Consider the following 54,247-nt stretch of genomic DNA (forward strand, 5'->3'; position numbering starts at 1 on the left):
GAAAACACCATCCGTTCCGCAACAGCCTTCCTCTACGCTGCCGCCGCCCTCGTTATCCTCCGACGCCTCGCTCGTTACGCTTGAGATTCAAGACGGGCTCTCAGGCCAACAAGGACAAAACCGCCCAGGATGAGACGAGGGATGAGATGAACGCCCTGCTTTTGTTCAAGAATGACATCGGAAGCTTCGTCCATCTCTACACCTTCCTGTCACAGATCTTCGACTACGCCAGCACCGATATCGAGAAGCGGTTCCTGTTCTTCAAGCGCCTCTCGCCCCTGCTGCAGTTCGGCCGCGAACGCGAAGGAGTGGATCTCTCAGGCGTAAAGCTCACCCATCACAACCTGAAAGACGAGGGAAAACGCGCCTTGTCGATCGGCGGCGCCGACTTACCGAACCTGCCGCCGATCACCGGCGTTGGCTCGGGTAGCGTCCAGGACAAGCAAAAAGCGCTGCTGGCGGCGATCATTGCCAAGGTAAATGACCTGTTCGAAGGCGAGCTCACTGACGACGATCAGCTCATTTACGTGAACAACGTCATCAAGGGGAAGCTGCTCGAATCTGATTCCCTGCGATTGCAGGCGCAGAACAACACCAAGGCTCAGTTCGCTGCCTCCCCCACTTTGGCAGCCGAAATCCTGAACGCGGTGATGGATGCACTGACCGCTCACGAGACGATGAGCAGCCAAGCTCTCAACAGCCAGAAAGTCCGCGATGGGCTGAAGGAAATCCTCCTTGGACCCGGACAGCTCTACGAGGCACTGCGCGACCCCGAGTAGCGAACACGGCTTTCTGCGGGATTGGGATCACGCTGAGCAGAGCACCCTTTCTCTAACCGCACCGATCTATCGCACCCACAGGGTCTTCCAGATCGGTCGGCGACGAACAGAACTGGGGCGAAAGCCGAACGACCTCACGAGTGCCGGCTGAGAAATTCGAACCGTTGAGTTGTGGTTTAGGAAAGTGGGAAAAATTCCCGGGCGCTCAGGCGGGATCATCATCGATCGCAGCCCCGTTTCCCGACAAAAAATGTGCGCGGTACCCTTCGAGGTCAAACGCGATGCTACCTATTTGCTACCTGAGAAATAGAAGGGTGGCCGATGCCGCCCCTAAGTCATTGAAAACGTGGTGGGCCCGTCGGGACTCGAACCCGAGACCTACAGATTAAAAGTCCGTTGCTCTACCAACTGAGCTACGGGCCCACACTGGGCATGCGTTAGGGTCGGGTGTCGGCTTGGTCAACCCGAGGAAGTCCCCGACGCAACCGCGCGCGCAACTGGCGCACCGTCAGCCCGCTCAGCGGATCGCGCCAGTCGGGGGCGACGCCGAGCAACGGCCCCAGCACGAAATCGCGCGCACGAAACGCGATATGCGGGATCGTGAGCCCGGGCGCGCACCACGGCCCGCCCGACCACAGGACGATATCAAGGTCGATCACGCGCGCGCTCCAGCGCTGCCCGCGCCGCCGCCCGAACGCGCGTTCGATCGCTTTGAGCCGGTCGAGGACCACAGGCGGTTGATCGACGCTTTCGATCAGCACTACGGCATTGGCATAGCGCCGGATCGACGGCCCGATCGGGGCACTCGCCACGACCGGCGAGACCGCGACCACGCCGGCTAAGGCCGCGATGGCTGCAGCGACCTCGGCGACGGGCCGACCGTGCCGCCCGCAGCGGTTCGATCCAATCGCGATGGCATAGTGAAAGGCATGGCTTGAGGTCGGCACCACAACACGCCTAACGCAAAGCGATGAACTTCGCACCCAGTCCGCTTGCCGCGACCGAACCACCGCGCGATTGCCCGCTTTGCCCGCGCCTTGTCGCGCTACGCGACGATCTGCGCGCCGAACATCCCGAATGGTGGAACGCGCCCGTCAACGCCTTTGGCGACCCCGATGCCTGGCTCGCCATCGTCGGCCTGGCCCCCGGCAAGCACGGTGCCAATCGTACGGGTCGTCCCTTCACCGGCGACCAGTCCGGGCCGTTATTGTTCGATACGCTGGCCGCGCACGGCTTCGTCTCGGGCGCGTACGAGAGCAGCCCGGAGGATTCGCTGCAACTGCACGGCGCCATCATCATCAACGCGGTCAAATGCCTGCCGCCGCAGAACAAGCCCACACCGGAGGAAATTCACGCTTGCCGCCCATTCCTGGCGGGGCAGGTGGCGGACTTGCCGAACGCGCGCGTGTTCGTGGCGCTGGGACAGATCGCGCATCAATCGGCGGTCAAGGTGCTCGGCGGGAGGCTCCCGAAATGCCGCTTCGGCCATCTTGCGGAACACCGCATGCCCGATGGCCGCATCCTGATCGATAGCTATCACTGCTCACGCTACAATCAGAATACCGGGCGGCTGACGCCCGAAATGTTCGACGCGGTGTTTGCGCGGGCGGTGGCATTGCGGGGCACAACTGACGCGCCAAGATGATCTCTCTGATGACCGATGCGTTGTAAGCGATCCTTGCGCGGACGGGCGAGCTCCGCCGCCAAAAAGATCGCTCCACCGCTGCACTGTAGGCGGCTAGCTTAGATATCCTGCACAAACCGCGCGTACAGGTCGGGTCGCCGATCACGGAGAATTTCCAACGCCGCGCGGTGCCGCTTTATGCGGTCGAGACCGAGCGCTGCGACGACCGCGCCTGCGCGGTGCTACCCCAGCACCGTGCTCAGCACATCGGGATGGAAGCCCCATCCGGCAAAGCCGCACAGCCCCAGAAACAGCCCAAAGCTGCCAAACGCCCAGCCGGCGAACAGCAAGGGGAAGCTTTCCGCCAGCGCCGCCACCGCCGCCATCGAGATCGCGGTCGAGAGCGCCGCCTCGCTCGCGTCGAACTGATCGTCATGCACGTTGAGCGCATCATAGCGATCGGCAAAGCCTTGCGCTTGTTTCGCCAGCGCCGGTGCCTCGCGCGTGTATTTGGCGATTTCGCCGTCAAGCCGGACGATCGCCGCGCCGGCCGCAGCCTTTGCGCCGGGCGTGGCGGCGAGCACGACCATCTCGTCGCGTGCCGTCTCGGCGATATGCAATTTGGTCTTGGTCGCCTGATATTCGCCCCAGCGATCGACCGAATCGGCCTTCGCCTGCGCCATGTTCTGGACGATGTTGCCGTCCTTGATGTTGCCGAGCCCCATGAACACCGACAGCGCGACGACCGTGATCGCGACCCAGCGGTTGAGCCGCTTATCCTTGGCTTCGGCGCTGACTTCGATCTCCATCACGGCAATTGCACCATGCTGCTGGTCAGCACGCCAGTGAATTCGGCGTCATCCGAGCTTCATGCGCACCTGGAAGCGTGGTAATGAGGAGCCGTCATCAGGAGAAAGCCATGCTGATCGCAACCCTCGTCGCGCTGTCGACCGCTGCCGCCGTGACATCGCCCACCAAGCCTGTGACGCTCAAGCCGATGTGCCGCAATCCTGGCATCATCCTCGCCAAATCCGAGGGCAGTGTCACCATCCGTCCCCTGGCCGACGCGCCACCTGCGCGGCAGATCAAGGCGGTGGTGCGCGAGATCGAGGGCTGCAACACGCCGATCGTTGTCAATGCCGAGGTCGGAACGCCACACCGCTAGGCGACTCAGATATCCTGCACCAGCCGCCCGTAGAGATCAGGCCGACGATCGCGGAAGAAGCCGAACGCCGCGCGGTGGCGTTTGACGCGGTCGAGGTCGAGCGTCGCGACAATCACCCCCGTTTCGTCACGGCCCAACTCGCCCAGAATGTCGCCGCGCTCGTCGGTAATGAAGCTGGTGCCGTAGAAGGTCTGGCCATGCTCGACCCCGATGCGATTCGCCGCCACCACCGGCACCACGTTCGACACGGCATGCCCGACCATCGCGCGCCGCCACAGTCGCGCGGTGTCGAGGCTGGTATCGTGCGGCTCGCTGCCGATCGCGGTCGGGAAGAACAACACGTCCGATCCCATCAGCATCAGCGCGCGCGCGGTTTCGGGATACCATTGGTCCCAGCACACGCCCACGCCAAGCGTGGTGGCGTCCGGCCCCGGCCAGACCTTGAAGCCAGTATTGCCGGGCCGGAAATAGAATTTCTCCTCATAGCCCGGCCCATCGGGAATATGGCTCTTGCGATACACGCCCTGCACCGCGCCATCGGGCCCGATCATCGCCAGCGAATTGTAATGATGCGGCCCGTCCGCCTCGAAAAAGCTCGTCGGGATCGTCACGTTCAGTTCGGCTGCGAGCGTCTGCATCGCCAGCACGGCCTTGTGCTGCCCCACCGGTCTGGCTTGCGCGAACAGGCCTTCATCCTCGACGCGGCAGAAATATTCGCCTTCGAACAATTCGGGCGGCAGGATGACTTGCGCGCCCTGGCCCGCGGCCTCGCGCACCAGCGCAGCGACATTGGCGATGTTCGTGTCGATATCCGACGTGAAGGCGAGTTGCAGCGCGGCGACGGTGATTTGGGTCATGCCGCCTCATATCGTCGTTTGCGGGTCAGTTTCAAACCCGGAACCCGATCGATCGCGCAGGACCACAATGACGGTACGGCATGCTTGACCCAATCCGCGAAACGATTTATTGACATTTGTGTCAGTAAGGACCCGAATCGATGGCAAAGCTTCCTCCCTTCCCCGGCACAAACGGTCGTCGCGACTGGCGCACGGCGTTCGATGCAATCCGCATTTTGCTCGCAAACGGCGACGACACGACGCAAGTGTTTCGCATCATGCGCGCTTTGAACGTCGGCAATGCGCCGATGAACTATGCGCGGCTGATCGCGACCGAACAGGGCGGGCGGCTGGCGTGCGAACAGGTCGAATTGGCGCAGCGCTTCTCCGACCCCGCCTACGTCGCGCGTTTCGCGCCCGGTACGGTTGGTGCTGCGTATCGCGATTTTCTCGCGACCACGGGTTATTCGGCCGATGGCCTGGTCGAGGTCAGCAAGGTCATCAGCGAAGATCAAGTGCAGCATCCCTATGCCTGGTTCGGGCGGCGGGTGCGCGACACGCACGACATCTGGCACGTGCTGACTGGCTATAAAGCCGACGAATCACTTGGCGAGGCCTGCCTTGTCGCGTTCAGCTATGCGCAGGTCGGCGGACTCGGCTGGGCGTTCATCGGTGGCGCGGCGGCGCTCAAAAGCCTCGGCGCGACTCGCGGCACGCTCTTCGCCCGCGCGGTGTGGGAGGGCTATCGCAACGGCGGCCGCGCACAATGGATTTCGGGCGAGGATTATGAGGCGCTGCTCGCCGAACCGATTGACGCCGCCCGCGCGCGGCTCGGGATCGCGACACCGGTCGCGTATCTGAAAGCGCAGCGCGAGTTGGGGCCGGAACTGGCATCGTACCTCAGCAAGCGCCGCGACGCCGCCGCCGAACCGGCCCCAACGCCGGAACGCCTCGCCGCCTGAATCCGGTGCGCGCGTAAATTGCGAAAGCTGCGCGACCCGGTAGAGCGGGCGTGATGCTCACGCGCCTGATCCTCACCGATTTCCGCAACCATGCCGACCTGACGATCGCGCCGGGGCCGGGCTTCGTCGTGCTGACCGGCGAGAATGGCGCGGGCAAGACCAATGTGCTGGAAGCCGTGTCGCTGCTCGCGCCCGGCCGCGGTTTGCGGCGTGCGGCGCTTGGCGACATGGCGCGGCAAAACGGCCCCGGCGGCTTTGGCGTCGCTGCGGATTTGACCGGCGACGTCGCGATCGCCACCGGCACGCACGCCGCCGCCCCCGAACGGCGGATCGTCCGCGTTCAGGGATCGGCGGTCGCGGCGACCGCGCTCGCCGAATGGCTGACGGTGGTGTGGCTGACGCCGGCAATGGATCGCTTGTTCGTCGAGCCGGCGGGCGAGCGCCGCCGCTTTCTCGACCGCCTCACGCTGGCCTTGTCCTCGGCGCATGCCATGCACGCCAATCGCTACGAAGCCGCGATGCGTGCGCGCAATCGCTTGCTCGCCGACGACGCCGCGCCCGACCGTGAGTGGCTGTCGGCGCTGGAAGCGCAAATGGCCGAGCATGGCGCGGCGATCGACGCCGCGCGGCGCGAGACCGTCGCCGCGTTGGCGGAGCGACTGGTCGAGCAGCCCGACGGCCCCTTCGCGCGCGCAGGCCTCGCGCTGGAGGGCTGGACCGGCGCGAGCAACAGTCTCGCCGCCGATCTCGCCCGCGGCCGTGCGCGCGATGCAGCCGCCGGGCGCGCGCTGGTCGGCCCGCACCGCAGCGATCTGGTGGTCACCCATCTCGGCAAGGGTCAGGCGGCGGGTCTGTGCTCGACCGGCGAGCAAAAGGCGCTGCTGCTCGGCCTGATCCTTGCGCATGCCGATCTGGTGGCCGAGCGCACCGGCGCGCCGCCCGTACTCTTGCTCGATGAGGTCGCGGCGCATCTCGACCCCCTCCGCCGCGCCGCCTTGTTCGATCGGCTGTCCGGCATGGGGCAAGTGTGGATGACGGGCACCGAGGACGCCCTGTTCGCCGATTTGGGGCGCGATTTTTTCCGCTTGCAGTTGACCTAACGTCAACCGCTACACCGTCGCCATGACGACGATTCTCGACATTGCCGATGTCGCCCGCCTAACCGGCTTGAGCCCGCGCGCCTTGCGTTTTTACGAAGCGCGCGGGTTGGTGACCCCGCTGCGTACCGCCTCCGCACGACGCCTCTACGATGCCGCCGCGCTGGAGCGGTTGCATCAGGTCGTTGCGCTCAAACGCGCCGGGTTGAGCCTTGCGCGGATCAAGCAGCTGTTCGACCGTCGCACGATCGACCTGCGCGCGCTGATCGTCGCGCAACTCGATCAGGTTACCGAACAGGCGCAGGCGCTGGCCGATATCCGCGCGATCCTCGCCACCACTTTGTCCCGCATCGACCGAGGCGAGCCGATCGATGCCGCGACCTTCTGCTCGCTGATCCGATCCGGAGAAGCAACGATGGAACATCCGATGAAAGCGATCGTCGATCGCTATTTCAGCCCAGACGACAAGGCAGAATGGGCCAAGACCGCCGCGCCCGCGTACGAAGGCATGGACTATGCAGCGTATCAGGCACAGTGGCGCACGCTAAGCGACACGATCGCGGCAGCACTCCCGCTCGACCCTGCCGGGGCCGAGGCACAAGCGTTTCTCGATCAATGGTTCGCGCTCTTGAAGCCGTTCACCGCCGTCGCGACGCCGCAAATGTGGAATGGCGTCGCGCAAATGTATTCCGACATGCCCAAATGGCAGAACGAGGCCGACCCGGGCTTTTCGTATACCGTATGGCAATTCATCGCGAGCGCAACCAAGGCCCGCCGCGACGCCGGCGGGACGATCGACGGCCCCGGATGGATGACCGGCGCGCGCTGAACACGAAAGCGGCTCGGAACGCGCGTTCCGGGCCGCGATTCGGTCGGCGCGCATCGCCATCTTCTTATTGAATCCGAAAGCTCTTTCGCCGACAGTGCGGCATGAACGCGACACACACCATACGGGTCGATCCGCAAAAAAAGCTGGTCGACATCACGTTGGCGGGTTTCTTCGACGTGCCCCGAGTGATTCAAGTCGCAATCGACGGAAAGGCCGCGATCGAGAGCTTGGGACTCGCGCCGCATGAGCATCTCACCTTGATCGACGTGTCCGATTTCAGTCTGCAATCGCAGGATGTCGTCTCGGCGTTACAAAGCACATTTGGCAACCCGCGTTACGCCTCACGGCGGCTGGCTGTCGTCACCGACAAATCGCTTTCGCCGATGCAGGTACAGCGCGTCCTGAAACGCGACACCGCCCAGTGGTTCGACGACCGACGCGAGGCCGAAGCGTGGTTGTGCGACGATCGGCCAACGCAAGACGCTTAATCGGTCGCCAGCGCCGCAAGCCGCACCGCCTGCCGCGGGCGACTCGCCCATTTCGCTTCCTTCTCTGGGAAGCTCGCGCGATAATCTAGAGTCGGTCGAGAATACCGTCGCAAAGTGCCGTGACCAGTGCGTCGCCGTCGGGCGATTGCCACAAGGTGCCGCGGTCACCGGCAAGCATCGCGCGCTTGTCCGCGTCGGTCAGGATGTACGACCCGGGCTGCTTGGCGGCTGCACCGGGCGGAAGCGCCGCCGTCAGCGCACCACGGCTCCGCCCGCGGATCCGTCCCCGCGAATCGACGAGCAAAGTGCACGGCAGCGTCCCGCCATCGCCCATCGGCGATGGCGACAGCGTCAGCATCAGGCGCTTCCCGCCGTTTGGCTCGACCAGCAGCGGCAAGCCAGCGACGCGGGCTTGCGTCAACCGCGCGGTCGCGCCGGCAAAACCGAGCTTCTCCGCGATGCAGGTCGGCACCGCGACGATGTCGAAATTCGGTCCCGCGAAACGTCGGCGCAGCGCGGCGAAATCGCGCGCCTCGACCAGGCATGGCGCGCACCATTCTGCCCATAAGGTGACGATCCGTGTCTTGCCACGCAGGCTGTCGAGCGAAAGCTTCGCCGCGCCGTTCGACACTTTGATCGGTGGCAATGGCAGATCGACCTTTTCGAAGGTCAGCGCGAGCCGGTTTTTGTCCAGCGGGGTGCCCGTGAACAGCCGCGGACCGGATTTCAGCGTGAGAATGGGCGCCGCTGATAGACGAGCGGGGCTGGCGAGCCCGGCAAGCATGCCGCCAAGGATCGCACGACGATCAAGTCCGCCACCGATTGCCACGACATTTCTCCCGGTTAGGCCCCAGCGGGCGGCTTGTTCCTGCCCCTTTGCCTGCGCTGCTATCGTACCGCTTCAGCACGTCGCCGGAGAGTGGCGTAGGCACCCGCACACCGCAAGCGGCGATCGCCCATTTCGCTTCCGTTTTTCGCCCGCCGACCCTATATACTCGGCATGGCAACCACACCCGAAAGCAATAACCCCAATATCCCGAATCAAGGCGACTATGGCGCCGATTCGATCAAGGTGCTGAAAGGCCTCGACGCCGTCCGCAAGCGCCCTGGCATGTACATTGGCGATACCGACGATGGCTCGGGCCTCCACCACATGGTGTTCGAAGTCAGCGACAATGCGATCGACGAAGCGCTCGCCGGGCATTGCGACCGGATCGACATCACCTTGAACGCCGATGGCTCGGTCTCGGTCGAGGATAATGGCCGTGGGATTCCGACCGGAATCCATACCGAGGAAGGCGTGTCCGCCGCCGAGGTCATCATGACCCAGCTCCATGCTGGCGGTAAGTTCGAGAACACCTCGGATGACAATGCCTATAAGGTTTCCGGCGGCCTGCACGGCGTCGGCGTCTCGGTGGTCAATGCGCTGTCCGAATGGCTCGATCTGACGATCTGGCGCGACGAGACCGAGCATTACATGCGCTTTGCGTTTGGCGATGCGGTGGCACCGCTCAAGGTGGTCGGCCCCGCGCCCGGCAAGAAGGGGACCAAGGTCACCTTCTTCCCCTCGCCCGCCACCTTCAAAATCACCGAATTCGATTTCGACAAGCTCGAGCATCGCTACCGCGAACTCGCCTTCCTCAATTCGGGCGTGCGGCTGTATCTCAACGATGCGCGCCATGCCGATCTCAAGACGGTCGAACTCTATTATGAGGGCGGGATCGCCGCGTTCGTGAAATATCTCGATCGCAACAAAATTCCGCTGATGCCCGAGCCGGTCGCGATTTCGGGTACGCGCGACGACGTGACGATCGACGTCGCGCTTGAGTGGAACGACTCCTATTACGAGAACGTCCTCGCCTTCACCAACAACATCCCGCAGCGCGACGGCGGCACGCATATGGCGGCATTCCGCGCGGCGATGACGCGCACGCTCAACAATTATGCCGAGAAATCGGGCATGTTGAAAAAGGAAAAGGTCACGCTGACCGGCGATGACATGCGCGAAGGCCTGACCGCGATCGTCTCGGTCAAGCTGCCCGACCCGAAGTTCAGCAGCCAGACCAAGGACAAGCTGGTCTCGTCCGAAGTGCGCCAGCCGCTCGAAAGCTTGATGGCCGACAAGCTCGCCGAATGGCTCGAGGAAAACCCCGCGCACGGCAAATCGATCATCCTCAAGATCATCGACGCCGCGGCCGCGCGCGAAGCCGCCAAGAAGGCGCGCGAACTGACCCGGCGCAAGGGCGTGATGGACATCGCCAGCCTGCCCGGCAAGCTCGCCGATTGCCAGGAGCGTGATCCCGCCAAGTCCGAACTGTTCCTGGTCGAGGGGGATTCGGCCGGTGGTTCGGCCAAGCAAGGCCGCGATCGCCACTTCCAGGCGATCCTGCCGTTGCGCGGCAAGATCCTCAACGTCGAGCGTGCGCGCTTCGACCGGATGCTGTCGTCGAAGGAAATCGGCACGCTCATTCAGGCAATGGGCACGGGCATTGGCCGCGACGACTTCAAGATCGAAAAGCTGCGCTATCACAAGATCGTGATCATGACCGACGCCGATGTCGACGGCGCGCATATCCGCACGCTGTTGCTGACGTTTTTCTATCGCCAGATGCCCGAGATCATCACCAACGGGCACCTCTACATCGCGCAGCCGCCGCTCTACAAAGCGACGCGCGGACGCTCGGAAGTGTATCTCAAGGACGATAGCGCGCTCGACGAATATCTGGTCGAGGCGGGTGTTGCCGGCACGCTACTCGAAGGCGTGCAGGGCGGGACGCGGTCGGGCCAGGACCTGCGGATGCTGGTCGACCATGCGCGGCGGATGCGCACGCTGATGCGCTATATCCCGCGGCGCTACGATCCGACGATCGTCGAAGCGCTGGCAATGGGCGGCGCGCTCGATCCGGCGCTCGATCTCGCGGCGCGCCGCGACGTCGTGGTGCAAGTCGTCCGCGGACTCGATGCCGGTGATCCCGAAGCGCGCTGGTCGGCCCGGCTGGCCGAGGATGGTGGCTTCCATGTCGAGCGCGTGTGGCGCGGCGTGACCGATCATCACATCATCGAAGGCGCGTTCCTCGGCTCGGCCGAAGCGCGCAAACTGCACGGCCTCGCGGTCGAGCAGGGCGAGGCGTACGAACAGACCGCGCGGATCGTCTCGTCCAAGGCAGCGGCTGCGGCGCAGGCCGAAGTCGATGCCGCCGGGGATGCAGCGGCCGCGACCGAGGCACCGGCCCAGGCCCCCGTGGCAACCGCCGCAAAGGGGTCAACGATGGTCGCGCGTCCGTCGCAATTGCTCGACGCGATCCTTGCCGCCGGGCGCAAGGGCCTGTCGATCCAGCGCTATAAGGGTCTCGGCGAAATGAACGCCGAGCAATTGTGGGAGACGACGCTCGATCCGCAAGCGCGCTCGATGCTCCGCGTCGAGATCGAGCAGGCCGATGTGGCGGACGAAATCTTCACGCGGCTGATGGGCGATGTGGTCGAGCCACGCCGCGAATTTATCCAGGAGAATGCGCTAAGCGTCGCCAATCTCGACGTCTGACGCGCCCATGTGAGGGAGAAGGCATGATGCGTGGATTTCTGATGGGAGCGGCAGCCGCCGCGTTGATCGCAACCGCCGCTGTTGCGGCCACCGTTCCAGCCTCCAAACATAGCGCCAAGGAAACCGCGCGTGCAGTGGCGGCGGGCCTCGCCAACCCGGCGCGCGCCGAACAGGCGGGCGACGATGCCCGGCGCAGAGCGGCCGAGGTCCTCGCTTTCTCAGGGGTAGGCCCGGGCGACGAGGTGCTCGATTTCTTCCCCGGCGGCGGATATTGGACGCGGATCTTCGCCGGCGTGGTCGGCAAGACCGGCCATGTCTATGCAATCTGGCCCGCCGCTGCCGCCAAATATGCCACCAAGGCGCTCCCGGCGCTTGAAGCGCTGCATATCCCGAACGCCTCGGCGAGGGTGCTGGGCGTGGGCATCGTCGCGGCGCCGGAGCCGGTCGATATCGTCTGGACCGTGCAGAATTATCACGACGTCAACAATTTTGGTGGCGAGGCGGCGATCGATGCCTTCAACGCCGCCGTCCTTAAGGCGCTGAAACCGGGCGGCAGCTATATCGTGATCGACCATGCCGACCCCGGCACTGGCCTTGCCAGCACAGGCACGTCGCATCGGATCGATCCGGCGACGGTCAAGGCCGAAGTGACCAAGGCCGGCTTCGAATTCGTTGGAGAGAGCAACGTGCTCAGCAACCCGGCCGACGACCATAAGGCCAATGTGTTCGATCCCGCGATCCGCGGCCATACCGACCAGTTCGTCTATAAATTCCGTAAACCCCGCTAAGCCGACGCCTTAACCCAGGGCCGCGCGCAGCGTCGCGCGGACCCCGGAGCGTACGCCGCGGCTCGCGGTGTCATATTCGACGTTGGTCTGCAGACTCTGCGCCATCGCACGGATCAGCTTCGTGCCAACGCCGGTGCCGCGCGCTGGCGCATCCGCTACCATCCCCACACCGTCGTCCTCGACCGCAAGGCGAAAATGCGCATCGCCCTCGTCGATCAACGACACGCGGACCTCTCCGCCCCCACGCTTTTCCCCGTCACTGGGATAGGCGTATTTGCACGCATTGCTGACCAATTCGGTGACGATCACGCCCAGCGAGACGGCGCGGTCGGTCGACAGCCGGATCGGATCGGCGGCGAGCGAAAGCCGGCGCGGGGCGGTCGGGGTAGACCAGGTCTCGCCCAATTCCTCGACCAGCGCACCCAGATACTCGCGCATATCGACCTGTTCGACGTCGTTGCTGGTGTAAAGCCGCCGATGGACTTGCGCGATCGCCGCGATACGGCGCTGCGTATCCTCAAGCGCGAGCCGCGCATCGGCATTATCGAGCGCGGTGGCTTGCATCCGCACCATCGCCGAAACGATTTGCAAGCTGTTGGCGACGCGGTGGTTGACCTCGCTCAGCAGCGCCTCGAGCCGGGCGTTGCTGGCGCGCAACTGATCCTCGGCGGCGGCCTTGTCGCGTTCCAGCGCGGTGCGTTCGAGCACTTGAGCAAACGCGCTGACCAGCAAGTCGAAGAAATCGCTGCCGACCGATTTTACGACATAGTCCGCAGCGCCCGCTTTCAACGCGGCGACCGCGATCCGCCCTTCCTCCGACCCGGTGACATAGACGACCGGCGGCGGCGCAGGCAGCGCGCGCAGCTGCTTCAGCGTTTCCAGCCCGTCCATGCCCGGCATATAATGGTCGACCGCGATCAGATCGAACGCGCGCGCGCTGGCCAGCGCAACGCCCTCCACCCCGCTTTCGGCAACCGTCACGTCGAAACCATGCCGCGCGAGCGTGCGTGCCGCCAGTCGCCGCAGGCCCGCATCATCGTCGATATAAAGAACCGTTGTCACGCTGACGCTTACCCCCCTGGCTCCATGTCCGGGACCTGAATGACCGATAAAAACAGGCCAAGCTGGCGGATCGCCTGGGCGAAACTCTCATAATTGACCGGCTTGGTGATGTAGACGTTGCAGCCAAGATCGTAGCAGCGCTGAATCTCGACCTTGTCGTCGGTGGTTGTCAGCACCACCACCGGCGTGCGGCGCAGCGGGCCATCGGTCGCCTTGATCTTCGCCAGAATGTCGGTGCCGCTCATGTCGGGCAAATTGAGATCGAGCAGCACCAGCGCCGGGCCATTGCGTTGCGGGCCGTCTGCCGCGTTGAACAGATAGTCGAGCGCGCTCGTGCCGTCGGTGAAATGCGTAATCGTATTGCTGATGCCCGCGCGGCGGATGTTCTTCTCGATCAGCCGCGCATGGCCCTCATCGTCCTCGATCATCACGATGCTGACGGTCTTATGGTCGGTCATGGTGCTTTCCCCGAAGTGGCTACGATGGTTGCATCGGTCAGGGCGACCGGCAGCGTCAAACGGAAGGTCGCACCCTGGCCGAGTTCCGACGCCACGTCGATCACCCCGCCCAGCCGGTACGCCAGCGTACGGACATGCGCGAGCCCGATCCCCTCGCCCGGTTGGTCCTGATTGCCCGATCGCCGGAACAGGTCGAACACACGGCTGTGGTCGTTCGGCGCGATGCCGCGGCCATTGTCTTCGATCTCGAACGTAACGCGCGCCCTATCGCGCTTGCCCCGCACCACGATCTGCCCGACGCGCGCAGGATCGAGATATTTGACCGCATTCTCGATCAAATTCGAAAAAATTTGTTCGGTGGCAAGCCGGTCGCTGACGATCGTCGGCAAGGGGCGTTCGACCGTGACCGTCGCACCCCGCTGGGCGAGCTGCTGGGTCAGGCTTGCCGTGATCCCGTCGATCATCGCGGTCAGGTCGAGCGGCTCGGGTGCGATCACACGACGGCCCTCGCGCGACAGTTTGAGGATCGCGTTGATCAGCCGGTCCATCTTCTGCGTCGAGCTGCGGATGAAGCCGATCGCCTCGGGCAAATCCTCGCGCGCCGCGAGCCGGGCGTCTTCGGTGACGATTTCGGGGGCATGCGCCTCGGCACGGTCGATCAGCGCGCAGAGCGTGGCCGCCGCCCCCTCGAGTTCGGCAGTGAAGCCCATCACATTGACCAGCGGGCTGCGCAGATCGTGGCTGACGATGTAGGCGAAGCGCTGGATTTCGTCATTGGCGCGCGTCAAATCGGCGGTGCGTTCGGCAACTTGCGCCTCCAGCGTATCCGCGAAATCGCGCACCCTGTCGCGCGACGTTGCCAAATCGCGGGTATAGCGCAGGACGGTCGCGAGCGTGACCGCCGCGACCAGCACGAGCAACAGCCCGGCAATGGCCAGCGTGGTGTAGAACACCCGGACGCTGGCGCGCTGTTCGGCATTGCGGATCGCGAGCAGGCGCTGTTCCTCACCTGCCATCGCCCCAGCAAGCGTCCGGACCGCGCGCATCCGGGGGGCGCTCGTCTCGGACACGAACAGCGCCAGCGCGGCGGCACGATCACCCCGCTGCGCCGCCGCGATCGTGCGTTCACGCTGCCGCGCCAAATCGTCGGTCAGCGCGCGCAGCTTCGCCAAATTGCCTTGCTGCAGCGGATTGTCGCGCGTCAGCGTGGCGATGCGCGCGATCAGCGTCGGCAAGTCGGCCATAGTGCTACGGTAGGTGTCGAGATAGATTGGGTCGCCGGTCAGCAGGAAACCACGGCGCGTCGTCTCGCTTTGCTCAATCGCGATCCGCGTCCGGTCGATCGCGAGTTCGACCTCATAGGTGTGGTTGACGTCGCGTGTATGCGCTTCATTGCGCGCCGTCGACCAGGCGGCGGCAATCCCCGCGGCGATCAGCGCGGCGAACCCCAGCGCCATCGCGGCAACGAGGAACCGCCCCATCCGCCCTTCGGTGACGCCGAAACCCAAGACCATGCGCTGCGCCATCTTGCGCCCCTTACGCAGCAGCACGGACCTTGACCAGCCGCACCAGCTTGATTTCGATCAACCCTGGCGCGGAGCTCAATCGTGGGACGAAGTGCCGCGCCGCGTGCGCTCGGTCTCGGCGGTGAAGCGCACATCCTCGTCACGGTCGCCGAGCATGATCGCGAGCGAGTCGTCGCTGATCTCGCACCAGTCCTTGCCGCGATCGGGGCCGGGGCGGATCACGCGCGGGAGTAAGCCGGGAAGGCGCGACCAGGCCAGCAACTGCTCCAGCCCGACGGCATTGAGCGCATCGCGCAGATGGAAGGCGGCGACATAGGCGTCGGGAAAGGCGCGATGCGCCGGCAGGCCGCGTTCATGCTCCAGCCCCACGGGCTTGCGCCAGTAGCGCAGCATCTGGTTGGAGAAAGCCGGCGTATCGGGCCACAGCCGCAACGCGCATTTCCAGGTGCAGATCCACGGCGCGTCGCGCGTCAGCGCCGGGCTGCAGAATTTCTCTTCATACAGCGAGCGATGCGCCGCGAGCGCGACGCGCCTGGGATAGGGATCGAGCACACCGCGCGCGACGTCATGCCACAAGGGCGCGTCGGCGACCTGTTCGTCGAGGATATGGTGGATCGTCTGCGTCAGCGGCGGGATCGGCCGCCCCGGATTGACGAGCCGCGCACCACCCTCGCCGTGGATCTCCCAGCGCCCGTCCGCACCGAGCGCTACGTCCTGCCAGCCGATTTCACAGACCCCGTGGAGCGGCGGCGCTTCGCCGGTCGTCTCGAGGTCGATGACGCGGATGATCTGAGGGGCGGGGGGCGGCATCGTGCCTAGGTGGCGTGTTCGGCGCCGAATTGCGAGGAAAGAAGGTTCGTTCGCGCAGAGGCGCGGAGGACGCGGAGGTAGAAGGGAAAGATTATCTCACGCGAAGGCACGAAGGCGCGAAGGCGCGAAGCGCTTTGAAACCCGGTCACTGCGCATGGCGGCGAGGAAGCCGCATCGCGGAACCGTTCTTCGCGTCTCCGCGCCTTCGCTTGAAAAACTTTCTTCTCCGCGTCCTCCGCGCCTCTGCGCGAACCAAATCCTTCTCAGTGCGCAGCCTGCTCCCCGCGCACCAACCCGCTCTGCGCCAACTGGTCATCGATCATCGCCAGCAACCGGTCGAGCCCGGCCTGATCCTTCGCCTCGGCGCGCGCCACCAGCACGTCCTGCGTGTTCGACGCGCGCAGCAGCCACCAGCCGTCGGGCGTATTGACGCGCGCACCGTCGGTGCGGTTGACGTCGGCCCCCGCCGCTTCGAGCCGCTCAAGCACTTCCTCGACCACCGCGAACTTGCGGGCCTCATCGACCTGGAAGCGCATCTCCGGCGTGTTGACCAAAGCCGGCATCGCGCCGCGCAAGTCCGTGATCGACTTCCCGATCATATGCGCCGCACGGATCAACCGGACGGCGGCGTAATGCGCGTCGTCAAAGCCGTAAAATTCATGCGCGAAGAAGATGTGGCCGCTCATTTCGCCGGCGAGCGGGCTGTCGGTCTCGCGCATCTTCATCTTGATCAGCGAATGCCCGGTCTTCCACATCAGCGGTTCGCCGCCGAGTTCACGCACGCGGTCGAACAGCATCTGGCTCGCCTTCACGTCGGCAATGATCGTCGCGCCGTGCAATTCCTTCAACACAGGTTCCGCCAAAATGGACAGAATCTGATCGCCCCAGATAACACGGCCTTGCCCGTCAATCGCGCCAATCCGGTCGCCATCGCCGTCAAAAGCCAGTCCGAAATCGAGCTGCTTGTCCGCGACCAGCGCCTTCAGATCGGCAAGGTTCTTTTCCTCGGTAGGGTCGGGATGATGGTTGGGAAAATTGCCGTCGACATCGGTGAAGAGCAAATGATGCTCACCCGGCAGCAGCTTGACGAGCTTCTCGATGATCGGGCCCGACACCCCATTGCCCGCGTCCCAGCCGATGCGATAGCTGCCGCCAGCATAACCCGCCACCAGCCGATTGACATAATCGTCCTCGATATCTGCGGTCGAAACCGTGCCTTCGCCGGTCTCCCAATCGCCCTCCGCCGCCATGCGACCGAGCTCCTGAATATCGGCCCCGAAAAACGGCTTGTGCTGCAGCACCATCTTGAAGCCGTTATACTCGGCGGGATTATGGCTGCCGGTTATCTCGATGCCGCCATCCACTTCTAGCGTGGCTTCGGCATAATAAAGCATCGGCGTCGGCCCCATGCCGATCCGCACGACATCGACGCCAACCGCCGTCAGCCCACCAATCAGCGCCGTCTCAAGCTGGGGCGAGGACAGCCGTCCGTCATAGCCAACCGCAACGCGCGTGCCGCCCGCGCGCCGCACGCGCGTGCCGAAGCCACGCCCGATCGCATCGGCATCCGCCGCGCCCAGCGTCTTGCCGACGATTCCGCGAATGTCATATTCACGCAACGATGTGGGGTTGAACATGTGCGTCATCTGATCGGCTCCCTCGATAGTCGGTCCATGCCCAATCGGTGAGCAATGCGAAAGTTCAATGACGGGTCAAAATCTCATGCGGCGGCAAAGACTAACGCCGCAGCAGCACGTCGCGTGCGGCGTTGATCCGGCGCGTCAGGTCGGCCGACCCGCCTTTGTCGGGATGGACGGCGGATACCAGCCGCCGGTGCGCCGCGCGGATCGCGGCGGCATCGGCCGCGGCATCGACGCCGAGCACCGCACGCGCCTCGGCTTCATCCAGCCGCAGCGTCGGCTTGGGCCGCGGTCGCAGCACCAGCCAGATGCCGATCAACACGGCCACGATGAGCAGGACTTTTGCCATCAGGCGAACAGCGGCAGAACGGGTTCGGGGAGTGCCAGCGCGCCCATCATCTCGCGCAATTCCTGGCGCGCGGCGACATGCGCCAGGCCCATCGAGCCGAATTCGCCCGAATCGAGCATCGTCAGCCCGGCCGGAAACATCTCGCGGTAAATCACGCGCTCGCCCAGGCCAGGGACGATCCGGAAGCCGACGCGCTTGGCGAGCTGATCGAGCGCCTCCGACACGCGCCGCATGTTGCGCGCTTCGATATGCTGGACGCGGTTGCGCAGCACCACCCAGTCGATCGTCGAGCCATCGGCCTTCGCGCGGACCTTGCGGGCTTCCCAGATCAATTCGGCATAGAAGCTCGGGCGCGTAACCTTGTAGGTTACCGGATCGACCTGTCCGATCAGGTCGAAATCGACAAAGCTGTCGTTCATCGGCGTTACAAGCGTATCGGCACGGCTTGCCGCCATCCGCGCGAAGCGGTCGTCGCGGCCGGGCGTGTCGATCACGAGGAAGTCCGCATCGGTCGCGAGCGACTCCATGCTCTCGGTGAATCGCGCGAGGCTCTCGCCATCGTGCGTGGCATGGCGCGGGGTCGGCAGCGAGCGCCCGGTGCGCTTTACCGTCTCCGCGCGATTGTCGAAATAGCGCCCCATCGTGCGTTGGCGATGGTCGAGATCGAAGGCGGCCACGTTCGCGCCGCGGGTCGCAAGCGCGATGGCGACGTGCACGGCGGTGGTGGATTTGCCGGTACCGCCTTTTTCATTGGCGAAGACGATAATGTGTGGCTTTCGCGCAGCAGTCGCCAACGTGGTCGCTTCCCGTCTTGTTCGGTTTGATCGCGCCTCATAGAAGACGCCCCCCATCCTTATCGAAGGCCCTACGCCTGTGCAAACCATCCGTACCCTCGAAGCGCTCCGTTCCGGGATTGCCGACTTTCGCGAGAGTGGTGCGGAGATCGCGCTGGTGCCGACGATGGGCGCGCTGCACGTCGGCCACATCGCGCTGATCGAGGCGGCGAAGCGGCCTGGGCGCAAAGTTGTCGCGTCGATCTTCGTCAATCCCAAGCAATTCGGCGCGAACGAAGACCTGTCGCGCTATCCGCGCAAGGAAACCGCTGATTTGGCAATGCTGAAGGCGGCGGGGTGCGACCTCGTCTGGTTGCCGCCGGTGGAGGCGATGTATCCCGATGGTTTCGCCACCAATATTTCGGTGTCGGGCGTCAGCGACGGGCTCGACGGCGCGGCGCGGCCGGGGCATTTCGACGGGGTCGCCACCGTGGTGGCAAAGCTGTTCAACCAGGTCCGGCCCGATCTGGCGCTGTTTGGTGAGAAGGATTTTCAGCAGCTCGCGGTGATCCGGCGGATGGTCGCCGATCTCGATTTCGGGATCGAGATTCAGGGCGTGCCGACGCAACGCGACGATGACGGTCTCGCGCTGTCTTCGCGCAATGTCTATCTCGACGATGCGCAGCGCGGCGCAGCAGTGGCCTTGCCGCGCGCGCTCGGGGTGGCGGCAAAGGCGATCGCGCGCGGCGATGACCCGGATGCGGCGCTCGGCACGGCGCGCGAGGCGTTGACGACCGCCGGGTTCACGGTCGATTATGTCGCGCTGGTCGATGCCGAGACGCTGGCCCCTGCACGCGATTCCGCCCGTGAGCGGCGCTTGCTCGCGGCGGCCAAACTCGGCCCGACGCGCCTGATCGACAACCTTGCCGTGCCGCCTGCGGAAGATGCCTAATTCGGCGTTAACCTTTCATTGACCCTTCCTCGGCACAGTGCGGCCAAGCGAAATGGTTAACGAGGGTTGAGAATATGGGCACGAGCCTCAAAAATGCGCGGTTTCTGATCGAAAGCCGGCTTGCCGATGCCGCACGCGGCGATGCCGATGCATGCTACGATCTCGGCATGGTCTATTCGAGCGGGGCCGCCGGAATGGGCATCGACCTGATCGAGGCGCATAAATGGTTCAACCTCGCCGCCGTCGCCGGCAGCGAAGCCGCCAAGGATTGCCGCCGCGACATCGCCGAAGACATGAGCGCGCGCGAGATCGCCACCGCTCAGGCCGCCGCGCGTGCCTTTCTGGTCAGCACCCAGCGCCGCGCCGCCTGACTCGACGCCTTGCCCCATAAGGCTTAGGCCACCTCCGTAACGATCTGGAGGGGCACGATGCCTTTGACGATTACCGCGCTGACCGCATCGGCGCTGGCCATTCTGCTCGTGCTGCTCGCAATCCTCACGATTCAGCAGCGCATGAAGTATCGCGTGCCCTTTGGCGATGGCGAAAAACAGCCCCTGATCGCCGCGATCCGCGCGCATGCCAACCTTGCCGAATATATGCCGATCGGCATCACGCTGATCGCGCTGCTCGAAGGCGGCCCGCACAATCCTTACATTCTTGGCGGCTTGGCGATCGTCTTTGTGGTGACCCGCCTGCTCAACGCAATCGGCCTGTTCGCGCCGCCCGGACCGCCGGGACCGGCACGTTCGATCGGCATCGTCGGGACGTTGCTCGTGTTGCTCGGCCTCGCTGTGTGGCTGGCCGCACGGACCTTGGGGCTGGTGTGAGCCAGCCGCTTCGCGCCTATATCCTGATGACGTCAGGCGTGTCGTCCGCCCTCGAACCCTGACCCCACCCTGTCATCCCCGCGAAGGCGGGGATCCATACTGGTTGACCTCGACGCTCGCTAGCAAGCGGCGGTGACTATGGAACCCCGCCTTCGCGAATCGTGGAAATGGGTCATGCGCACCTGATCATGGTCTAGGCCGACACGATTTTCTTCGCTGGCGCCTTTTTAGGGGCAGCCTTTTTCGCGGCAGGTTTCTTCGCGGGCGCCTTTTTCGCCGCCGCTTTCTTCTTGCCCTTGGCCGGCGGTGCCGCCGCCGCGCGCGCGTCGATCAGTTGCGCGGCTTCCTCAAGCGTCAGCGCATCCTTCTCGATCGATTTGGGCAGCGTCGCATTGGTCGTCCCGTCGGTGACGTACGCGCCGTAGCGCCCCTCCATCAGCTTGATCTCGGCTTCGCTGCGCGGATGCAGCCCCAGCACCTTGAGCGGTGCCTGCGCGCCGCGCTGCGGCCGCCCGCCGCCCGCCGCCGCCTCGGCGAGCTTGACGACCGCCGCGTTCATCCCCGTCTCGAACACGTCGGCGGTCGAGGTGAGCCGTGCATATTTGCCGGCATGCTTCAGATACGGGCCATAACGGCCGATTGCCGCCGTGATCGGCTCGCCCGTTTCGGGATGCGTGCCGATCGTGCGGGGCAGCGACAGCAGCTTCAGCGCCCAAGCGAGATCGAGCTCGCCAATATCCTTTGGGATCGACGCCATCTTGCGCGTCTCGCCTTCGCCGATCTGAATATACGGCCCGAACCGCCCCGATTTACGCTCGACCGGCAGGCCGGTCTCGGGATCGTTGCCGAGCGTCTCCGGCCCCGTATCGGTGCCTTCCTCATCGCCACCCGGCTGGCCGAAGCGGCGCGTATATTTGCACTCGGGATAATTGGAGCACGCGACAAACGCGCCGAACTTGCCGCCGCGCAGCGCCAGCTGCCCCGCGCCACACTTCGGGCACAGCCGCGGATCGCCGCCATCGGTCAGTGGCGGAAAGAGGTACGGCGCGAGGAATTTATCGAGCTCGGCCGTAACTTCGGATGGCTTTTGTTCCATGACCTCGGTGGTGCGCGGCTTGAAATCCTTCCAAAACGCTTCCAGCACCGCCTGCCACTCGGCCCGCCCGCCCGACACTTCGTCGAGCTCGTCCTCGAGGCCCGATGTGAAGTCATAACTCACATATTTCTCGAAAAAGCGTTCGAGGAACGCCGTCACCAGCCGCCCCGATTCCTCGGCGAAGAAGCGGTTCTTCTCGACGCGGACGTATTCGCGGTCCTTCAAGGTTTTGATGATCGAGGCATAGGTCGACGGGCGCCCGATGCCGAGTTCTTCCAAACGCTTGACCAGCGACGCTTCCGAAAAGCGCGGCGGCGGCTGGGTGAAATGCTGCTCAGCGGTAACGCCTTTCTTGGCGGGCGCATCACCCTCGCGCAGCCGTGGCAAGCGCTTGGCGTCCTCGTCCTGCGAATCGTCGCTGCCCTCTTCGTACAGCGCGAGATAACCGGGGAACAGCATGACTTGCCCGGTCGCGCGCAGGCCGGTCTGGCCCGATCCGTCGAGCATCTCGACCGTGGTGCGCTCCATCCGTGCGCTTGCCATCTGGCTCGCCAAAGCGCGTTTCCAGATCAGGTCGTACAGTCGCGCATGGTCGCCACCGCCGGCCTTGTCCTTGGCGAAATCGGTCGGGCGGATCGCCTCATGTGCTTCCTGCGCGTTCTTGGCCTTGGTCTGATAGACGCGCGGCTTGTCGGGGACGTAGCTCGCATCATAGCGATTGGCGACGGCGAGCCGCGCGGCGGAAATCGCGCTCGAATCCATCTGCACGCCGTCGGTCCGCATATAAGTGATCGCACCGTCCTCGTAGAGGCCCTGCGCGATCCGCATCGTATGGTCGGCCGAGAAACCGAGTTTCCGCGAAGCTTCCTGCTGCAGCGTCGATGTCGTGAACGGCGGCGGCGGGTTGCGGGTGGCGGGCTTCACCTCAACCGACTGGACGGTGAACAAGCCCGCCTCGACCGCGGCCTTCGCCCGCATCGCGCTGCCTTCTTCGCCGATCGACAAGCGATCGAGCTTCTGGCCCTCGAACGTGACAAGGCGCGCCTGGAACGGCGTGCCGTCCTGCTCCATATCGGCGATGACCGACCAATATTCCTGTGCGCGAAACGCTTCAATCTCGCGCTCGCGGCTGACGATGATGCGCAAAGCGACCGATTGCACGCGGCCGGCCGATTTCGCGCCGGGCAACTTGCGCCACAGCACGGGCGAGAGCGTAAAGCCGACGAGATAATCGAGCGCGCGGCGCGCCCGGTACGCGTCGATCAAATCGGTATCGAGCTCGCGCGGATGCTTCATCGCCTCGGTCACCGTCGCCTTGGTGATCGCGTTGAAGGTGACGCGCTGGACATCCTTGGGCAGCGCCTTGCGGTTGCGCAGCACTTCCTGGACGTGCCAGCTAATCGCTTCGCCTTCGCGATCGGGATCGGTCGCGAGGATCAGGCGGTCGGCTTGCTTGGCGAGATCGGTGATCGCCTTGAGCTGCTTGGCCTTGTCGGCGTAATTTTCCCACTCCATCGCAAAGCCATCATCGGGATTCACCGATCCATCCTTGGGCGGCAGATCGCGGACATGGCCGTAGGAGGCCAGCACGCGGTAATCGCTGCCGAGATATTTCTCGATGGTTTTCGCCTTGGCGGGCGATTCGACGATGACAAGCTGCATGGGGAAAAGGCGTCCTTACGTGTACGCGCGAGGGTGGCGGGGTCCGGGGCGGCTCGTCAAGCGGCGTCATACGCACCGCATTGTCGGGAACAAGAAGTTCGGTTATCGTGATTGTGTGTGATTGTGTGTGATTGAAGGTGATTGGATCACGTATGCAGACCAGGGTGATGACCGCACATATTCCGCTCGACCTCGCGGCGAAAGTCGATGCGGCGGCATCGCGGATCGATCGTTCGCGCGGTTGGGTCGTCAAGCAGGCTTTGGTCGCTTGGGTCGATCAGGAGGACGAGCGCCACCGCATGACGCTTGAGGCTCTGGCTGATGTGGATGCCGGTCGCATCATTTCCGACGAGGCGATGGAGACATGGGCAGATAGTCTTTCGAGCGATACGCCTTTGCCTCGGCCGACGGCGTAAGTCCGAGTGCGGATCGTATGGACCGACCGCGCCTCCGCCGACCTTGCCCGATTGCATAGCTTCCTGGCGTCCGTGGCGCCCGAAGCTGCTGCGCGCCGCACCACGACGACTATTGGAATTTCCGCGTCTTGGTGAGCGGATCGATGTCTACGCACCACGCGAGGTCCGGCGAATCATCGTTGGCAGATATGAAATCCGTTACGAGATCGCCGGCACCACGATTCTTGTCTTGCGGCTATGGCACACCCTCGAAAATCGGCCGACAGTCGCCGACTGAACACCCTAATTGAGACTCACCCGCCCCCCGGCGTGCCGCTCCAGCCGGCCGGCCAGCTCCAGCTCCAGCAGCACCGTCTGCACGATCGCGGGCGCGTGCCCCGATTGCCGGATCAGCTCGTCGATCGCGACCGGCACCGGCCCGAGCAGATCGATCACATCGCGCCGTTCGGCATCGCTCGCATCCTCGGGCGGTGGCCCGTTAAACCGCGCGCCGGGCGACCGCACCATCCGGCCATCGATCGGGCGCACCGTTTCCAGCACATCGGCGGCGGATTGCACCAGCGTCGCGCCGTCGCGGATCAGGCCGTTACAGCCTTGCGCGCGCGGGTCGAGCGGGCTGCCCGGCACCGCCATCACCTCGCGCCCCAATTCGCCCGCCACCCGCGCGGTGATCAGCGAGCCCGATTTGGGTGCTGCCTCGACCACCACAGTGCCGAGCGACAGCCCCGCGATGATGCGGTTGCGATAGGGAAAGTGGCGCGCGCGCGGCTCGGTGCCGGGCGGCTGTTCAGCGATGAGCAAGCCTTCCGTGGCGATCCGCTCCTGCAGTTCGGCATTCTCCGGCGGATAGACCACGTCGATCCCGCCCGCGATCACGCCGATCGTGCCTGTCTCCAACGATCCGACGTGCGCGGCGGTATCCACCCCGCGCGCCAGGCCGGACACGACCGCCACCCGCTCGCGCCCGAGCTCGGCAGCCAATTGCCGCGCGAAACGACATGCCGCCGCCGAGGCATTGCGCGCGCCGACCATCGCGATCGTCGTGCGCGCCATCAGTTCGGCGCGCCCGCGCAGCATCAGCGCGGGCGGCGCATCGTCGATTTCGGCGAGCAGCGCGGGATAGTCGGGATCGCCGAGGAAGAGGTGCCGCCCGCCGAGCCGCGCCACGTGCGCCAGCTCACGCTCGGCCAGCGCCGCCGGCGCGACCACGGGCGCTTTTCCCCCGCCGCGCGCCGCAAGCTGCGGCAGTGCCGCGATCGCCGCCTCCGCGTCGCCAAAACGGCTGATCAATTGCGCATAGGTGACCGGGCCGATCTGCGCGGTGCGGATCAGCCGGAGGCGCGCAACTGCCGCCGCCTCAGGCATCGACGTCAGGCATCGGCACGGCTCGCTCCGTTACGACCGCGCTTACCGACGCGCGGCTCGGCACCGCTCAGCAGGCGTTCGATATTCTCGCGATGCTTCCACACCACGAGCAAGGCCAGCGCCATCAGTGGCAGGACCAGGTCGAATTGCGCGAAAAACGCGGCACTGAGCGGCGCGCCGACTGCCGCCGTCATCCCCGCAAGCGAGGAAATGCGAAAGACCGCCAGCAGCCCGAGCCATACCACCGCGTAAATCAGCCCGATCGGCCAATGCAGCGCCAGCACGATGCCGAGCATCGTCGCCACGCCCTTGCCACCGCGAAAACGCAGCCAGACCGGGTAGAGATGCCCGAGGAACGCCGCCGCAGCCGCCATCACGCCAGTGCCGCCGAAATAGCGTTCGGCGATCCACACCGCCGCAAAGCCCTTCAGCGCATCAAGGATCAAAGTGGCCGCCGCCAGGCCCTTGCGCCCGGTGCGCAGCACGTTGGTCGCGCCGATATTGCCCGAACCGATCTGGCGCAAATCCCCCGCGCCGGCCGCCCGCGTCAACAGCAGACCGAACGGGATCGACCCGAGCAGATAGCCGATTACCAGCGCCAGTGCTGGGTCTTGCCACGGAAATTCGGTCGGCACGGTGCGATATCCCCCAGTCGCTGCGAACATAGCATGGGCGGGCCGAACATGCACGGGAACGCCATTGCCACATACTGGATCAAGCCGCCGATTTGTCAAAACCCGCCGCCACGCTATTGCATCCGGCATGGATAGCCGGCCCGTTCTGTTTTTCGATTCCGGGGTTGGCGGGCTCTCGGTGCTCGCCGCGGCGCAGGCGCTGCTGCCGCGCATGCCGGTGGTCTATGTCGCCGATTCGGCGGGCTTTCCCTATGGCACCAAGAGCGAGGCCGAGATTGCCGCGCGCGTCCCTGCCTTGCTCGGGCGGCTGGCCGAGCGATACCGCCCGCGCCTGATCGTGATTGCGTGCAACACCGCCTCGACGATCGCGTTGGCCGCAGTGCGCAGCGCGCTCGATTTGCCCGTGGTCGGCACGGTGCCCGCGATCAAACCCGCGGCGCTGATCAGCAAGACGCGCGTGATCGGCGTGCTCGGCACCGACGCGACGGTGCGCCAGCCCTATGTCGACGATCTCGCCCGGCGCTTTGCCGGCGATTGCACCGTGCTGCGGCATGGCTCTGCCGAACTGGTCGAACTGGCCGAGGCGAAATTGCACGGCATCGCACCCGATCCAGCGCGCTTTGCGGAGATCCTGGGCGGCCTGTTTGGGCAATCCGACGGCGCGCGGATCGACACGATCGTCAACGCCTGCACGCATTTCCCGCTGGTCTCCGACGAACTCGCCGCCGCCGCGCCGCACCCGGTCGCCTTCGTCGACGGGAGCGCCGGGATCGCGCGCCGCATCGCCTTCCTCACCGCCGGGCAGGACTGGCCCGAGACCGCGGGCGACGGGCGCGCGGTTTTTACGGCGCGCGATGCGACGACCGATGCCCTCGCCCCCGCGCTTGCGCGCTTCGGGCTGATGCGACCTGAGACATTATGACCACCCCTTCGATCACGCTCATCGCGTAATCTCGCTGGAATTCAGGTCCCGTCGGCGCTACAGCGCCGCCATGAAATTGGACTCATCCGGCCCGCGCGGAGTCGATTACTCCCGGATCTTCGCGCAGGCGATCGATCGCCTCCATGTCGAGGGGCGCTACCGCGTGTTCATCGACATTCTCCGCAACAGGGGGTCTTACCCCAATGCGCGCTGCTTTGCCGGGCATAATGGCCCCAAGCCGATCACGGTGTGGTGCTCCAACGATTATCTCGCGATGGGGCAGCATCCCGCCGTGATAGCGGCGATGGAAGACGCCTTGCACGATGTCGGTGCAGGCTCGGGCGGCACGCGCAACATCGGCGGTAACACGCATTACCATGTCGATCTTGAGGCCGAACTCGCCGACCTTCACGGCAAGGAAGCAGCCTTGCTGTTCACCAGCGGCTATGTGTCGAACGAAGCGACGCTGGCGACGTTGGCCAAGATTCTGCCCGGCTGCATCATTTTTTCCGACGAACTCAACCATGCCTCGATGATCGCCGGCATCCGTAATTCGGGGTGCGAGCGCCACGTGTTCCGCCACAATGACGTGGCCCATCTCGAGGAATTGCTGGCCGCGGTCGATCCGGCGGCACCCAAGCTGATCGCGTTCGAAAGCGTCTATTCGATGGACGGCGACATCGCGCGGATCGCCGAGATTTGCGATTTGGCGGACACGTATAGCGCGCTGACCTATCTCGACGAAGTCCATGCCGTCGGCATGTACGGCGCGCGCGGCGGGGGCATTTCGGAACGTGACGGCGTCGCCGACCGGCTGACGATCATCGAAGGCACGCTTGGCAAGGCATTCGGCGTGATGGGCGGGTACATCACCGCTGATCAGACGATCGCCGATGTGATCCGCTCCTATGCGCCGGGGTTCATCTTCACCACCTCGCTCTCGCCGGTGCTGGTCGCTGGCGCACTGGCGAGCGTGCGGCACTTAAAGGCCTCGTGCGTCGAGCGGGACGGGCAACATGCAGCGGCAGCGATGCTCAAGGCGCTGTTCGCCGAGGCCGGCCTGCCGGTGATGGACTCGACCACGCACATCGTCCCGCTGATGGTCGGCGATCCGGTCAAGGCCAAGAAGATCAGCGACGTGCTGCTCGCCGAATATGGCGTCTACGTCCAGCCGATCAATTACCCAACCGTGCCACGCGGCACCGAGCGGCTGCGCTTCACGCCGGGTCCGGCGCATGACGAAGCGATGATGCGCGACCTCACCAGCGCCTTGGTCGAAATCTGGGGTCGGCTGGAACTGCGCAAGGCGGCCTAGCCGATCGTAATAGTCCGGTCCGTGCCCGGCACTGCGATCGGCGTGCCGAACGGTACAACGCTACGCTCGCGGTAACGATCGCCCTCGGGCAGGCGCATGACGTGCATCACGCATGCCTCAAGATCGGCGATCCAATAATCCGGGATACCGGCCCGAGCATAATCGGCGAGCTTTTCCCCAATGTCCCTGCCCAGCGTAGTCAGCTCGATCTCCGCGACCATCACGACGTAGCGTGCCGGAGCCGGGCCGGTGCGGGGGGTATCGGGCAGGACCACGGCGATATCACCACCCCGGACGGTGAGCGAATCGATCTCGATGGCAAGATCGGTGGCGAAGCGGCGGTCGGTCCCGGTGAAAGCAACGCGCAATTCGTATGCCAGCGTCGCGGTCATCTCTCCGTGCGAAAAGCCGGCCGGCATCATCAACTTGCGCAATTCCCCCCGAACCAGCTCGACGCGCATTTCCTGAAAATCACCGAACTCCATCAGCCGCGCATAGTCGCGCACCGTGAAGGCGGTGTCGGGTACGGACTCGGCGACGAGGCGGACCGGCTTATTCATGCGACAAACATATCAGGTCGGATCAGCTCCGCCAAATTCGCGGAACCGTGTCCCGCTCGGCCCGTTACCGCTCCGCAAACACGGAGACGAGACGATGGGTAAGGGTTGTATTTTGTGGCTGCTCGGCGTGCCCTTGCCGGTGATTCTGGTCCTGTACCTGATCTTCCACCACTGATCGCTTCAGGCAAAGCCGAGCGCGAGCGTCAAGCCGCCGAGCCCGAGCGACAACGGCAAGCGCAAGCTCATCCACCACGGCGGCACTAACCCGCGGCGCGCCAGCACCAGATCCACCGCCAGCGCGCCGATCAGCGCCACGCCGAGGATCAGCAAGGATGGCCCCGGCCAGGGTTGTCCGGTGGCCCAAGGAACCGCGCTGCCAAGCGCGATCAGCGACGGTGCGATCGCGGCGACCCACAACCATTCTGGCGGATTGGGCTGGCTCGCGGCGATTCCCCACCACAGGCCGCCAAGGAAACTTAGGATCAGCGCCGCATAGGCATAGCCCATCGACAATGCCGAGAAATGCAGCGGCCCATCCCCACTGAACACGACAGCCGCCGCCGCGAGTTGCGGCAGCAGCCCGGCCAGACCGAGCCAGCGCGGGACCAGCGGCGGGTTCACACGCGCGGCCCCCGCGAAATGCGTCCCGACCAGGCATAGCCGCGATAAAGGGCCAGGAAGCGGGCCCTGCCGCCGACCTCGCTCGCCGCTTCGATCAGCGCGGGCTGCAACGTCGCGCGCGGGGCGACGTCAAATCGGGCAAGCCACGCGAACAGCCCGGCGCGAAATGCCCGCGGCAATCCCTCCTGCTGCCCGAAATCGACCACGTCGAGCCGCCCGCCGGGGGCAAGCTTGCCCGCTGCCTCGCGAATCGCCGCACGCCAATCGGGAATCATCGAGAGCGTATAGCTTTGAAAAATCCGGTCGAATTCGCCCACGCCGAACAACGCTTGCGGATCGAACGCCGTCGCATCACCCTGCGCCAGCACGATCCGGTCGGACAGCCCCGCCTTTACAACCTTGCCGCGCGCGGTTTCCAGCATCGCTTCCGAAATATCGATCCCGAAGAAGCGCGCGTCGGGCCACGCCTTCGCCGCCGCGATCAAATTACGCCCCGTGCCGCAGCCGATCTCGAGCACCGAACCTCCGGCCGGCGGCGCGATCCCGGCAATCAGCGCATCGCGACCGAGCAAATAATATTTGCGGGTGAGATCATAGAAATGGCGCTGCGTCCGGTAGATCGCATCCATCTGTCCCGCATGGCCCGATTCCGTGCCCGACTCCTTGGCAGCGTCGCTCACCCCAGCACGTAGAGATGAACGCCGCCATAGATCGACGAACGATCACGCCGGGTATAGTCCAGCGAATCCTCCGCACGATACTGCCAGCGACCGAGGATCGCATGGGGCACGCGACCGGGCAGGATGCTGGGCTCGCCCGCCGTTCGGAACAATACGCGGGCATCGGCACGCGCGGTCCGCGTGATCTCGCTCCACAAATCGGTCAATTGTTCGTCGGTCATCCAGTCCTGCGCATCGAGCAGGATGTAGCGGTCGAGGCTCGCATCGCCTTGCGAGCGCAGATAATCGGTGAAATTGGTGTGGCGCACTTCGATCCGCTCGGCGCGCGCGACGATCTCGGCATAGTGGTCGCGCTGGAGATAGGGCGGCAGTGGCGCCGACGGCCCTTCGCCGTAACCGCGCCCAAACGCCTGCCATGCAAAGTAATTGTCCTTGATGTCGAAATCGCAGGCGAGCTTCTCGAGCCGCTCGCGCAGCACCACCGCCATCTTCTCCTCCCCCGCCAGCGCTTCATATTGCGCGGGCGGAATGCCGAGGCCGAACAGCGACGCGGGCTGATCGGTGATCCATTTGATGAAGCCTTTGTCGAAGAACGGCGCGAATTCGCGGTCGAAAATCTCGCGCTGCTCCTCGATCGACTTGGCCTTGAGCAGGATTTTCGGGTTCACCCCGTTCAACCGCGCGAGCAAATGCGCGACGCCAATGAAATTGCCGAGCAACCCGCGCTTATAGACATTCTTGGCAAAGCCGCCGATCCGCCGCCGCCCGATCAAGTCGCGGCCCTCCCAATAGGCGAGCGTCGCCTCATCGAGATGCGGGCGGATATAGGTGCGATAGGCGATCACGTTGTGGCGGCTATTGGCTTGCGCGAAAAAGCGGTGGAACGCCTCGTAATTGGGCAAATGCCGCGCCGCGACGAGCTTCAGCTTGTTGAGCGCAATATGCGCGGTGTTGAGATCGACTGCGGTGATCGCACGCGGATTGGCGGTCAGATACGACATCATATTGCAGCCGCCCGACGCGATCGTCACGACATGGCTGTCGGGCGTAATCGCCAGCGCCTCCATATCGACCGACGGATCTTCCCAGATCTGCGCATAGACCAGGCCGCGAAACGCAAAAGTGAAGGCGCGTTCGAGAAGACCCTGTTTCGACAGATGTTTATGTTGGTGCACTGCGGTGCGGACGGCACGGTTTTTGGCGGCTTTCCTGCCGTCCTGACCGATACGGTCCCTGAGCGATCGGATGGCATTGGCCATGGCACATTCTCTCCTGCCGGATGTCCGTGTCTTGCGACGAAAACGCGGACGATGTCCGCGCGCTACGACGGTCCGGTGACGCTTCCATGACGGTCTTGCGTCGAAAAGAAAAGGACCTGCCGGCGAAAGGGGGGTGCCGACAGGTCTGTTTACTTAAACCGTTCGCCGCAAAGGAGGGGATCCAGCGAACGGGTACACGCCCCTGCTTGGGACAGGGACACTTCTTTATACGCGAGCGCGACCCCTAAGGATGCGACGCGGACGAAAAAATTACGGCATCATCACCGTGTCGATGACGTGAATCACGCCGTTCGACTGCATCACATTGGCGATCGTGATCTTGCCGGTGTTGCCCTTGGCATCGGTGATGGTCCAGCCCTTCATGCCCTTCTTGAAGGTGAGCGTGCCGCCCTGCACCGTCGTGTAACTTGCCACGCCGTGATGCGCCTTGGCGGACGCGGCGATGTTGGCGGCGGTGATGCGGCCGGGGACGACGTGATAGGTCAGGATCGTGGTCAGCGTGCCCTTATTCTCGGGCTTGACCAGCGTCTCGACCGTACCGGCCGGCAGCTTGGCGAACGCGGCGTTGGTCGGCGCGAAGACCGTGAAGGGACCCGGACCCGACAGCGTCTCGACCAGACCGGCGGCCTTGACCGCGGCGACGAGCGTGGTGTGGTCCTTTGAATTGACGGCATTCTCGACGATATTCTTGGTCGGATACATAGCGGCGCCACCAACCATCGGGTTGCTGGTCTTGGCTTGCGCGAGCGATGCGCCGCTGATGACGATCGCGGCGGCAATGATGGAAGCACGGAAGGTGCGGGTCATGACAGTAAATCTCCTGCTGGTACGCCCGAACCGGACGCATCGGCAGCTACGCGGTGGCCCGCCCGCCGGATGCACCGGGGTGCGAGATTTCACACGGGCGAAAGCGTACCCTTAGCGACGACCGGCCCGGTCGGCAGACCGGTCGGCGATCCTTTGATCGGCTCGACCGTCACCGCCAGGACCGCACCCGCCGCGATCCGCGCGCGATTGTCGCGAGACAGCGTCAGCGCGGTGCCGCCGCGCGCGCGCAACAGGCCAAGCGAATGCGGCGTGCCATCGGCCGGGATCACCCACAATTCCGCGCTATGGTCGTCCCCGACGAGCTTGGCCTCGGTCAGGCGGATCGCGCCGGCCTGCGCATCATACACCGCGGTGACGGTCGCCACGCCTGCGGTTTCAGGGTCGATCGCGGCGACCAGCGTTGGCGCGCGCGTCGCCACAACCGGCGCGGTCGGTCGCGCTGACGGTGCCGGCGGCACTGGCACGGGCCGCGCGACCAGAACGACCAGCAGCCCCGCTGCGGCAATGCTCGAAAGGCCGGCCAAAGCGGGCCAAAGCCTGCTCTTGGTTGGCGGTGCCAGTGCCAGCGTCGCCACCGGCGCTTCGACGGGACGATCGAGCGAGCGTTCGATCCGCGCGAACAGATCGGGGGCCTCGACCGCCGGCCATAGATCGAACAGCTGCGCCAAATGCGTGCGCCAGCGATCGACCGAGCGCGCAAAGCCCGGCTCCGCGAGAACCCGGCGGATCGCCACCGCGCGTTCGTCGCCGTCGAGCAAACCAAGCGCGAGCTCGGCGGCGGCCATGTCCGGTGCTTCGTCCGGGCCGTCGCCTTCCGGCGGATCGAGGGGCGGCAGGTCGCTCACGCGTCCAGGCACTCCTTCAATTTCGCGAGGCCGCGCCGGACCCAGCTTTTCATCGTGCCGAGCGGCACGGCCTGGCGCTCGGCCAGTTCGGCATAGGTCACGCCATCAAAAAAGGCGGTACGGATCGCACTGCGCTGGCGCTCCTCCAGGCCATCGAGGCAGCCATGCAACAGATGCGCAGCCTCATCGTCGAGCATCGTCTCGCTGACCAAGGGGGCGGTGTCGAGGATTTCCGGCGCGTCCTCGATCGGCGACGCGCGACGCACCTTTTGCGCGCGCTGCCAATCGATCGCACGGTTGCGCGCGATCGTCGCGAGCCACGTGATCGGGCTGGCGCGCGAGGGTTCATACGCCCCCGCCCGCTTCCAGATCGTCAGATATACATCGTGCAACACGTCTTCCGCTGCCTGCCTTTCACCGCAGATACGGTAGCAAATGCCAAAAAGCTTCGACGCGGTCAGCGTATAAAGGTCACGGAACGCCGCGCGATCCTCCTCGCCCGTCCGCACCAGCGCCTCAACGAGGCGCGCGCGTGCTGCGTCGGATGCTGCTGCAGCGTCGGGGGGTGAAAGCGTCACGGCCCAAGTCTGTACGTCGGAGTGGCAGGGACGGCAATCGCCCGCTGCGCGATAGCAACCGAATGATACAACGCTTAAGTGTGGGCTTGGGTGTGGCAATCGCGCCGTGGCTTGGCTAAAGGCTGCGATCTCTGCTCCACCGATTTGGGACCGCGCCGACCTTGCGCATCGCCATCGCCTCTGATCATGCCGCGTTCGCGCTGAAGACGACGCTTGCCGCTTGGCTGGCCGAGCATGGCCACGATGTGCTCGATCTTGGCCCCGATAGCGATGCGCGAGTCGATTATCCCGATTTCGGCTTTAAGCTTGCCGATGCCATCGCGCAGGGGGAGGCCGAGCGTGGGGTCGCCTTGTGCGGCTCAGGGATCGGTATTTCGATCGCGGTCAATCGGCATCCGGCGGTGCGCTGCGCCCTGGTATCGGAGCCGCTCTCGGCGGCGCTTGCACGCGAGCATAACGATGCCAATGTTATGGCACTTGGCGCGCGGCTTGTCGGCGAAGACATGGCCAAGGCCTGCATCACCGCTTTCCTGACCACCGCCTTCGCTGGCGGCCGTCACCAATCCCGTGTCGAAAAGCTCGGCGCACCCCCTCTCCCGCTTGCGAAGGAACCGGCATGAGCACCAATCCGACCACGCTGCACGATTTGCAGCCCGACGGCTTCTTCACGCGCGGTCTGGCCGAGGCCGATCCGGCAGTGTTCGGCGGCGTCCGCGACGAACTGAAGCGCGAACAGACGCAGATCGAGCTGATCGCGTCCGAAAACATCGTGTCGAAAGCGGTGCTCGAAGCGCAAGGCTCGGTCTTCACCAACAAATATGCCGAAGGCTATCCCGGCAAGCGCTATTATCAGGGCTGCCACCCCTCGGACTTGGTCGAGCAACTCGCGATCGACCGGGCGAAGGAACTGTTCGGCTGCGCTTATGCCAACGTCCAGCCGCATTCGGGCGCGCAAGCCAATGGCGCGGTGATGCTGGCGCTGGTCAAGCCGGGCGAGACGATCCTCGGGATGAGCCTCGATGCCGGTGGCCATCTGACGCACGGTGCGCGCGCGGCGATGTCGGGCAAATGGTTCAACGCGATCCAATATGGCGTCGATCCGGTAACGCATCTGATCGATTTCGACGAAGTCGCCACGCTGGCGCGCGAGCATAAGCCCAAGCTGATCATCGCTGGCGGCTCGGCCTATCCGCGCCAAATCGATTTCGCCAAGTTCCGCGCGATTGCGGATGAGGTCGGTGCCTATTTCCTCGTCGACATGGCACATTTTGCGGGGCTGGTCGCGGCCAAGCTCCACCCCTCGCCCTTCCCGCACGCGCACATCGCGACGACCACGACGCACAAGACGTTGCGCGGTCCGCGCGGCGGCATGATCCTCAGCGACGACGAAGCGCTCGGCAAGAAGCTCAATTCGGCGGTGTTCCCGGGGCTGCAGGGCGGGCCGCTCATGCACGTCATCGCTGCCAAGGCAGTTGCGTTCGGCGAGGCGCTGCAACCGGGCTATAAGAGCTACATCGCGGCGGTCATGGAAAACGCCAAGGTGCTCGCAGCGACACTGAAGGAGCGCGGCTGCAACATCGTCTCGGGCGGGACCGATACGCATCTGGCGTTGGTCGATCTCACCCCCTTGGGCGTGACCGGCAAGGATGCTGACGAAGCGCTCGAGCGCGCCGGCATCACTTGCAACAAGAACGGCATTCCGGGTGATCCGCTCCCGCCGACCAAGACCAGCGGCATCCGCGTCGGAACCCCGGCGGGCACGACGCGCGGCTTTGGCCCCGCCGAATTCCGCGAAATCGGCAATATGGTCGCCGATGTGCTCGACGGCTTGCGCAAGAATGGCGAGCAGGGCGACGCGCAAGTCGAGGCGGCTGTACGGGCGCGTGTTACTCTGCTATGTCACCGATTCCCCATCTATCCGGAGGCGTGACATGACCGAGCAGCCAAACGACAAGCCCAAGGCGATTTTCGAAGACACTGTCCGCGCGGTTGGCGAAGACGTGGTCGAAGCGCTCGACAGTGCGGTCGATTTTACCTCGAAGGCAATCGGTGGCGACAATGGCAACACGCTCGTCGGCGGGGCTGCGGTCGGCGCGCTCGCGGCGATCGTCCTGCCCTTCTCGATTCTTACCGGCGCGCTGGTCGGTGCGGGCTACGCCGCGTTTCGAAAGATGAACAAATAATCGATGCGCTGTCCCTTTTGCGGCCATGAAGACAGTCAGGTAAAGGATTCGCGGCCGACCGAGGATGCCGGTGCAATCCGGCGGCGGCGGCAGTGCGAGGGGTGCGCGGCGCGTTTCACGACGTTCGAACGCATCCAGTTGCGCGAGCTGACCGTGCTCAAGAGCGAAGATAAGAGGGAAGCGTTCGACCGCGAAAAGCTGCTCCGCTCGGTGTCGATCGCGGCGCGCAAACGCCCGATCGATGCGGTGCGGTTGGAAAAGCTCGTCTCGGGCATCCAGCGGCAATTGGAAACGCAGGGCGAAAGCGAGGTCCGATCGGGCAAGATCGGCGAAATGGTGATGGAGGGCCTCAAGGGCCTCGATTCGGTCGCTTATATTCGCTTCGCCAGCGTCTATAAGGATTTTACCGAAGCGAAGGATTTCGAGGAATTCGCCGGAAATGTGAACGAAGTCGGCCATAAGGAGGTGGGCGGCGGGTGAGCGCTACCCCGACGACCCTGCCGCCCGTCATCGTCCTGGTCCGCCCGCAGCTCGGCGAGAATATCGGCAAGGCGGCGCGCGCGATGCTCAATTTCGGGCTGGCTGAGCTGCGCCTTGTCGCCCCGCGCGATGGCTGGCCCAATCCCAGCGCCGGGCCGGCGGCATCGGGTGCCGACATTGTGCTCGAACAGGCCAAGGTGTTTGAGAGCGTGGCCGACGCGGTCGCCGATTGCGCACATGTTTATGCGACGACGGTGCGCAAGCGCGGCGTCACCAAGCCGGTGCTGACCCCGGAGGCAGCCGCACTCGCGATCCATGCCGCGCCGGGCCGGGCCGCCATTCTGTTCGGGCCAGAGCGATCGGGGCTGGAGACCGACGATGTCGCGGTCGCCCGCACGATCATCACCGTGCCAATCAACCCCGAATTCGGCTCGATCAATTTGGCGCAGGCGGTTATCCTCATCGCCTATGAATGGTCGAAGGGCATGGGGCTGGCACAGCCGCCCGAGACCGAGCTCCCGCCCCCCGCCCTGCAAGAGGAACTCGACGGGATGATCGCGCAGCTTGATGCGATGCTGGTCGACTCGGATTTTTTCTTCCCGCCTGCGCGCACCCCCGTCACCCGCCGGACGCTGCGCACCTTGCTGACCAAGCCGGGCTGGTCGGCGCAGGAAGTGCGGACGATGCGCGGCGTGCTGAGTGCGCTTGCGGGCAAGCAACCGCGGCGGCGTTAGCGTCCGACAATGCTCAGCGCCGGTCGAACGCCGCCAGTTCATAGGCAATCGACGCTTCGACCAGCCGCTCCCAAAGATCAGCGACCACGTCCTCGGGGATGCCCGCCACGTGGGCTGCGGCGCACGCATTGGCGATGACCTGCGCCTTGCGCGCTTCGTCGCGGACCGCGCCGCGCTCCGGCTTGATGCGCGCGGCGGCGTCCATATAGGCAAAGCGCCGGGCGAGCAGCGCGATCAGGTCGCGATCGACCTGATCGACGCCCGCGCGCACGTCGGTCATGGTGGTGCAATCGGGGCCGAGGAGGATATCATGCATGGCACCGCTCTTGGCGAGGCACGGGGCGCCTGTCCAGCTTGACTCAGGCGGCCCACCCCGCTAACCGCCTACCCTCGCAATTGGCCCCGCACCCCGGTGAAGCGGTGGCCCTGCCCTGATCTCCGTCAGATCAAGATAGAGCGATACCGGGTATCGATCGCAGGCTTTCAGCCGGTGGTCTTGTCACGAAGCACTTGCCAAGGATTTGTTATGTCGAAGCGTTCATCCGCAAAGTATAAGCTCGATCGCCGTATGGGCGAGAACATTTGGGGCCGCCCCAAATCGCCCGTCAACAAGCGCGAATACGGCCCCGGCCAGCACGGCCAGCGCCGCAAGGGCAAGGTCAGCGATTTCGGGATCCAGCTGCGCGCCAAGCAGAAGCTCAAGGGCTATTATGGCGACGTGACCGAGAAGCAGTTCCGCGCCTGCTACACCGAAGCCGCGCGCATGAAGGGCGATACCGGCCAGAATCTGATCGGCTTGCTCGAGCAGCGGCTCGACATGATCGTCTATCGCGCCAAGTTCGCGCCGACGGTATGGGCCGCGCGCCAGCTCGTTTCGCACGGCCATGTCCGCGTCAACGGCGTGAAGTGCAACATCGCCAGCCGCCGCTGCTTCGTCGGTGACGAGATCACGCTGGGCGACAAGGCCAAGGAAATGGCGCTGGTGATGGAGGCGCAGAGCCTCGCCGAGCGCGAAATTCCTGATTACGTCGCCCCCGACGGTGCCGCCAAGGTGACCTTCACGCGCGTTCCGGCGCTCGACGAAGTGCCGTATCCGGTCAAGATGGAGCCGAATCTGGTGGTCGAATTTTACAGCCGCTGAGGCGAGGGGTTAGCGCACGCTAAATCCAGCCACACTCAGCGGCTCGGCCGGCTGGGCCAAAGCCCCGTCCGACGACGCGGCTTTGCCGCGGCGCTGCACCAAGCGAAACAAAAAGGGCGGCCCCGCAAGGAGCCGCCCTTTTTCTATGGCAGCGCCGGCATCCCCATCTTTTCGCGCAGGAAAGTATCGGCGCGATCAAGCATCGAAGTGCGCGCGGTACTGTCGTCGAGCTGATGGTCGAGATTTTTGAATTCGACGAGATCGACTGATTTTCCAGCACCTCGCAGCCGGCTGGCCATCAACCGCGATTCGCCGATCCCGACATTCTGGTCCATGTCGCCGTGGAACATCAGCACCGGCGCGGTGATCCGCGCGGCATTTTGGGCGGGAGATCCCTGAGAGACATGCGGGCCCTTGCCGATGAAGGCATCGACCAGCGCAAAATCGCTGTAATTGTCATGCTCGTGCCGGAGCGTGTCGAGGTCGGTGACGGGCGCGATCGCAACGATCGCCTTGAACAGCGTCGGGTCGAGTACCGCCGACTGCAAGGCGGCATACCCGCCATACGACCAGCCGACGATCGCCAGCGTCTTCGGCGCGGCGATTCCCTGCTGCACCAGCCAACGCCCGCCGTCATTGACGTCGCCGATCGCGGTACGCCACGATTTGAATCCGTTCTGCTTGAACCAGCTTTCGCCATAGCCGGTCGAACCGCGATAATTGGGTTGCAGCACCGCATAGCCGCGCGCGGCAAAGAATTGGGCAAGCCAGTCGAAGCCCCATTCGTCGCGGTCGCCCGGTCCGCCATGCGGCATCACGATTGCGGGAAGGTTGGTTGCCGATTGGCCGAGAGGTAGGGTCAGGTAGGCCGGAATCATCGTGCCGTCGGCGGCAGGAAACGTAATCGCCTTCACAGGGGCGAGCGTGGTCTGCGCAAGCGGCGGCCGCACACCCAATAACGGACTGAGCTGCCGCGTCTTCTTGTCGAACAGCATATAGTCGCCGGGATCGACGTCGCTACCGGCCCATAGCAGCAGTTTCGATTCATCGGCGCTGGCGTCGATGAACTGAACCAGCGGGCGCTTCGGAATCGCCTTGGCCAGCCCGATGCCGAGCTTTTTCAGTTCCGGGTCGAAGAATTCGGTCTGGCGCCGGTCGGTGACGAAGCTGACCCCGACCACGCGATGTTGTCGTCCGATCCGGACCAGTCCCGCAAGGTCTACGTCGGGCCTGGCGAACACGAGATCGCGTTTCATGCTGCCATCGAGCGCGATCTTGAATAGCGCCGTGCGTCCGTCCTGATCGTCGAAGCCGTATGCGACGTTGAGCCCAGGGTCGACCGCATAGGGATCGAACCCGCGACCCCCTTGCGAATCGCCGACGACGGTGCTGAGCGGCAGCCATGGATTGGAATCGGGCTTGCGATACAGATAGGTAATGCGGGTCGCGCTATAACCGGTGCTCGTCGTCGGACGCAGGCCCATGATCCGCACATTGCCCTTGCCGTCTGCGATATATTCGGACGCGGTCAGGCGCGGTACTTCGATCGTCTGGCGGCGGAGCGAGACCGGGTCGACGCGCTCGACCGCCAGCCCCTCTGCCGAAACCGAAATGTTGGTGCCGGTTTGCAACGATGGCACGAACTGGCGGGTCATCAGCACCGTATTGCCTGTGGCATCGCCCTGCCAGTCGATGACATGGCCGCCGTCCTGCATGATGCCCAACGCATTCCCCGATTCGTGCGCACTGAGGGCCTTGGCGTTTTTGCCATCGGCGCCGATCGCGATCAGCCGACCGTAGCCGACCATGTCGGTGACGCGGCCGCTGACGAAGCCGAGCGAGCAGATCAGCCGGTCATTGCTCGCCCATTGGCAATATTGGAGTTCCTCTTTCTCTCCATTGGATGCCACGATCGGCATCGCCGGGGTGGCATTGTCGACCGTGAAGACAAAGGCACCTACCCCCCGTTTGGCGTCGGCCAGCAGGGCAACGAACCGCTTGCCATCCGGCGACAGCGCGATCTGCCGGACTTCTTCACGGGCGCCAAAGCGGGTTGCGGCGTCGCTGGCGGCGTGCGCCGATGTCGCGCTCAAGGCGACCCAACTGACCAATAAAACGCGCTTTTTCATAATGAAATGGCCTCCCCGATCACAACGATAGGCATGCTTTCGCACGCTGCCAAGCGGATTGGTCGCTGGTTGCGCGGCACGGCGTTGGATGCCAGAACGGAGCGTCAACCACGGGGATGCCGCGCAGATGAACACGTTCAGGATGGTTGGTTTCACGGCCTTGCTCGCGGCAGTATCGGCGCAGGCCGCGCCCCCTAAAACAGCGCTCGTGCCCCGGCCTGCCACACCCGCCATCTCGGTCCAGACGCTGAAGGACGTGACCAAAACGCTCTCTTCCGACGCGTATGAGGGCCGCAAACCAGTCACCCCGGCCGAGCAGAAGACCACCGACTATATCGTCCAGCGCTTCAAGGCGGCTGGGCTGAAACCCGGAAATCACGGCAGTTGGTTCCAGCCGGTGCCGCTCGTCGAAATGACCGCGCAGGACGTCTCGCCGATGACGATCACCGGCGGCAAGACCCCGCTCAGCCTGGCGTATCGCGACGATGTGGTGGTCAAAAGCTACCGCGTCACGCCCACAATCGCGGTGAAGGACAGTCCGGTCGTGTTCGTCGGCTATGGCATCGTCGCGCCCGAGCGCGGCTGGAACGATTATGCCGGGGTCGATGTGAAGGGCAAGACCGTCATTATCCTGGTCAACGATCCCGATTGGCAATCGCCGGAGCGTATCGGCCTGTTCGAGGGCAAGGCGATGACCTATTACGGCCGCTGGACCTATAAATATGAGGAAGCCGCGCGCCAGGGGGCCGCCGCCGCAATCATCGTCCACGATACCGAGCCTGCCGCTTATGGCTGGGGCGTCGTCCAGTCGAGCAACACCGGGCCGCAATTGGAACTCGACGAGAAAGGCGACCATGCCGATCAAAGCGATGCGATCGGCTGGATGCAACTTGGCAAAGCGAAGGAAGTGTTCGCGAGCGCAGGCCAGGATTTCGACGCGCTGAGTGCGGCGGCGAAGGTTAAAGGCTTCACCGCCGTGCCGCTCGGCGTGACGGCGTCGGTCAGTTTCACCAACACGATCAAACGCCAAGCGTCGAAGAATGTGATCGGCATTTTGCCGGGCAAAACCAAGCCGAACGAGTATGTTTTCTACACCGCGCATTGGGACCATCTTGGCCATTGCACGCCGGTCAAGGGCGATGGCATTTGCAACGGCGCGCTCGACAATGCGAGCGGCACGGCTGGGCTGGTGGCGCTGGCCGAGGCGAACGTGAAGGCGGGTCCGGGCAAGCGCAGCATCGTCTTCATGGCGGTAACGTGCGAGGAATGCGGGCTGCTCGGCTCGCGTTATTATGCCGAACATCCGGTCTATCCGATGGCCACGACGGTCGGCGGCGTCAACATGGATGGGCTCAACACCGTCGGCCGCGCGAAGGATTTCGTCGTGACCGGCGCGGGCAAATCCGAACTTGAGGACATGATGGCAAAGCTCGTCGCCGGCCAGGGCCGCGTGGTGAAGCCCGAACCCAATCCCGAACGCGGCAGCTATTTCCGCTCCGACCATTTTATGTTCGCAAAACTCGGCGTGCCGATGTTCTACGGTGAATCGGGCGAGGATCTGCGCGTCGGCGGGGCGGCGGCGGGCCATGCCGCGACGCTCGATTATATTGAGAATCGCTATCACAAGCCACAGGACGAATATAATCCGGCGTGGGACTGGTCGGGCGCGCTGGAGGATCTGCAACTCTATTACGGGCTGGGGCGCTCGCTTGCGGATGGCGCGATGTGGCCCAATTGGTATAAAACCGCCGAATTCCGCGCCGTTCGCGACCGCGACCATCCCGCAGCCAGGACGAAACAATGATGCGTCCCTGTCCCCCCGCCGAATGGGCGCCGCACAAGGCGGTGTGGATCGGCTTCCCGAGTCATCCCGAATTGTGGGAAGACGATCTCGAACCGGCGCGCAGCGAAGTGACGGCGTTCGCACGCGCGGTCCATGCCGATGGGCGCGGCGAACGCGTGATTCTGGTGACGGCGGATGAGGAGGCGGCGAAGGCAGCGCGGCGTATGGCGGGTGATTTTGCCGATGTCGTGGTCGAGCCGTTCGGCGATATCTGGCTGCGCGATACCGGGCCGATCCTGCTGTCCGACGGCAGCGCACGCGACTTCGGCTTCAACGGCTGGGGCGGGAAATATGATTTGCCGGGCGACGATGATATCGGGCGGCGGCTGGCGGCGCGAAAACGGCTGACGGTCGAAAGCTGCGACTGGATTCTCGAGGGCGGCGCGCTCGACGGGGATGGCACCGGCCTCGTCGTGACGACCGAGCAATGCCTGCTCAACCCCAATCGTAACCCCGCTTTATCCAAGGCAGAGATCGAGCAGCGGCTGCGCGACGATCTCGGGCTGGTCGACGTGCTGTGGCTTGGCGACGGGCTGATGCACGATCATACCGACGGCCATGTCGACAATCTCGCGCGCTTCGTCGCGCCCGGCGTGCTGGCAATCCCCGATGCGGCCGAGAACGACCCCAATTGGCGAGTCTATCAGCGCGCCGCCCAGGCGGCGGGCGCGGTCGACGGGCTGGAGGTCGTGCGCCTCCCTTCGCCCGGTCGCGTGCTGCGCGACGAGGAGATCGTGCCGGCCAGCTATATGAACTTCTACATCGGCAATGCCACGGTGGTGGTGCCGCTGTATGGCGCGCCCAATGACGAAGCGGCGGTTGCGGCGGTGCAGGCGCTGTTCCCGGGCCGCACCGCGGTCGGCTTGCGGGCAGACGCGATCCTTACCGGGGGCGGCAGCTTCCACTGCATCTCGCAACAAATCCCGGCGTAGGTCAGACCCGCTCCGTTCGCCCTGAGCTTGTCGAAGGGCAGCGTGCCTCAAATGCACCGGTCGATAGCGGAAACCGGCCCTTCGACAGGCTCAGGGCGAACGGGGAAGAGTAACCGGTCAGCCCCGATTACACCCGCATCGGCATCAGGACGTACAGCGCCGCCGACTTGTCATTCTCGCGGATCAGCGTCGGCGCGGCGGCATCGGCGAGGTGAACCTCGATCGTATCACCGTGCAATTGCCCGAGAATGTCGAGCAGGTAGCGGCTGTTGAAGCCGATTTCGAAGCCAAGCGCGGTATACTCGCCGGGGACTTCTTCGGCGGCGGTGCCGTTTTCGGGGCTGGTCACCGACAGGATGATCTTGTCGCGGTCGAGCGCCATTTTCACCGCGCGGGTTTTCTCGGTCGCGATCGTCGAGACGCGGTCGACACCTTCCTCGAAGCTGCGTGGATCGATCTTGAGGATCTTGTCGTTGCCGGTCGGGATCACGCGGCTGTAATCGGGGAAAGTGCCGTCGATCAGCTTGGAGGTCAGCAGCGCTTGCCCCAGATCGAAGCGGATCTTGGTCGGCGACAGCGACACGCCGACCGACCCGTCAATCTCGTCGAGCAATTTGCGGAGTTCGGCGATGCATTTGCGCGGGATGATGACGTCGGGCATGCCCTCAGCGCCATCGGGGCGCGGCAGCGTGATCCGCGCGAGGCGGTGGCCGTCGGTCGCGGCGGCCTTGAGCACCGGCAGCGGATCGTCCGAGACGTGCCAGAAGATGCCGTTCAGATAATAACGCGTCTCTTCGGTCGAGATCGCGAAGCGCGTCTTGTCGATGATTTGTTTGAGCGTTTCGGCCGGGAGTTCGAAGCTCACTGGCAGCTCGCCCTCGGCGATCACCGGAAAATCGTCGCGCGGCAAGGTGCCGAGCTGGAACTTCGCACGGCCCGCCATGATGGTCATCTTGCCATCGGCGGCAGCCAGGCTGACCTGGCTCCCCTCGGGCAGCTTGCGGCAAATGTCGAACAGCGTATGCGCCGAAACCGTCGTCGCGCCGGGTTGATCGACCGCTGCGGAGATTGTCTCGTTGATCTGGAGATCGAGGTCGGTCGCCATCAGCTTCAGGCCACCTTCTGCGGTCGCCTCGATCAGCACGTTGGACAGGATCGGGATCGTGTTGCGCCGCTCGACCACCGACTGGACGTGGCTCAAGCCCTTCAACAAAGTCGCGCGTTCGATCGTGGCCTTCATGTCGTTCCCCCGGGCCGCCGCCCTTAGTTTCTCCGGCCACGCCACGCGCACCGGAGGCAATTCGCCGTATCGCATTCCTTAAACATAAAAGGGGCCGGAGCAAGCGCCCCGACCCCCGATTTACGCCCGCAAACGCGAGGTTTGGCCCATTTGAGGGCGGTGCCGGCCGTCAGGCCCTAAAAGCGAACGCCTACGCCAGCGACGACCTGATGCCGGTCGGTATCGACGCTGAAATTGTTGGTGTTCGTGCCATTGGCATATTCGAGCCGTGCGTTGCCGTAGTTCGAATAGCGATATTCGAGCTTGGCATAGGTCGTGCGACCGATCTTCTGCTCGACACCGGCCCCGACGCGGTACCCGTCGAGATTATAGTGACGGCCGGTCGTGGTGGTGCCGTCATTCGCGGTCAGATCGAGCCGGGCGTTGGTATAGCCGCCCTTGGCATAGATCAGCGTCGAGGGTGCAACGACATAACCGATGCGCGCACCGGCATAAAGGTCACGGCCTTGCTTGACGGCGCCATAGCCGAGTGCGGCCGCGCTGGCCGGACGGTTGCTGACATCGCCGGTCGATCCGGTGACTTCACCTTCGGCACCGATTACGAAGCGGTTGACCGCGACGTCATAGCCGAAGTCGCCGCCATAGGTCAGGCCGCTGGCCTTGCGGTCGCTGGTGATGTCGGAATTCGGGCCGCGACCTGGCTGCAACTTGTCATAGCCGAGAATGACGCCGACGCGTGGGCCGGTGAAGGTACGATCGTCGCGCGACGGCGGCGGGCCATCCTGTGCAAAGGCAGGGGCGGCGAGCGCGAGGCCGAGCGTTGCAGCCGCGGCGGTGAGGGTAAGCTTACGCATGTTGGTAACTCCATTGGTACAACCCACCGATCCCTGGTGGGGCTTCTCAAATAGGTGGCGCGGGCAGGAGTTGCATGAACCTCAGACAACAAGGAAAAGCGTTGCTTTTGCGCCACACGGGGTTGAAAGGCAGGCCATGAAATCCGACGCCGCAATGCCGCCCAGAAGAGGCCGCGATTACATCGCGCGGCACGGCGAAACGGTGTTCAACGCCGCCGGACGGTTGCAGGGCGACCATCCGCACACGCCCCTCACGCGCGCCGGTTTCGCGCAAGCCGACGAGATGGGCCGGGCGTTGCGCGAAAAATTGGGGGCGAAACCGGCGCTGACGCTGTGGGCCTCGCCCACCGGGCGCGCGCTGCAGACGCTCGGCATCATCGCCGAGCATCTCGAACTCGACTGGCACGCCGCGCGGACCGATCCGCGGCTGGTGGAAATCGGCATGGGCAGTTGGGGCGGCGCTTATTATGCCGCGCTCGCCGAAGCAGGCGAAAAAGTGGTCGACCGCGAGCAGGGCCTGCTCTTCCCCGCCCCCGATGGCGAAACCTATCCGGAAATCGCCGCGCGCGTGTCGGCCTGGCTGGCGGATACCGCCGGGGAGGCAGGCGACCGGCTCGTGATCATGCACGGTATTTCGAGCCGCGTACTGCGCGGCGTGATGACCGGCGCGGCGGAGATCCCCGGCTATGGCGCGCCCGCTGCACCCGGACTACCGCAAGGCTCGGTCGTGATGATCGACGGCGGGGTCGAAACGATCGTCCACCGCGGCACCGGACACGCGCCGGCATGAGGTGGGCGGTGTCGTTGCTGGCGCTGCTCGCAACCCCGGCACTGGCGCGCGAATCGCTCGGCGTGTTCGACAGTTGGGGCGCCTTTACCGATCCCTCGCCACGGCATTGCTATGCGATCGCACAGCCTGCGCAATCGGGCGGCGCGTCGCGCTGGCGCCCCTTTGCCAGCGTCGCGAGCTGGCCCGGGCAAGGCGTGCGCGGCCAACTCCACATCCGCCTCAGCCGCGAGCGCAACCCGCAATCGCGCGTCACGCTCTCGGTCGGCGAGCGCCGCTTCGAACTGGTCGCGGGGAATGCCGACGCCTGGGCGCCCGACACCCGCACCGATAGCGCGATCGTCGCCGCAATCCGCTCGAGCCGCAGCATGAGCGTCGAAACCCTCGCCAAAACCGGCGCGCCGTTTGCCGATGTCTATGCCCTGCGCGGTGCTGCGACGGCGATCGACGCGGCGGCATTGGGGTGTGTCGGGCGGTAGCGACGGCTCCCGTCTGGAAAACCGCGCCGATTTCGACTACATCGCCGCGATGCCCAATTCCGCGACGACCCTCATGGCCATTCCCGGCCATATCGATCCTGTTCCCGTCCCCCGCGCGTTCGTTCCGCGCAGCGACGGGCGGACCGATTTGCTCGGCCTGACCAAGGCCGATCTGCGCATGGCGCTGGAGACCTCGCAGCTCGACCCCAGACAGGCGAAATTGCGCGCGAAGCAGCTGTGGCATTGGATCTACAATCGCGGTGTCACCGATTTCGCTTTGATGACCGATATCGCCAAGACGATGCAGCCGTGGCTGCGCGATCGCTTCGTGATCAGCCGCCCGCAAGTGGTCGAGGCGCAAGTCTCGACCGACGGCACGCGCAAATGGTTGCTGCGCACCGATGACGGCAATGATTATGAGATGGTGTTCATCCCCGATGCCGACCGCGGCACGCTGTGCATCTCCAGCCAGGTCGGCTGCACGCTCAATTGCAGCTTCTGCCACACCGGCACGATGCGGCTGGTGCGCAATCTCGAGCCGTCGGAAATCGTCGGTCAGGTCATGCTCGCGCGCGATGCGCTGGGCGAATGGCCGAGCCAGCCCGAGGGCCGGATGCTCACCAACATCGTGCTGATGGGGATGGGCGAGCCGCTCTACAATTTCGACAATGTCCGCGATGCGATGAAGATCGTCATGGACGGCGACGGCATCGGCCTGTCGCGCCGCCGCATCACGCTGTCGACCAGCGGCATCGTGCCCTTGATCGCGCGCGCGGGCGAGGAGATTTCGGTCAACCTCGCGATCTCGCTCCACGCCGTCACCAAGGAAGTCCGCGACGAACTCGTGCCGATCAACAAGAAATACGGGATCGAGGAACTGCTGCAGGCGTGCGCCGAGTATCCCGGTGCCAACAATGCGCGGCGCATCACCTTCGAATATGTCATGCTCAAGGACAAGAACGACAGCGACGCCGACGCGCGCGAACTGGTCCGGCTGCTCCGGAAATACGATCTGCCCGCCAAGGTGAACCTCATCCCGTTCAACCCCTGGCCCGGCGCGCCGTACGAATGCTCGACGCCGGAGCGGATCAAGAGCTTCTCGAACATCGTGTTCGACGCCGGGATTTCAGCGCCGGTCCGCACCCCGCGCGGCCGCGACATCGATGCGGCGTGCGGTCAGTTGAAGACGGCGAGCGAGAAAATCTCGCGCGCCGAGCTCGATCGGCAGGAAGCGAAGCTGGCGGCGCTTGGATAGGCACGTTTGCTGTCAGGCGCGATTGTCTCAAACCCGTTCGGCCCCGGACTTGATTCGGGGTTGTCAGAGCTCCGTCGCAGCAGGCGAGTCGATCACGTTCGGAGAGAGGCCCTTTGGCAGGCTCAGGGCGAACGGATTACGCGGGTATCGTGACCGCATAAACGGCGGCTTCCCCGCACAGGGGTTAACGTTCGAAGGTGGGTGGATGGCGGTCGTTCCCCCGCCGTCACCCCGGCCTTGTGCCGGGGTCCACCGTGCGCCAATTACGTCGTCAGGGGTGGTAGTCCGAGTCCGACCGCAAGATCATTCCAGGCCGGATTCTCGCGCTCAATAAGGTTGCGCTTCCAGTCTCGCTTGTAGCGCTTTAACTGCTTCTCGCGAGCGGTCGCAGCCTCCATCGTGTCGGCAATTTCGAAATAGACGAGCCGCTTGATGCCGTACTTCTTCGTGTAGCCGTCGAACGTCTCGTCGCGATGTTGCAAGATTCTGCCGACCAGGTTCGACGTAACGCCGACGTAGAGCGCACCGTTGTACCGGTTAGCAAGAATGTAGATACACGGTATGCGCTCGATCGCCATGCGCGGCATTTTGCTGCGCAGTGGACCCCGGCACAAGGCCGGGGTGACGGCGATAAACGTCGAGTAAGGTCGGCCATTAAGTCGCGAGCGGACAGGCCAGTGCGCAGGTCGCGGGCTGATGTTGTCCAGATTTAGCGCTCCCCCCACCCGGCAACGCCGTGGCCCCCGAACACCATCCGCCGCACACCCGGATGCGCAAGCGACGCGCTGAACCCCGGCACCGGCGCGCTCGCGTCGTCGAGCCGCTGCATCTGATCGTCGCTCAAAACGATCCTCGTCGCGGCGATATTGCTGTCGAGCTGCTCAACCGTCCGCGCGCCGATCAGCGTCGATCCGACCCCCTTGCGCGCCATTACCCAGGCCAGCGCGACCTGTGCGGGGGGCCGATCGAGTTCGCCCGCCACCGCCTTCAGCACCTCCAAGATGTCCCAGTTGCGCTCGGCAAACTTGCTGTCGCCGAACGGGTTCGGCCCGCTCAGCCGACCGCTATCCGCCGTGTCACCCCGCGCATATTTGCCGGTCAGGAAGCCACCGCCGAGCGGGCTCCACGGCACCACCGCCATGCCCGCCTCGTGCGCGGCGGGGAAATGCTCGGCCTCGACATCGCGCGCGACCAGCGAATATTCGAGCTGCAGCGCGATCGGCCCCGGCACGCCGCGCTCGCGCGCGACCGTCGCGACCTGCATTGCCAGCCACGCCGGCATGTCCGACAGCGCATAATAGCGAATCTTCCCCGTGCGGACGAGGTCGCCGAGCGTCTGAACGATCTCCGCCGCTGGCGTGACGCCATCCCAGATATGCATCCAGTACAGATCGATATGATCGGTCCCGAGCCGCTTCAGCGAGGCATCGAGCGCGCGGTGGATGTTCTTGGCCCCCGCACCCCCGGCATTGGGATTGCCGCCGCCGCTCTGGCGGGCGCTCAGCGGGCTGGCCGATGCGTTGAAGCCGAACTTGGTCGCCAGCACGATCTCGTCGCGCGACCCGCTGTCCTTGAGGAACTGCCCGATCAGCCGCTCGCTCTCACCGCCCGAATAAATGTCGGCGGTGTCGATGAAGTTGCCGCCTGCGTCGCGATAGGCATCGAACATCGCCCGCGCGGTCTGGTCGTCGGCATTCCAGCCGCCGGGGCCAAAGGTCATCGTGCCGAGCGCGAGCGGGCTGACCACCAGCCCGGAGCGGCCGAGCGTGCGAAAATCGGTGAGCGACATGGGGATGAGACTTTCCTAGCGTTCGTTATGAAAGTCCTGCTATCATCCGCGCTGGAAGGTCAAGACATTTCGGAACGATCACTATGAAACCATCAAGCGAGCAACCGCTCGCCCCGCCCCGCAAGACCGGCCGCCCCCGCTCGTTCGATCGCGACGCGGCGCTCGAACAGGCGATGTTCGCCTTCTGGCAGCACGGTTATGAGACGACCTCGATCGCCGATCTGACCGCCGCGATGGGCGTTACTGCACCCAGCCTCTACACCGCGTTCGGTGACAAGAAGCGGCTCTTCCTCGAAGCGGTGCAGCTTTACGCTGGCGATCCGCAAGCGATGGCGGACCGGATCGCCGACGCGACGAGTGCGCGTGATGCGGCGCACGATCTGCTGACCAGCGCGGCGATCGGCTTTACCGGCGAGGCGACGCCCAAGGGTTGTCTGCTCGCCAGCGCCACGGCGAGCGGGTCCCCGGATTCCGCCGACGTCCAGCGTGCCGTTGCCGCCATTCGCACCGCGATCGCACACCATTTGCAGTTGCGAATCGAGCGCGACATTGCCGACGGAGTACTTCCGCAAGAGGCCGACCCGGCGACCCTGTCCGGACTGGTGATCGCGGTGATCCAGGGCCTGTCGGTGCTCGCGCGCGACGGGGCAACACGCGACACCTTGCTGTCGATCACCACTGCGGCGCTCGCGGCGTGGCCGATACGCTGCCCTTCCTGATCGCGGATCACCTCACCATTCGACGCCGATCTTGCCGAAATGCCCGGCGCTGGCTTCGAACGCGAACGCATCGCCAAGCGCCTCCAGCCCAAAGCGCCGGTCGATCACCGGCAGGATCCCGGTCGCATCGAGCGCGCGGACGAAGTCCTGCTGTTCGGCGCGACTGCCGACGATCAAGCCCTGCAACCGCGCCTGTTTGACCATCAGCGCCGCGGTCGGGACATTGCCCGCGCCCCCGGTCAGCACGCCGATCAGCGAGATATGCCCGCCGACGCACACCGCGTCGATCGACTGGGTGAGCGTACCCGGCCCGCCAACCTCAACGACATGATCGACCCCGCGCCCGCCAGTCCAGTCGGCGATCTTGCGGCCCCAATTTTCCTCCGCGCGATAGTTGAGTGTGAAATCGGCCCCGAGCCCGCGCGCGCGCGCGAGCTTTTCGTCCGAGGACGAGGTGATCGCAACGGTCGCGCCCATCGCCTTGGCGATTTGCAGCGCCCAGATCGACACGCCGCCCGTGCCGAGCAGCAACACGCGGTCGCCGGCCTTGAGCTTGCCATCGACCACCAGCGCCCGCCACGCGGTCAGCCCGGCGGTGGTGATCGCCGCCGCCTGTACTGCGTCATAGCCGCGCGGGGCGTGGGTGAAGGCGGTCTCCGGCAGCACGACATACTCCTGCGCGAAGCCGTCAATGCCGTCGCCCGGCGTACGCTTGAAATCGCCGACGCGCGGTGGGCCGTCCTGCCAATCGGGGAAGAAGCACGACACGACCAGATCGCCGACCGCGAATTCGGTGACACCGGCACCCACAGCTTCGACCAGGCCCGCGCCATCGGCGAGCGGGACGCGCGGGTAGGTTGTCGGCATCCGCCCAGTGACGACGCCGAGATCGTGGAAATTGAGCGTGCTGCCGTGCAGCGCGACGCGCAGCGCGCCCGCACCGGGCTGGCCGGGATCGGCGCGATCCTCAAGCCGAAGCTGGTCGAGGCCGTTCGGCGATTGCAGCACCATGGCACGCATGAGAAGTCTCCTTGGGAAAGCGATGAAACGCGAGAGCGCCACTAAGTCTCCCGCACGAAGACAGCAGAAAGAGGCGAGCGGCAATTGGAACTTGGCCATCGACAAGCGCCGGGCCGGGCGCGATGGGGGCGGGATGACGCTCGCCACCCTCGCCCTTCCCCTCGCCGCCGGCATCCTCGGTGGCGCAATGAACGCGCTCGCTGGCGGCGGGACCTTTGCGACTCTACCCGCGCTGATCGCGCTCGGGCTGCCCGCCAACACCGCCAACGCTACCTCCAACGTCGCGCTGCTTCCGGGTGCGGCGACGAGTGCCTGGGCGTTTCGCGAGGAATTGGGTCCGGTCGGCGGGGTCGGCTTGCGCTTGCTCAGCGCCATCACCTTCGTCGGCGGACTGGCCGGGAGCTTGCTCCTTGCAGCGACGCCGACGCACGTGTTCGATCTGGTAATCCCGTGGCTGCTATTGTTCGCCCTTGTCGTCATCGCGTTCGGCAAACGCGCGGCAGACGCGTTGCAGCAGCGCGTCGCGATCGGCACGCGCACGCTAATCGTCGCGCAAGGGTGCCTCGGTATCTATGGCGGCTATTTCGGCGGCGGGGTCGGGTTGATGACGACGGCGGTGTACGGCCTGCTCGCCGGGGTCAGCCCCCGCGCGCTGTTCGCGCCGCGTACCTTGATGCTCGCGATCGCCAATCTTGCCGCCGCGATCGTGTTCATCGCGGTCGGGCTGGTCCGCTGGGCCGCCTGCCTGCCGATGCTGGCGGGCGCGATTGTCGGTGGCTGGGCCGGCGCGCATCTCGGCAAGCGACTATCGCCCGGATTGGTGCGCGGCTGGACCTTGCTGGTGACGGCGGTGACGACGGCTGTGTTCTTCTGGCGTGCCTATTTCTGATTGGGCCCTATTTCTGATTAGGAAGCGCGAGAAGGGCCGCGATGATCTTCGCATCGTCTTTCTCGTCGATGCTCGCTTTATAGGCACCGCGCATCTTGGTCACTTCGGCCTGCCATTGCTCGGGCTTGAGCTTGGGCTGCGAGAGAATCATTTCGGGCGAATGGCACGCGGCGCAATTGACGCTCAATATCTCGGCCGGGAGCGTCGCGGTCTCGACCGGGAGCGTGATGCTTTGCGATGTGAGCGTAATTTGCTTGGGGGCCTCCGCCGCCGGATGGCACGCGGCGAGCAGGACGAAAGCGGCGAGCGATAGCGCCTTCATGCGACCGTGACCTTCGCCGTTTCGATGCTGTTGCGCATATAGCCGCCTGGGTTCCAGACCGGATCGGGCCATTGCGTTTCGCCTTTGGCGTTGGTCGTGCGCACCGCGACGACATGCTCCCCAGCCGGCAAGGTCGCCGCCCAGCGGCGGAAGCTATAGGTGCCGTGATCGGGGCCAAGCTGCGCGGCGTGCCAGCTCTTGCCCGCATCGATCGACCAATCGACCTTGGCGACGCCCGCATCGCCGCCCAGCGCCACGCCGCGTACGGCTTTCGCGTCGGCGCGGGTGAAGAAGGCACGCGGGATCATCCGCCCGATCGGCACGGTCGGGAAATCTTTCGACCCCGGCACGACGCTCGCGCGCGGCGCGGCCGGGATGCGATATGCCTTCTCCATCCAATAGCCGGTGTCGGGCGCGCGCAGCACGTCGATCGTGTCGAGCGCCTTGACCCAATAGGTCGAGAACCAGCCCGGCACGATCAGCCGCAGCGGAAAGCCGTTGAGCAACGGCAATTGCACCCCGTTCATCCCGTAGGCGACGATCGTGTCCTCGGCCATCGCACGGTCGAGGTTGAGCGCCTTGGCGAAATCGGGGGCCGCGCCCGGCGGGTTGTCGAGTCCGGAGAAGCGCACTTGCGCCGCGCCCGGCGCGACGCCGGCGCGATCCAGAAGGTCGCGCAGCCGCACGCCGGTCCACAGCGCATTGCCCATCGCGCCATTGCCCCATTGCGCGCCGGGCACGCGCGGCCCGAACAGACCCCGCGAATTGCCTGAACATTGATTGACCGCCGCGATCTCCACGTGCGGCAGCGCCTGAATGTCCGCAAGCGACAACGACAGCGTCCGCTTCACCGCGCCACCGACTTGCAAGCGGAACGCAGCGACATCGACCGACAGCGGAATGTCGTCATAATGCCAGCGCACGAAGAAGCGGTCATTGGGGGTAAACGGCGAATCGCTCAGCGCGCCGTCAAACGCGTCGATCGGCGTTTCCAGCAACGGCGCGCGCGTGCGCTGCAGGATCATGCCGCGCTTGTCGGGGAAAGCGTCGGTCAGCGCGGGGCCGACCGTTTTGGCAAGCTGCGCCCATAGCGGTGTGCTCGCCAGCGCGCCTGCGCCGATCGCCAGCGCGGTGCGGCGGTCGACGCGCTTAATCATGCGGGATCGCCAGCGGGGCAAAGCGCGCGACTTGCTGTCCGACCATCTGCAATTGCGCAACAACCGCGGGATCATTCGCCCCGCCCGCGTCATCGAACTTGGTCACTTGCGAATTGACCGCCGCCGCAAACGGCGTCGGCCACCCGCGCAGCGCGTGAACGATCGAGCGCAACGCCGCGATCGTGCTGCCGGTCGCTTGCCAGCCATAGGCCGTCGCGATCAACCCCACGGGCATATCCGCCAGATACGGGCGGTTTTCATCACGCGCGGTTTCCTCAAGCAAGTCGAGCGCATTCTTGACCACGCCCGAAATGCTGCCGTGATAGCCCGGCGAGGCGATGATCAGTGCCGAGGCCTGCCGCACGGTATCGACGAAATCGCGCTCATCGTCGGTGCGCGTCGTCGCCTTGGGATCGTAAAGCGGGAGGCGCGCCATATCGGCGCCACCGAACATCCGCGTGCGAAACCCCTCGCGCCCCGCCGCATCGAGCGCGATCGCCAGCGCGCGCTCAGTCGAGGACACGCCGCCGATCGTCCCGCCGATACCAACGACAAGCGGGAGAAGAGCAGGAGAATCGACCATCGCGCGGACTTTCGGATCAAGGATGGCACGGCGGCCGGATGCGCGAGCGATAGCCGGGGCGGCCGCGCGGCTCAATCGCCAAGTCGCGCCCGACCTCGGTCTGCACCGCCTGTCCACTCGCATCGCGCCGATCCGACTGCTACAGACGGTGTGATGCGTAGCCCGACCTTGCACTGCCTGTTCTATCCAGATAATACACCTGCTCGCGGCAACGGATCTTCCTAATGCGCTCTTTTCCCTTCGGTCCGACCGGCGGCGCTCCTTCCGAGCGCGATGACGATGACGCGCTGGAATTGACCGGCGGCATGCCCCCGCCGCCGCGGCAGGACGATAACCCCGCGCGCGATGATGATTACGGCGTGTACACGACCAATTTGCCGGTGGTGCAGCGCCCCAGCCGCT

The 54,247-nt window shown here is 64.9% G+C and carries 61 protein-coding genes, 1 tRNA gene and 1 pseudogene (1 of these 63 cut by a window edge); 31 read left to right on the forward strand and 32 right to left on the reverse strand.

Annotated elements, in window-relative coordinates; genetic code table 11:
- Positions 1 to 779: pseudogene (locus tag IEV62_RS18355) on the forward strand (type I restriction endonuclease subunit R); the annotation flags it as partial.
- Between the two features lie 347 nt (positions 780 to 1,126).
- On the opposite strand, the gene IEV62_RS10675 reads toward IEV62_RS18355, so the two are convergent.
- A tRNA-Lys gene (locus tag IEV62_RS10675) sits at positions 1,127 to 1,202 on the reverse strand.
- 14 nt (positions 1,203 to 1,216) lie between these two features.
- A complete protein-coding gene (gene folK / locus IEV62_RS10680; RefSeq protein ID WP_188447279.1) occupies positions 1,217 to 1,726 on the reverse strand; it encodes a 2-amino-4-hydroxy-6-hydroxymethyldihydropteridine diphosphokinase in 510 nt (169 codons plus the stop codon).
- Positions 1,727 to 1,749: 23 nt separating this feature from the next.
- On the opposite strand from folK, the gene IEV62_RS10685 reads away from it, so the two are divergent.
- Positions 1,750 to 2,424 (forward strand): uracil-DNA glycosylase, encoded by a 675-nt coding sequence (locus IEV62_RS10685; RefSeq protein WP_188447281.1) that lies wholly within the window; start codon positions 1,750 to 1,752, stop codon positions 2,422 to 2,424.
- A 221-nt stretch (positions 2,425 to 2,645) separates the two neighbouring features.
- Here IEV62_RS10685 and IEV62_RS10690 read toward each other — a convergent pair whose 3' ends face one another.
- Entirely contained in the window at positions 2,646 to 3,212 is a 567-nt protein-coding gene (locus IEV62_RS10690) for a DUF4337 domain-containing protein (RefSeq protein ID WP_188447283.1), read from the reverse strand.
- A gap of 110 nt (positions 3,213 to 3,322) precedes the next feature.
- On the opposite strand from IEV62_RS10690, the gene IEV62_RS10695 reads away from it, so the two are divergent.
- The gene (locus IEV62_RS10695) at positions 3,323 to 3,568 is read left to right on the forward strand and encodes a hypothetical protein (RefSeq protein ID WP_188447285.1); all 246 of its coding nucleotides are present in this window, start codon (positions 3,323 to 3,325) and stop codon (positions 3,566 to 3,568) included.
- A gap of 5 nt (positions 3,569 to 3,573) precedes the next feature.
- On the opposite strand, the gene aguB is transcribed toward IEV62_RS10695, so the two are convergent.
- Complete coding sequence (gene aguB, locus IEV62_RS10700; protein WP_188447287.1) at positions 3,574 to 4,425, reverse strand: N-carbamoylputrescine amidase; 852 nt, start codon at positions 4,423 to 4,425, stop codon at positions 3,574 to 3,576.
- 140 nt (positions 4,426 to 4,565) lie between these two features.
- Here aguB and IEV62_RS10705 point away from each other — a divergent pair, with 140 nt between their 5' ends.
- The 4 genes from IEV62_RS10705 (at position 4,566) to IEV62_RS10720 (ending at position 7,780) form a co-directional block, all read left to right on the forward strand.
- Entirely contained in the window at positions 4,566 to 5,366 is an 801-nt protein-coding gene (locus IEV62_RS10705) for a Coq4 family protein (RefSeq protein ID WP_188447289.1), read from the forward strand.
- Positions 5,367 to 5,419: 53 nt separating this feature from the next.
- Positions 5,420 to 6,466 carry a DNA replication/repair protein RecF gene (recF, locus tag IEV62_RS10710; protein ID WP_188447463.1) on the forward strand — a complete coding sequence of 349 codons (1,047 nt, stop codon included), beginning with the start codon at positions 5,420 to 5,422 and terminating at the stop codon, positions 6,464 to 6,466.
- Between the two features lie 22 nt (positions 6,467 to 6,488).
- The gene (locus tag IEV62_RS10715; RefSeq protein WP_188447291.1) at positions 6,489 to 7,292 is read left to right on the forward strand and encodes a MerR family transcriptional regulator; all 804 of its coding nucleotides are present in this window, start codon (positions 6,489 to 6,491) and stop codon (positions 7,290 to 7,292) included.
- Between the two features lie 101 nt (positions 7,293 to 7,393).
- Complete coding sequence (locus IEV62_RS10720; protein ID WP_188447293.1) at positions 7,394 to 7,780, forward strand: hypothetical protein; 387 nt, start codon at positions 7,394 to 7,396, stop codon at positions 7,778 to 7,780.
- Positions 7,781 to 7,865: 85 nt separating this feature from the next.
- Here the strand turns inward: IEV62_RS10720 and IEV62_RS10725 are convergent, their stop codons facing one another.
- Positions 7,866 to 8,609, reverse strand: a complete 744-nt coding sequence (locus IEV62_RS10725; RefSeq protein ID WP_188447295.1) for a redoxin domain-containing protein — start codon at positions 8,607 to 8,609, stop codon at positions 7,866 to 7,868.
- Between the two features lie 171 nt (positions 8,610 to 8,780).
- Between IEV62_RS10725 and gyrB the strand changes: the two genes are divergently transcribed.
- Complete coding sequence (gyrB, locus tag IEV62_RS10730) at positions 8,781 to 11,321, forward strand: DNA topoisomerase (ATP-hydrolyzing) subunit B (protein WP_188447297.1); 2,541 nt, start codon at positions 8,781 to 8,783, stop codon at positions 11,319 to 11,321.
- Between the two features lie 23 nt (positions 11,322 to 11,344).
- Entirely contained in the window at positions 11,345 to 12,109 is a 765-nt protein-coding gene (locus IEV62_RS10735; protein ID WP_229733029.1) for a class I SAM-dependent methyltransferase, read from the forward strand.
- A 9-nt stretch (positions 12,110 to 12,118) separates the two neighbouring features.
- On the opposite strand, the gene IEV62_RS10740 is transcribed toward IEV62_RS10735, so the two are convergent.
- The 7 genes from IEV62_RS10740 to IEV62_RS10770 form a co-directional block, all read right to left on the reverse strand.
- A complete protein-coding gene (locus IEV62_RS10740) occupies positions 12,119 to 13,171 on the reverse strand; it encodes a sensor histidine kinase (RefSeq protein WP_188447299.1) in 1,053 nt (350 codons plus the stop codon).
- A gap of 8 nt (positions 13,172 to 13,179) precedes the next feature.
- Positions 13,180 to 13,629: a response regulator gene (locus IEV62_RS10745; protein WP_188447301.1), complete on the reverse strand. Its 450-nt coding sequence runs from the start codon at positions 13,627 to 13,629 to the stop codon at positions 13,180 to 13,182.
- The gene (locus tag IEV62_RS10750) at positions 13,626 to 15,155 is read right to left on the reverse strand and encodes a sensor histidine kinase (RefSeq protein WP_188447302.1); all 1,530 of its coding nucleotides are present in this window, start codon (positions 15,153 to 15,155) and stop codon (positions 13,626 to 13,628) included. The genes IEV62_RS10745 and IEV62_RS10750 overlap by 4 nt, the downstream gene beginning before the upstream one ends.
- A 75-nt stretch (positions 15,156 to 15,230) precedes the next feature.
- Positions 15,231 to 15,965 (reverse strand): 3'-5' exonuclease, encoded by a 735-nt coding sequence (locus IEV62_RS10755; RefSeq protein WP_188447304.1) that lies wholly within the window; start codon positions 15,963 to 15,965, stop codon positions 15,231 to 15,233.
- A gap of 263 nt (positions 15,966 to 16,228) precedes the next feature.
- Entirely contained in the window at positions 16,229 to 17,611 is a 1,383-nt protein-coding gene (gene pgmG, locus IEV62_RS10760; RefSeq protein WP_188447306.1) for a phosphoglucomutase/phosphomannomutase PgmG, read from the reverse strand.
- A 91-nt stretch (positions 17,612 to 17,702) separates the two neighbouring features.
- The gene (locus IEV62_RS10765; protein ID WP_188447308.1) at positions 17,703 to 17,954 is read right to left on the reverse strand and encodes a DnaJ domain-containing protein; all 252 of its coding nucleotides are present in this window, start codon (positions 17,952 to 17,954) and stop codon (positions 17,703 to 17,705) included.
- Positions 17,954 to 18,748 carry a division plane positioning ATPase MipZ gene (locus IEV62_RS10770; RefSeq protein WP_188447310.1) on the reverse strand — a complete coding sequence of 265 codons (795 nt, stop codon included), beginning with the start codon at positions 18,746 to 18,748 and terminating at the stop codon, positions 17,954 to 17,956. The genes IEV62_RS10765 and IEV62_RS10770 overlap by 1 nt, the downstream gene beginning before the upstream one ends.
- 79 nt (positions 18,749 to 18,827) lie before the next feature.
- On the opposite strand from IEV62_RS10770, the gene panC reads away from it, so the two are divergent.
- From panC to IEV62_RS10785, 3 genes are all read left to right on the forward strand, one after another.
- Positions 18,828 to 19,679 carry a pantoate--beta-alanine ligase gene (gene panC, locus IEV62_RS10775; RefSeq protein ID WP_188447312.1) on the forward strand — a complete coding sequence of 284 codons (852 nt, stop codon included), beginning with the start codon at positions 18,828 to 18,830 and terminating at the stop codon, positions 19,677 to 19,679.
- A 74-nt stretch (positions 19,680 to 19,753) separates the two neighbouring features.
- Complete coding sequence (locus tag IEV62_RS10780; protein ID WP_188447314.1) at positions 19,754 to 20,050, forward strand: hypothetical protein; 297 nt, start codon at positions 19,754 to 19,756, stop codon at positions 20,048 to 20,050.
- A 57-nt stretch (positions 20,051 to 20,107) separates the two neighbouring features.
- A complete protein-coding gene (locus tag IEV62_RS10785; RefSeq protein WP_188447316.1) occupies positions 20,108 to 20,506 on the forward strand; it encodes an MAPEG family protein in 399 nt (132 codons plus the stop codon).
- A 193-nt stretch (positions 20,507 to 20,699) separates the two neighbouring features.
- Here IEV62_RS10785 and topA read toward each other — a convergent pair whose 3' ends face one another.
- The gene (gene topA, locus IEV62_RS10790) at positions 20,700 to 23,264 is read right to left on the reverse strand and encodes a type I DNA topoisomerase (RefSeq protein WP_188447318.1); all 2,565 of its coding nucleotides are present in this window, start codon (positions 23,262 to 23,264) and stop codon (positions 20,700 to 20,702) included.
- A 167-nt stretch (positions 23,265 to 23,431) separates the two neighbouring features.
- Here topA and IEV62_RS10795 point away from each other — a divergent pair, with 167 nt between their 5' ends.
- Both IEV62_RS10795 and IEV62_RS10800 read left to right on the forward strand, forming a co-directional pair.
- A complete protein-coding gene (locus IEV62_RS10795; protein ID WP_229733031.1) occupies positions 23,432 to 23,680 on the forward strand; it encodes a CopG family ribbon-helix-helix protein in 249 nt (82 codons plus the stop codon).
- Positions 23,592 to 23,957 (forward strand): type II toxin-antitoxin system RelE/ParE family toxin, encoded by a 366-nt coding sequence (locus tag IEV62_RS10800; RefSeq protein ID WP_229733049.1) that lies wholly within the window; start codon positions 23,592 to 23,594, stop codon positions 23,955 to 23,957. Before IEV62_RS10795 ends, IEV62_RS10800 begins: the two co-directional genes overlap by 89 nt.
- Positions 23,958 to 23,962: 5 nt before the next feature.
- Here the strand turns inward: IEV62_RS10800 and dprA are convergent, their stop codons facing one another.
- Both dprA and plsY read right to left on the reverse strand, forming a co-directional pair.
- Entirely contained in the window at positions 23,963 to 25,045 is a 1,083-nt protein-coding gene (gene dprA / locus IEV62_RS10805; protein ID WP_188447322.1) for a DNA-processing protein DprA, read from the reverse strand.
- Positions 25,046 to 25,050: 5 nt separating this feature from the next.
- Positions 25,051 to 25,710 (reverse strand): glycerol-3-phosphate 1-O-acyltransferase PlsY, encoded by a 660-nt coding sequence (plsY, locus tag IEV62_RS10810; protein WP_188447324.1) that lies wholly within the window; start codon positions 25,708 to 25,710, stop codon positions 25,051 to 25,053.
- Positions 25,711 to 25,807: 97 nt separating this feature from the next.
- Here plsY and murI point away from each other — a divergent pair, with 97 nt between their 5' ends.
- Together murI and hemA are read left to right on the forward strand one after the other, a co-directional pair.
- The gene (gene murI / locus IEV62_RS10815; protein WP_188447326.1) at positions 25,808 to 26,602 is read left to right on the forward strand and encodes a glutamate racemase; all 795 of its coding nucleotides are present in this window, start codon (positions 25,808 to 25,810) and stop codon (positions 26,600 to 26,602) included.
- Positions 26,603 to 26,672: 70 nt separating this feature from the next.
- Positions 26,673 to 27,917: a 5-aminolevulinate synthase gene (gene hemA, locus IEV62_RS10820; protein WP_188447328.1), complete on the forward strand. Its 1,245-nt coding sequence runs from the start codon at positions 26,673 to 26,675 to the stop codon at positions 27,915 to 27,917.
- Here hemA and IEV62_RS10825 read toward each other — a convergent pair.
- The 7 genes from IEV62_RS10825 to IEV62_RS10855 all read right to left on the reverse strand — a co-directional run bounded on the left by IEV62_RS10825 (position 27,914) and on the right by IEV62_RS10855 (position 33,309).
- The gene (locus tag IEV62_RS10825) at positions 27,914 to 28,477 is read right to left on the reverse strand and encodes a Uma2 family endonuclease (protein ID WP_188447330.1); all 564 of its coding nucleotides are present in this window, start codon (positions 28,475 to 28,477) and stop codon (positions 27,914 to 27,916) included. The two genes, hemA and IEV62_RS10825, sit on opposite strands and share 4 nt — an antisense overlap.
- A gap of 180 nt (positions 28,478 to 28,657) precedes the next feature.
- Positions 28,658 to 29,098 (reverse strand): DUF3429 domain-containing protein, encoded by a 441-nt coding sequence (locus IEV62_RS10830; RefSeq protein WP_188447332.1) that lies wholly within the window; start codon positions 29,096 to 29,098, stop codon positions 28,658 to 28,660.
- A complete protein-coding gene (locus IEV62_RS10835; RefSeq protein ID WP_188447467.1) occupies positions 29,095 to 29,727 on the reverse strand; it encodes a class I SAM-dependent methyltransferase in 633 nt (210 codons plus the stop codon). The genes IEV62_RS10830 and IEV62_RS10835 overlap by 4 nt, the downstream gene beginning before the upstream one ends.
- A 47-nt stretch (positions 29,728 to 29,774) precedes the next feature.
- A complete protein-coding gene (locus tag IEV62_RS10840; RefSeq protein ID WP_188447334.1) occupies positions 29,775 to 31,037 on the reverse strand; it encodes a BtaA family protein in 1,263 nt (420 codons plus the stop codon).
- A gap of 270 nt (positions 31,038 to 31,307) precedes the next feature.
- On the reverse strand, positions 31,308 to 31,865 hold the full coding sequence (locus IEV62_RS10845; RefSeq protein ID WP_188447336.1) for a fasciclin domain-containing protein: 558 nt from the start codon (positions 31,863 to 31,865) through the stop codon (positions 31,308 to 31,310).
- Positions 31,866 to 31,954: 89 nt separating this feature from the next.
- The gene (locus IEV62_RS10850; protein ID WP_229733035.1) at positions 31,955 to 32,731 is read right to left on the reverse strand and encodes an anti-sigma factor; all 777 of its coding nucleotides are present in this window, start codon (positions 32,729 to 32,731) and stop codon (positions 31,955 to 31,957) included.
- Positions 32,728 to 33,309, reverse strand: a complete 582-nt coding sequence (locus IEV62_RS10855) for a sigma-70 family RNA polymerase sigma factor (protein WP_188447338.1) — start codon at positions 33,307 to 33,309, stop codon at positions 32,728 to 32,730. Before IEV62_RS10855 ends, IEV62_RS10850 begins: the two co-directional genes overlap by 4 nt.
- Positions 33,310 to 33,470: 161 nt before the next feature.
- Here IEV62_RS10855 and rpiB point away from each other — a divergent pair, with 161 nt between their 5' ends.
- From rpiB to IEV62_RS10880, 5 genes are read left to right on the forward strand one after another with little or no spacing between them, the layout of a single operon-like run.
- Entirely contained in the window at positions 33,471 to 33,929 is a 459-nt protein-coding gene (gene rpiB / locus IEV62_RS10860; RefSeq protein WP_188447340.1) for a ribose 5-phosphate isomerase B, read from the forward strand.
- Entirely contained in the window at positions 33,926 to 35,239 is a 1,314-nt protein-coding gene (gene glyA / locus IEV62_RS10865) for a serine hydroxymethyltransferase (protein ID WP_188447342.1), read from the forward strand. The genes rpiB and glyA overlap by 4 nt, the downstream gene beginning before the upstream one ends.
- Before the next feature lies 1 nt (position 35,240).
- Entirely contained in the window at positions 35,241 to 35,492 is a 252-nt protein-coding gene (locus IEV62_RS10870; RefSeq protein ID WP_188447344.1) for a hypothetical protein, read from the forward strand.
- A 3-nt stretch (positions 35,493 to 35,495) separates the two neighbouring features.
- Positions 35,496 to 35,972 (forward strand): transcriptional regulator NrdR, encoded by a 477-nt coding sequence (gene nrdR / locus IEV62_RS10875; RefSeq protein WP_188447346.1) that lies wholly within the window; start codon positions 35,496 to 35,498, stop codon positions 35,970 to 35,972.
- Positions 35,969 to 36,706, forward strand: coding sequence for an RNA methyltransferase (locus IEV62_RS10880; RefSeq protein ID WP_188447348.1), 738 nt, complete (start codon positions 35,969 to 35,971; stop codon positions 36,704 to 36,706). Before nrdR ends, IEV62_RS10880 begins: the two co-directional genes overlap by 4 nt.
- A 13-nt stretch (positions 36,707 to 36,719) precedes the next feature.
- On the opposite strand, the gene IEV62_RS10885 is transcribed toward IEV62_RS10880, so the two are convergent.
- Entirely contained in the window at positions 36,720 to 37,022 is a 303-nt protein-coding gene (locus IEV62_RS10885) for a chorismate mutase (RefSeq protein ID WP_188447350.1), read from the reverse strand.
- A 210-nt stretch (positions 37,023 to 37,232) separates the two neighbouring features.
- On the opposite strand from IEV62_RS10885, the gene rpsD reads away from it, so the two are divergent.
- Complete coding sequence (rpsD, locus tag IEV62_RS10890) at positions 37,233 to 37,847, forward strand: 30S ribosomal protein S4 (protein WP_176497724.1); 615 nt, start codon at positions 37,233 to 37,235, stop codon at positions 37,845 to 37,847.
- A gap of 143 nt (positions 37,848 to 37,990) precedes the next feature.
- Here rpsD and IEV62_RS10895 read toward each other — a convergent pair whose 3' ends face one another.
- On the reverse strand, positions 37,991 to 39,976 hold the full coding sequence (locus IEV62_RS10895) for an alpha/beta hydrolase family protein (protein ID WP_188447351.1): 1,986 nt from the start codon (positions 39,974 to 39,976) through the stop codon (positions 37,991 to 37,993).
- A 127-nt stretch (positions 39,977 to 40,103) separates the two neighbouring features.
- Between IEV62_RS10895 and IEV62_RS10900 the strand changes: the two genes are divergently transcribed.
- Together IEV62_RS10900 and IEV62_RS10905 are read left to right on the forward strand one after the other, a co-directional pair.
- Positions 40,104 to 41,780 carry a M28 family metallopeptidase gene (locus tag IEV62_RS10900; protein ID WP_229733038.1) on the forward strand — a complete coding sequence of 559 codons (1,677 nt, stop codon included), beginning with the start codon at positions 40,104 to 40,106 and terminating at the stop codon, positions 41,778 to 41,780.
- On the forward strand, positions 41,777 to 42,751 hold the full coding sequence (locus tag IEV62_RS10905) for an agmatine deiminase family protein (protein ID WP_188447353.1): 975 nt from the start codon (positions 41,777 to 41,779) through the stop codon (positions 42,749 to 42,751). Before IEV62_RS10900 ends, IEV62_RS10905 begins: the two co-directional genes overlap by 4 nt.
- Positions 42,752 to 42,878: 127 nt before the next feature.
- Here IEV62_RS10905 and dnaN read toward each other — a convergent pair whose 3' ends face one another.
- The gene (gene dnaN, locus IEV62_RS10910; protein ID WP_188447355.1) at positions 42,879 to 43,991 is read right to left on the reverse strand and encodes a DNA polymerase III subunit beta; all 1,113 of its coding nucleotides are present in this window, start codon (positions 43,989 to 43,991) and stop codon (positions 42,879 to 42,881) included.
- 176 nt (positions 43,992 to 44,167) lie between these two features.
- Entirely contained in the window at positions 44,168 to 44,845 is a 678-nt protein-coding gene (locus IEV62_RS10915) for an outer membrane protein (protein WP_188447357.1), read from the reverse strand.
- 136 nt (positions 44,846 to 44,981) lie between these two features.
- Between IEV62_RS10915 and IEV62_RS10920 the strand changes: the two genes are divergently transcribed.
- The 3 genes from IEV62_RS10920 (at position 44,982) to rlmN (ending at position 47,366) form a co-directional block, all read left to right on the forward strand.
- Entirely contained in the window at positions 44,982 to 45,635 is a 654-nt protein-coding gene (locus tag IEV62_RS10920) for a histidine phosphatase family protein (RefSeq protein ID WP_188447359.1), read from the forward strand.
- Positions 45,632 to 46,111 carry a hypothetical protein gene (locus IEV62_RS10925; RefSeq protein ID WP_188447361.1) on the forward strand — a complete coding sequence of 160 codons (480 nt, stop codon included), beginning with the start codon at positions 45,632 to 45,634 and terminating at the stop codon, positions 46,109 to 46,111. Before IEV62_RS10920 ends, IEV62_RS10925 begins: the two co-directional genes overlap by 4 nt.
- A gap of 73 nt (positions 46,112 to 46,184) precedes the next feature.
- Positions 46,185 to 47,366 (forward strand): dual-specificity RNA methyltransferase RlmN, encoded by a 1,182-nt coding sequence (rlmN, locus tag IEV62_RS10930; protein WP_373868584.1) that lies wholly within the window; start codon positions 46,185 to 46,187, stop codon positions 47,364 to 47,366.
- A gap of 263 nt (positions 47,367 to 47,629) precedes the next feature.
- On the opposite strand, the gene IEV62_RS10935 is transcribed toward rlmN, so the two are convergent.
- Positions 47,630 to 47,944 (reverse strand): GIY-YIG nuclease family protein, encoded by a 315-nt coding sequence (locus tag IEV62_RS10935; RefSeq protein WP_188447363.1) that lies wholly within the window; start codon positions 47,942 to 47,944, stop codon positions 47,630 to 47,632.
- Positions 47,945 to 48,075: 131 nt separating this feature from the next.
- Positions 48,076 to 49,155: an aldo/keto reductase gene (locus tag IEV62_RS10940; RefSeq protein WP_188447365.1), complete on the reverse strand. Its 1,080-nt coding sequence runs from the start codon at positions 49,153 to 49,155 to the stop codon at positions 48,076 to 48,078.
- A gap of 83 nt (positions 49,156 to 49,238) precedes the next feature.
- Between IEV62_RS10940 and IEV62_RS10945 the strand changes: the two genes are divergently transcribed.
- Complete coding sequence (locus IEV62_RS10945) at positions 49,239 to 49,874, forward strand: TetR/AcrR family transcriptional regulator (protein WP_188447367.1); 636 nt, start codon at positions 49,239 to 49,241, stop codon at positions 49,872 to 49,874.
- Positions 49,875 to 49,886: 12 nt separating this feature from the next.
- Here IEV62_RS10945 and IEV62_RS10950 read toward each other — a convergent pair whose 3' ends face one another.
- Complete coding sequence (locus tag IEV62_RS10950; protein WP_188447369.1) at positions 49,887 to 50,894, reverse strand: zinc-dependent alcohol dehydrogenase family protein; 1,008 nt, start codon at positions 50,892 to 50,894, stop codon at positions 49,887 to 49,889.
- 133 nt (positions 50,895 to 51,027) lie between these two features.
- Between IEV62_RS10950 and IEV62_RS10955 the strand changes: the two genes are divergently transcribed.
- Positions 51,028 to 51,783, forward strand: a complete 756-nt coding sequence (locus tag IEV62_RS10955) for a sulfite exporter TauE/SafE family protein (RefSeq protein WP_188447370.1) — start codon at positions 51,028 to 51,030, stop codon at positions 51,781 to 51,783.
- Between the two features lie 7 nt (positions 51,784 to 51,790).
- Here the strand turns inward: IEV62_RS10955 and IEV62_RS10960 are convergent, their stop codons facing one another.
- From IEV62_RS10960 to IEV62_RS10970, 3 genes are read right to left on the reverse strand one after another with little or no spacing between them, the layout of a single operon-like run.
- Positions 51,791 to 52,105, reverse strand: a complete 315-nt coding sequence (locus IEV62_RS10960; RefSeq protein ID WP_188447372.1) for a cytochrome C nitrite reductase — start codon at positions 52,103 to 52,105, stop codon at positions 51,791 to 51,793.
- Positions 52,102 to 53,262 carry a molybdopterin-dependent oxidoreductase gene (locus IEV62_RS10965; protein WP_188447374.1) on the reverse strand — a complete coding sequence of 387 codons (1,161 nt, stop codon included), beginning with the start codon at positions 53,260 to 53,262 and terminating at the stop codon, positions 52,102 to 52,104. The genes IEV62_RS10960 and IEV62_RS10965 overlap by 4 nt, the downstream gene beginning before the upstream one ends.
- Positions 53,255 to 53,845 carry an NADPH-dependent FMN reductase gene (locus IEV62_RS10970; protein ID WP_188447376.1) on the reverse strand — a complete coding sequence of 197 codons (591 nt, stop codon included), beginning with the start codon at positions 53,843 to 53,845 and terminating at the stop codon, positions 53,255 to 53,257. The genes IEV62_RS10965 and IEV62_RS10970 overlap by 8 nt, the downstream gene beginning before the upstream one ends.
- 22 nt (positions 53,846 to 53,867) lie before the next feature.
- On the opposite strand from IEV62_RS10970, the gene IEV62_RS18360 reads away from it, so the two are divergent.
- Positions 53,868 to 53,999, forward strand: coding sequence for a hypothetical protein (locus tag IEV62_RS18360; protein WP_268234238.1), 132 nt, complete (start codon positions 53,868 to 53,870; stop codon positions 53,997 to 53,999).
- A 70-nt stretch (positions 54,000 to 54,069) separates the two neighbouring features.
- Positions 54,070 to 54,247, forward strand: the beginning of a protein-coding gene (locus tag IEV62_RS10975) for a transglycosylase domain-containing protein (protein WP_188447378.1). It continues 1,967 nt past the right edge of the window; only the first 178 of its 2,145 coding nucleotides appear in the window; it begins with the start codon at positions 54,070 to 54,072; its stop codon lies off the right edge, out of view.

Source organism: Sphingomonas psychrolutea (assembly GCF_014636175.1).
Taxonomy (GTDB): Bacteria; Pseudomonadota; Alphaproteobacteria; order Sphingomonadales; family Sphingomonadaceae; genus Sphingomonas; species Sphingomonas psychrolutea.

Bases quoted from the DNA above. Each gene is read 5' to 3' on its own strand.
- IEV62_RS10685 (WP_188447281.1), top strand. From the start codon at position 1,750: ATGAACTTCGCACCCAGTCCGCTTGCCGCGACCGAACCACCGCGCGAT.
- IEV62_RS10690 (WP_188447283.1), bottom strand. From the start codon at position 3,212: ATGGAGATCGAAGTCAGCGCCGAAGCCAAGGATAAGCGGCTCAACCGC.
- IEV62_RS10695 (WP_188447285.1), top strand. From the start codon at position 3,323: ATGCTGATCGCAACCCTCGTCGCGCTGTCGACCGCTGCCGCCGTGACA.
- aguB (WP_188447287.1), bottom strand. From the start codon at position 4,425: ATGACCCAAATCACCGTCGCCGCGCTGCAACTCGCCTTCACGTCGGAT.
- IEV62_RS10705 (WP_188447289.1), top strand. From the start codon at position 4,566: ATGGCAAAGCTTCCTCCCTTCCCCGGCACAAACGGTCGTCGCGACTGG.
- recF (WP_188447463.1), top strand. From the start codon at position 5,420: ATGCTCACGCGCCTGATCCTCACCGATTTCCGCAACCATGCCGACCTG.
- IEV62_RS10715 (WP_188447291.1), top strand. From the start codon at position 6,489: ATGACGACGATTCTCGACATTGCCGATGTCGCCCGCCTAACCGGCTTG.
- IEV62_RS10720 (WP_188447293.1), top strand. From the start codon at position 7,394: ATGAACGCGACACACACCATACGGGTCGATCCGCAAAAAAAGCTGGTC.
- gyrB (WP_188447297.1), top strand. From the start codon at position 8,781: ATGGCAACCACACCCGAAAGCAATAACCCCAATATCCCGAATCAAGGC.
- IEV62_RS10735 (WP_229733029.1), top strand. From the start codon at position 11,345: ATGATGCGTGGATTTCTGATGGGAGCGGCAGCCGCCGCGTTGATCGCA.
- IEV62_RS10745 (WP_188447301.1), bottom strand. From the start codon at position 13,629: ATGACCGACCATAAGACCGTCAGCATCGTGATGATCGAGGACGATGAG.
- IEV62_RS10750 (WP_188447302.1), bottom strand. From the start codon at position 15,155: ATGGCGCAGCGCATGGTCTTGGGTTTCGGCGTCACCGAAGGGCGGATG.
- IEV62_RS10755 (WP_188447304.1), bottom strand. From the start codon at position 15,965: ATGCCGCCCCCCGCCCCTCAGATCATCCGCGTCATCGACCTCGAGACG.
- pgmG (WP_188447306.1), bottom strand. From the start codon at position 17,611: ATGACGCACATGTTCAACCCCACATCGTTGCGTGAATATGACATTCGC.
- IEV62_RS10765 (WP_188447308.1), bottom strand. From the start codon at position 17,954: ATGGCAAAAGTCCTGCTCATCGTGGCCGTGTTGATCGGCATCTGGCTG.
- IEV62_RS10780 (WP_188447314.1), top strand. From the start codon at position 19,754: ATGGGCACGAGCCTCAAAAATGCGCGGTTTCTGATCGAAAGCCGGCTT.
- IEV62_RS10785 (WP_188447316.1), top strand. From the start codon at position 20,108: ATGCCTTTGACGATTACCGCGCTGACCGCATCGGCGCTGGCCATTCTG.
- topA (WP_188447318.1), bottom strand. From the start codon at position 23,264: ATGCAGCTTGTCATCGTCGAATCGCCCGCCAAGGCGAAAACCATCGAG.
- IEV62_RS10795 (WP_229733031.1), top strand. From the start codon at position 23,432: ATGACCGCACATATTCCGCTCGACCTCGCGGCGAAAGTCGATGCGGCG.
- IEV62_RS10800 (WP_229733049.1), top strand. From the start codon at position 23,592: ATGCCGGTCGCATCATTTCCGACGAGGCGATGGAGACATGGGCAGATA.
- dprA (WP_188447322.1), bottom strand. From the start codon at position 25,045: ATGCCTGAGGCGGCGGCAGTTGCGCGCCTCCGGCTGATCCGCACCGCG.
- plsY (WP_188447324.1), bottom strand. From the start codon at position 25,710: ATGTTCGCAGCGACTGGGGGATATCGCACCGTGCCGACCGAATTTCCG.
- murI (WP_188447326.1), top strand. From the start codon at position 25,808: ATGGATAGCCGGCCCGTTCTGTTTTTCGATTCCGGGGTTGGCGGGCTC.
- hemA (WP_188447328.1), top strand. From the start codon at position 26,673: ATGAAATTGGACTCATCCGGCCCGCGCGGAGTCGATTACTCCCGGATC.
- IEV62_RS10825 (WP_188447330.1), bottom strand. From the start codon at position 28,477: ATGAATAAGCCGGTCCGCCTCGTCGCCGAGTCCGTACCCGACACCGCC.
- IEV62_RS10835 (WP_188447467.1), bottom strand. From the start codon at position 29,727: ATGGATGCGATCTACCGGACGCAGCGCCATTTCTATGATCTCACCCGC.
- IEV62_RS10840 (WP_188447334.1), bottom strand. From the start codon at position 31,037: ATGGCCAATGCCATCCGATCGCTCAGGGACCGTATCGGTCAGGACGGC.
- IEV62_RS10845 (WP_188447336.1), bottom strand. From the start codon at position 31,865: ATGACCCGCACCTTCCGTGCTTCCATCATTGCCGCCGCGATCGTCATC.
- glyA (WP_188447342.1), top strand. From the start codon at position 33,926: ATGAGCACCAATCCGACCACGCTGCACGATTTGCAGCCCGACGGCTTC.
- IEV62_RS10870 (WP_188447344.1), top strand. From the start codon at position 35,241: ATGACCGAGCAGCCAAACGACAAGCCCAAGGCGATTTTCGAAGACACT.
- nrdR (WP_188447346.1), top strand. From the start codon at position 35,496: ATGCGCTGTCCCTTTTGCGGCCATGAAGACAGTCAGGTAAAGGATTCG.
- IEV62_RS10885 (WP_188447350.1), bottom strand. From the start codon at position 37,022: ATGCATGATATCCTCCTCGGCCCCGATTGCACCACCATGACCGACGTG.
- rpsD (WP_176497724.1), top strand. From the start codon at position 37,233: ATGTCGAAGCGTTCATCCGCAAAGTATAAGCTCGATCGCCGTATGGGC.
- IEV62_RS10895 (WP_188447351.1), bottom strand. From the start codon at position 39,976: ATGAAAAAGCGCGTTTTATTGGTCAGTTGGGTCGCCTTGAGCGCGACA.
- IEV62_RS10900 (WP_229733038.1), top strand. From the start codon at position 40,104: ATGAACACGTTCAGGATGGTTGGTTTCACGGCCTTGCTCGCGGCAGTA.
- IEV62_RS10905 (WP_188447353.1), top strand. From the start codon at position 41,777: ATGATGCGTCCCTGTCCCCCCGCCGAATGGGCGCCGCACAAGGCGGTG.
- dnaN (WP_188447355.1), bottom strand. From the start codon at position 43,991: ATGAAGGCCACGATCGAACGCGCGACTTTGTTGAAGGGCTTGAGCCAC.
- IEV62_RS10915 (WP_188447357.1), bottom strand. From the start codon at position 44,845: ATGCGTAAGCTTACCCTCACCGCCGCGGCTGCAACGCTCGGCCTCGCG.
- IEV62_RS10920 (WP_188447359.1), top strand. From the start codon at position 44,982: ATGAAATCCGACGCCGCAATGCCGCCCAGAAGAGGCCGCGATTACATC.
- IEV62_RS10925 (WP_188447361.1), top strand. From the start codon at position 45,632: ATGAGGTGGGCGGTGTCGTTGCTGGCGCTGCTCGCAACCCCGGCACTG.
- rlmN (WP_373868584.1), top strand. From the start codon at position 46,185: ATGGCCATTCCCGGCCATATCGATCCTGTTCCCGTCCCCCGCGCGTTC.
- IEV62_RS10935 (WP_188447363.1), bottom strand. From the start codon at position 47,944: ATGGCGATCGAGCGCATACCGTGTATCTACATTCTTGCTAACCGGTAC.
- IEV62_RS10940 (WP_188447365.1), bottom strand. From the start codon at position 49,155: ATGTCGCTCACCGATTTTCGCACGCTCGGCCGCTCCGGGCTGGTGGTC.
- IEV62_RS10945 (WP_188447367.1), top strand. From the start codon at position 49,239: ATGAAACCATCAAGCGAGCAACCGCTCGCCCCGCCCCGCAAGACCGGC.
- IEV62_RS10950 (WP_188447369.1), bottom strand. From the start codon at position 50,894: ATGCGTGCCATGGTGCTGCAATCGCCGAACGGCCTCGACCAGCTTCGG.
- IEV62_RS10955 (WP_188447370.1), top strand. From the start codon at position 51,028: ATGACGCTCGCCACCCTCGCCCTTCCCCTCGCCGCCGGCATCCTCGGT.
- IEV62_RS10960 (WP_188447372.1), bottom strand. From the start codon at position 52,105: ATGAAGGCGCTATCGCTCGCCGCTTTCGTCCTGCTCGCCGCGTGCCAT.
- IEV62_RS10965 (WP_188447374.1), bottom strand. From the start codon at position 53,262: ATGATTAAGCGCGTCGACCGCCGCACCGCGCTGGCGATCGGCGCAGGC.
- IEV62_RS10970 (WP_188447376.1), bottom strand. From the start codon at position 53,845: ATGGTCGATTCTCCTGCTCTTCTCCCGCTTGTCGTTGGTATCGGCGGG.
- IEV62_RS18360 (WP_268234238.1), top strand. From the start codon at position 53,868: ATGGCACGGCGGCCGGATGCGCGAGCGATAGCCGGGGCGGCCGCGCGG.